Origin of the sequence: Ktedonospora formicarum (genome assembly GCF_016587355.1) — a bacterium.
Classification (GTDB): Bacteria; Chloroflexota; Ktedonobacteria; order Ktedonobacterales; family Ktedonobacteraceae; genus Ktedonobacter; species Ktedonobacter formicarum.
In genome coordinates this window covers 227,002-283,769 of the sequence record NZ_BNJF01000008.1, presented here as the reverse complement: position 1 = coordinate 283,769, position 56,768 = coordinate 227,002, and the positions used below count along the sequence as shown (strand labels likewise).

General features: G+C 52.5%; 54 protein-coding genes and 7 pseudogenes (2 of these 61 only partly in view). 28 read left to right on the top strand and 33 right to left on the bottom strand.

The window, feature by feature from the left end:
* The 7 genes and pseudogenes from K3T82_RS42760 to K3T82_RS42735 form a co-directional block, all read left to right on the top strand.
* Positions 1-1,123: pseudogene (locus K3T82_RS42760) on the top strand (IS110 family RNA-guided transposase); it begins 111 nt to the left of the window's first position.
* A 50-nt stretch (positions 1,124-1,173) separates the two neighbouring features.
* Entirely contained in the window at positions 1,174-1,383 is a 210-nt protein-coding gene (locus K3T82_RS42755; protein ID WP_220199562.1) for a hypothetical protein, read from the top strand.
* On the top strand, positions 1,371-2,090 hold the full coding sequence (locus K3T82_RS42750; protein WP_220199612.1) for an IS3 family transposase: 720 nt from the start codon (positions 1,371-1,373) through the stop codon (positions 2,088-2,090). The genes K3T82_RS42755 and K3T82_RS42750 overlap by 13 nt, the downstream gene beginning before the upstream one ends.
* A gap of 449 nt (positions 2,091-2,539) precedes the next feature.
* Positions 2,540-2,842, top strand: a pseudogene (locus tag K3T82_RS50640) (alpha/beta hydrolase fold domain-containing protein); the annotation flags it as partial.
* An 88-nt stretch (positions 2,843-2,930) separates the two neighbouring features.
* Positions 2,931-3,173 carry an alpha/beta hydrolase gene (locus K3T82_RS50635; protein ID WP_420799409.1) on the top strand — a complete coding sequence of 81 codons (243 nt, stop codon included), beginning with the start codon at positions 2,931-2,933 and terminating at the stop codon, positions 3,171-3,173.
* Positions 3,174-3,193: 20 nt separating this feature from the next.
* Positions 3,194-3,634, top strand: a complete 441-nt coding sequence (locus K3T82_RS42740) for a nuclear transport factor 2 family protein (RefSeq protein WP_220199560.1) — start codon at positions 3,194-3,196, stop codon at positions 3,632-3,634.
* A 59-nt stretch (positions 3,635-3,693) separates the two neighbouring features.
* Positions 3,694-4,620 (top strand): DUF6220 domain-containing protein, encoded by a 927-nt coding sequence (locus tag K3T82_RS42735; RefSeq protein WP_220199559.1) that lies wholly within the window; start codon positions 3,694-3,696, stop codon positions 4,618-4,620.
* A 464-nt stretch (positions 4,621-5,084) separates the two neighbouring features.
* On the opposite strand, the gene K3T82_RS42730 is transcribed toward K3T82_RS42735, so the two are convergent.
* Positions 5,085-5,351, bottom strand: a complete 267-nt coding sequence (locus K3T82_RS42730) for a hypothetical protein (RefSeq protein WP_220199558.1) — start codon at positions 5,349-5,351, stop codon at positions 5,085-5,087.
* A gap of 427 nt (positions 5,352-5,778) precedes the next feature.
* Between K3T82_RS42730 and K3T82_RS42725 the strand changes: the two are divergent.
* From K3T82_RS42725 to K3T82_RS42715, 3 genes and pseudogenes are all read left to right on the top strand, one after another.
* Positions 5,779-6,505 (top strand): annotated as a pseudogene (locus tag K3T82_RS42725) (IS1 family transposase).
* 131 nt (positions 6,506-6,636) lie between these two features.
* Positions 6,637-6,843, top strand: a complete 207-nt coding sequence (locus K3T82_RS42720; RefSeq protein WP_220199557.1) for a hypothetical protein — start codon at positions 6,637-6,639, stop codon at positions 6,841-6,843.
* Positions 6,844-6,855: 12 nt separating this feature from the next.
* Positions 6,856-7,386, top strand: a complete 531-nt coding sequence (locus K3T82_RS42715) for a DUF4253 domain-containing protein (protein ID WP_220199556.1) — start codon at positions 6,856-6,858, stop codon at positions 7,384-7,386.
* Positions 7,387-7,877: 491 nt separating this feature from the next.
* On the opposite strand, the gene K3T82_RS42710 is transcribed toward K3T82_RS42715, so the two are convergent.
* On the bottom strand, positions 7,878-8,204 hold the full coding sequence (locus tag K3T82_RS42710) for a hypothetical protein (RefSeq protein WP_220199555.1): 327 nt from the start codon (positions 8,202-8,204) through the stop codon (positions 7,878-7,880).
* A 355-nt stretch (positions 8,205-8,559) separates the two neighbouring features.
* On the opposite strand from K3T82_RS42710, the gene K3T82_RS42705 reads away from it, so the two are divergent.
* Positions 8,560-9,513, top strand: coding sequence for a hypothetical protein (locus tag K3T82_RS42705; RefSeq protein WP_220199554.1), 954 nt, complete (start codon positions 8,560-8,562; stop codon positions 9,511-9,513).
* 287 nt (positions 9,514-9,800) lie between these two features.
* Here the strand turns inward: K3T82_RS42705 and K3T82_RS42700 are convergent, their stop codons facing one another.
* From K3T82_RS42700 to K3T82_RS42690, 3 genes are all read right to left on the bottom strand, one after another.
* Entirely contained in the window at positions 9,801-10,556 is a 756-nt protein-coding gene (locus K3T82_RS42700; protein WP_220199553.1) for a response regulator transcription factor, read from the bottom strand.
* Between the two features lie 124 nt (positions 10,557-10,680).
* Positions 10,681-11,940 (bottom strand): ATP-binding protein, encoded by a 1,260-nt coding sequence (locus tag K3T82_RS42695; protein WP_220199552.1) that lies wholly within the window; start codon positions 11,938-11,940, stop codon positions 10,681-10,683.
* The gene (locus K3T82_RS42690; protein WP_220199551.1) at positions 11,940-12,200 is read right to left on the bottom strand and encodes a hypothetical protein; all 261 of its coding nucleotides are present in this window, start codon (positions 12,198-12,200) and stop codon (positions 11,940-11,942) included. The genes K3T82_RS42695 and K3T82_RS42690 overlap by 1 nt, the downstream gene beginning before the upstream one ends.
* Before the next feature lie 261 nt (positions 12,201-12,461).
* Between K3T82_RS42690 and K3T82_RS42685 the strand changes: the two genes are divergently transcribed.
* From K3T82_RS42685 to K3T82_RS42675, 3 genes are read left to right on the top strand one after another with little or no spacing between them, the layout of a single operon-like run.
* The gene (locus tag K3T82_RS42685) at positions 12,462-13,226 is read left to right on the top strand and encodes a DedA family protein (RefSeq protein ID WP_220199550.1); all 765 of its coding nucleotides are present in this window, start codon (positions 12,462-12,464) and stop codon (positions 13,224-13,226) included.
* 58 nt (positions 13,227-13,284) lie between these two features.
* Complete coding sequence (locus K3T82_RS42680; protein WP_220199549.1) at positions 13,285-14,370, top strand: DUF4097 family beta strand repeat-containing protein; 1,086 nt, start codon at positions 13,285-13,287, stop codon at positions 14,368-14,370.
* A gap of 18 nt (positions 14,371-14,388) precedes the next feature.
* A complete protein-coding gene (locus K3T82_RS42675) occupies positions 14,389-15,933 on the top strand; it encodes a nitrilase-related carbon-nitrogen hydrolase (protein WP_220199548.1) in 1,545 nt (514 codons plus the stop codon).
* A gap of 772 nt (positions 15,934-16,705) precedes the next feature.
* Here the strand turns inward: K3T82_RS42675 and K3T82_RS42670 are convergent.
* The 3 genes and pseudogenes from K3T82_RS42670 to K3T82_RS42660 all read right to left on the bottom strand — a co-directional run.
* A pseudogene (locus K3T82_RS42670) lies at positions 16,706-16,951 on the bottom strand (IS982 family transposase); the annotation flags it as partial.
* A gap of 258 nt (positions 16,952-17,209) precedes the next feature.
* Positions 17,210-17,704: a cupin domain-containing protein gene (locus tag K3T82_RS42665; protein WP_220199546.1), complete on the bottom strand. Its 495-nt coding sequence runs from the start codon at positions 17,702-17,704 to the stop codon at positions 17,210-17,212.
* A 22-nt stretch (positions 17,705-17,726) separates the two neighbouring features.
* On the bottom strand, positions 17,727-18,671 hold the full coding sequence (locus K3T82_RS42660; protein WP_220199545.1) for an NADP-dependent oxidoreductase: 945 nt from the start codon (positions 18,669-18,671) through the stop codon (positions 17,727-17,729).
* Between the two features lie 229 nt (positions 18,672-18,900).
* Here K3T82_RS42660 and K3T82_RS42655 point away from each other — a divergent pair, with 229 nt between their 5' ends.
* Positions 18,901-19,527, top strand: coding sequence for a PadR family transcriptional regulator (locus K3T82_RS42655; RefSeq protein ID WP_220199544.1), 627 nt, complete (start codon positions 18,901-18,903; stop codon positions 19,525-19,527).
* A 538-nt stretch (positions 19,528-20,065) separates the two neighbouring features.
* On the opposite strand, the gene K3T82_RS42650 is transcribed toward K3T82_RS42655, so the two are convergent.
* The 7 genes from K3T82_RS42650 to K3T82_RS42620 form a co-directional block, all read right to left on the bottom strand.
* On the bottom strand, positions 20,066-20,704 hold the full coding sequence (locus tag K3T82_RS42650) for an MBL fold metallo-hydrolase (protein ID WP_220199543.1): 639 nt from the start codon (positions 20,702-20,704) through the stop codon (positions 20,066-20,068).
* Positions 20,705-20,832: 128 nt separating this feature from the next.
* Positions 20,833-21,171 (bottom strand): VOC family protein, encoded by a 339-nt coding sequence (locus K3T82_RS42645; protein WP_220199542.1) that lies wholly within the window; start codon positions 21,169-21,171, stop codon positions 20,833-20,835.
* Between the two features lie 327 nt (positions 21,172-21,498).
* A complete protein-coding gene (locus tag K3T82_RS42640) occupies positions 21,499-22,263 on the bottom strand; it encodes a MerR family transcriptional regulator (protein ID WP_220199541.1) in 765 nt (254 codons plus the stop codon).
* Between the two features lie 207 nt (positions 22,264-22,470).
* The gene (locus K3T82_RS42635; protein ID WP_236031899.1) at positions 22,471-23,070 is read right to left on the bottom strand and encodes a hypothetical protein; all 600 of its coding nucleotides are present in this window, start codon (positions 23,068-23,070) and stop codon (positions 22,471-22,473) included.
* Between the two features lies 1 nt (position 23,071).
* Positions 23,072-23,629: a Mu transposase C-terminal domain-containing protein gene (locus K3T82_RS42630; RefSeq protein WP_236031898.1), complete on the bottom strand. Its 558-nt coding sequence runs from the start codon at positions 23,627-23,629 to the stop codon at positions 23,072-23,074.
* Positions 23,630-23,775: 146 nt separating this feature from the next.
* Positions 23,776-24,084: a hypothetical protein gene (locus K3T82_RS42625; protein WP_220199540.1), complete on the bottom strand. Its 309-nt coding sequence runs from the start codon at positions 24,082-24,084 to the stop codon at positions 23,776-23,778.
* Between the two features lie 7 nt (positions 24,085-24,091).
* Positions 24,092-24,682: a class I SAM-dependent methyltransferase gene (locus K3T82_RS42620; RefSeq protein WP_220199539.1), complete on the bottom strand. Its 591-nt coding sequence runs from the start codon at positions 24,680-24,682 to the stop codon at positions 24,092-24,094.
* A gap of 696 nt (positions 24,683-25,378) precedes the next feature.
* Here K3T82_RS42620 and K3T82_RS42615 point away from each other — a divergent pair.
* On the top strand, positions 25,379-25,897 hold the full coding sequence (locus K3T82_RS42615; protein WP_220199538.1) for a hypothetical protein: 519 nt from the start codon (positions 25,379-25,381) through the stop codon (positions 25,895-25,897).
* Positions 25,894-26,067: a hypothetical protein gene (locus K3T82_RS42610; RefSeq protein WP_220199537.1), complete on the top strand. Its 174-nt coding sequence runs from the start codon at positions 25,894-25,896 to the stop codon at positions 26,065-26,067. Before K3T82_RS42615 ends, K3T82_RS42610 begins: the two co-directional genes overlap by 4 nt.
* Before the next feature lie 291 nt (positions 26,068-26,358).
* Here the strand turns inward: K3T82_RS42610 and K3T82_RS42605 are convergent, their stop codons facing one another.
* The gene (locus K3T82_RS42605; RefSeq protein WP_220199536.1) at positions 26,359-26,967 is read right to left on the bottom strand and encodes a hypothetical protein; all 609 of its coding nucleotides are present in this window, start codon (positions 26,965-26,967) and stop codon (positions 26,359-26,361) included.
* Here K3T82_RS42605 and K3T82_RS42600 point away from each other — a divergent pair.
* A pseudogene (locus K3T82_RS42600) lies at positions 26,931-27,518 on the top strand (IS6 family transposase); the annotation flags it as partial. The gene K3T82_RS42605 and the pseudogene K3T82_RS42600 sit on opposite strands and share 37 nt — an antisense overlap.
* 360 nt (positions 27,519-27,878) lie before the next feature.
* On the opposite strand, the gene K3T82_RS42595 reads toward K3T82_RS42600, so the two are convergent.
* From K3T82_RS42595 to K3T82_RS48715, 5 genes are all read right to left on the bottom strand, one after another.
* Entirely contained in the window at positions 27,879-28,379 is a 501-nt protein-coding gene (locus K3T82_RS42595; protein ID WP_220199535.1) for a hypothetical protein, read from the bottom strand.
* Between the two features lie 127 nt (positions 28,380-28,506).
* On the bottom strand, positions 28,507-29,334 hold the full coding sequence (locus K3T82_RS42590; RefSeq protein WP_220199534.1) for an SDR family NAD(P)-dependent oxidoreductase: 828 nt from the start codon (positions 29,332-29,334) through the stop codon (positions 28,507-28,509).
* Between the two features lie 82 nt (positions 29,335-29,416).
* Positions 29,417-29,686, bottom strand: coding sequence for a hypothetical protein (locus K3T82_RS42585; RefSeq protein ID WP_307811381.1), 270 nt, complete (start codon positions 29,684-29,686; stop codon positions 29,417-29,419).
* A gap of 65 nt (positions 29,687-29,751) precedes the next feature.
* Complete coding sequence (locus tag K3T82_RS42580; protein ID WP_236031897.1) at positions 29,752-31,863, bottom strand: winged helix-turn-helix domain-containing protein; 2,112 nt, start codon at positions 31,861-31,863, stop codon at positions 29,752-29,754.
* The gene (locus K3T82_RS48715) at positions 31,764-32,948 is read right to left on the bottom strand and encodes an AAA family ATPase (protein ID WP_236031896.1); all 1,185 of its coding nucleotides are present in this window, start codon (positions 32,946-32,948) and stop codon (positions 31,764-31,766) included. Before K3T82_RS48715 ends, K3T82_RS42580 begins: the two co-directional genes overlap by 100 nt.
* A 132-nt stretch (positions 32,949-33,080) precedes the next feature.
* Here K3T82_RS48715 and K3T82_RS42575 point away from each other — a divergent pair, with 132 nt between their 5' ends.
* Together K3T82_RS42575 and K3T82_RS42570 are read left to right on the top strand one after the other, a co-directional pair.
* The gene (locus K3T82_RS42575; protein WP_220199533.1) at positions 33,081-33,323 is read left to right on the top strand and encodes a hypothetical protein; all 243 of its coding nucleotides are present in this window, start codon (positions 33,081-33,083) and stop codon (positions 33,321-33,323) included.
* Positions 33,324-33,621: 298 nt separating this feature from the next.
* Complete coding sequence (locus K3T82_RS42570) at positions 33,622-33,795, top strand: hypothetical protein (RefSeq protein WP_220199532.1); 174 nt, start codon at positions 33,622-33,624, stop codon at positions 33,793-33,795.
* Between the two features lie 39 nt (positions 33,796-33,834).
* Here the strand turns inward: K3T82_RS42570 and K3T82_RS42565 are convergent, their stop codons facing one another.
* From K3T82_RS42565 to K3T82_RS42555, 3 genes are all read right to left on the bottom strand, one after another.
* Complete coding sequence (locus K3T82_RS42565) at positions 33,835-34,794, bottom strand: alpha/beta fold hydrolase (RefSeq protein ID WP_220199531.1); 960 nt, start codon at positions 34,792-34,794, stop codon at positions 33,835-33,837.
* Positions 34,795-35,211: 417 nt separating this feature from the next.
* Positions 35,212-36,951, bottom strand: a complete 1,740-nt coding sequence (locus K3T82_RS42560; protein WP_220199530.1) for an FAD-dependent monooxygenase — start codon at positions 36,949-36,951, stop codon at positions 35,212-35,214.
* 883 nt (positions 36,952-37,834) lie between these two features.
* Entirely contained in the window at positions 37,835-41,062 is a 3,228-nt protein-coding gene (locus K3T82_RS42555) for a helix-turn-helix domain-containing protein (protein WP_220199529.1), read from the bottom strand.
* A 519-nt stretch (positions 41,063-41,581) separates the two neighbouring features.
* Between K3T82_RS42555 and K3T82_RS42550 the strand changes: the two genes are divergently transcribed.
* The 3 genes from K3T82_RS42550 to K3T82_RS42540 all read left to right on the top strand — a co-directional run bounded on the left by K3T82_RS42550 (position 41,582) and on the right by K3T82_RS42540 (position 44,461).
* Positions 41,582-42,550 carry a helix-turn-helix transcriptional regulator gene (locus K3T82_RS42550; RefSeq protein ID WP_220199528.1) on the top strand — a complete coding sequence of 323 codons (969 nt, stop codon included), beginning with the start codon at positions 41,582-41,584 and terminating at the stop codon, positions 42,548-42,550.
* Positions 42,551-42,684: 134 nt separating this feature from the next.
* Complete coding sequence (locus K3T82_RS42545; RefSeq protein WP_220199527.1) at positions 42,685-43,878, top strand: MFS transporter; 1,194 nt, start codon at positions 42,685-42,687, stop codon at positions 43,876-43,878.
* Between the two features lie 310 nt (positions 43,879-44,188).
* On the top strand, positions 44,189-44,461 hold the full coding sequence (locus K3T82_RS42540; RefSeq protein WP_220199526.1) for a hypothetical protein: 273 nt from the start codon (positions 44,189-44,191) through the stop codon (positions 44,459-44,461).
* Between the two features lie 294 nt (positions 44,462-44,755).
* On the opposite strand, the gene K3T82_RS42535 is transcribed toward K3T82_RS42540, so the two are convergent.
* The 4 genes from K3T82_RS42535 to K3T82_RS42520 all read right to left on the bottom strand — a co-directional run bounded on the left by K3T82_RS42535 (position 44,756) and on the right by K3T82_RS42520 (position 47,789).
* Positions 44,756-45,490: a 3-keto-5-aminohexanoate cleavage protein gene (locus K3T82_RS42535; protein ID WP_220199525.1), complete on the bottom strand. Its 735-nt coding sequence runs from the start codon at positions 45,488-45,490 to the stop codon at positions 44,756-44,758.
* Positions 45,491-45,664: 174 nt separating this feature from the next.
* Positions 45,665-45,928 carry a hypothetical protein gene (locus K3T82_RS42530; RefSeq protein WP_220199524.1) on the bottom strand — a complete coding sequence of 88 codons (264 nt, stop codon included), beginning with the start codon at positions 45,926-45,928 and terminating at the stop codon, positions 45,665-45,667.
* 498 nt (positions 45,929-46,426) lie between these two features.
* The gene (locus K3T82_RS42525; protein WP_220199523.1) at positions 46,427-46,927 is read right to left on the bottom strand and encodes a hypothetical protein; all 501 of its coding nucleotides are present in this window, start codon (positions 46,925-46,927) and stop codon (positions 46,427-46,429) included.
* Between the two features lie 214 nt (positions 46,928-47,141).
* On the bottom strand, positions 47,142-47,789 hold the full coding sequence (locus K3T82_RS42520) for a hypothetical protein (RefSeq protein WP_220199522.1): 648 nt from the start codon (positions 47,787-47,789) through the stop codon (positions 47,142-47,144).
* On the opposite strand from K3T82_RS42520, the pseudogene K3T82_RS50630 reads away from it, so the two are divergent.
* Positions 47,773-47,943: pseudogene (locus K3T82_RS50630) on the top strand (IS6 family transposase); the annotation flags it as partial. The gene K3T82_RS42520 and the pseudogene K3T82_RS50630 sit on opposite strands and share 17 nt — an antisense overlap.
* 76 nt (positions 47,944-48,019) lie before the next feature.
* On the opposite strand, the gene K3T82_RS49525 reads toward K3T82_RS50630, so the two are convergent.
* From K3T82_RS49525 to K3T82_RS50625, 3 genes and pseudogenes are all read right to left on the bottom strand, one after another.
* Positions 48,020-48,145 (bottom strand): hypothetical protein, encoded by a 126-nt coding sequence (locus K3T82_RS49525; protein WP_268886734.1) that lies wholly within the window; start codon positions 48,143-48,145, stop codon positions 48,020-48,022.
* Between the two features lie 82 nt (positions 48,146-48,227).
* Positions 48,228-48,386, bottom strand: coding sequence for a hypothetical protein (locus tag K3T82_RS48710; protein WP_236031895.1), 159 nt, complete (start codon positions 48,384-48,386; stop codon positions 48,228-48,230).
* 57 nt (positions 48,387-48,443) lie between these two features.
* Positions 48,444-48,785: pseudogene (locus K3T82_RS50625) on the bottom strand (DUF3995 domain-containing protein); the annotation flags it as partial.
* A 205-nt stretch (positions 48,786-48,990) separates the two neighbouring features.
* Between K3T82_RS50625 and K3T82_RS42510 the strand changes: the two are divergent.
* The 3 genes from K3T82_RS42510 (at position 48,991) to K3T82_RS42500 (ending at position 53,462) form a co-directional block, all read left to right on the top strand.
* Positions 48,991-49,128, top strand: coding sequence for a hypothetical protein (locus K3T82_RS42510; RefSeq protein WP_220199520.1), 138 nt, complete (start codon positions 48,991-48,993; stop codon positions 49,126-49,128).
* Between the two features lie 327 nt (positions 49,129-49,455).
* Positions 49,456-52,554, top strand: a complete 3,099-nt coding sequence (locus K3T82_RS48705; RefSeq protein ID WP_236031894.1) for a winged helix-turn-helix domain-containing protein — start codon at positions 49,456-49,458, stop codon at positions 52,552-52,554.
* A 188-nt stretch (positions 52,555-52,742) separates the two neighbouring features.
* Positions 52,743-53,462, top strand: coding sequence for an SDR family oxidoreductase (locus K3T82_RS42500; protein WP_220199519.1), 720 nt, complete (start codon positions 52,743-52,745; stop codon positions 53,460-53,462).
* Positions 53,463-53,814: 352 nt separating this feature from the next.
* Here the strand turns inward: K3T82_RS42500 and K3T82_RS42495 are convergent, their stop codons facing one another.
* Together K3T82_RS42495 and K3T82_RS42490 are read right to left on the bottom strand one after the other, a co-directional pair.
* A complete protein-coding gene (locus tag K3T82_RS42495; RefSeq protein ID WP_220199518.1) occupies positions 53,815-54,204 on the bottom strand; it encodes a helix-turn-helix domain-containing protein in 390 nt (129 codons plus the stop codon).
* Positions 54,205-54,606: 402 nt separating this feature from the next.
* A complete protein-coding gene (locus K3T82_RS42490; protein WP_220199517.1) occupies positions 54,607-54,987 on the bottom strand; it encodes a hypothetical protein in 381 nt (126 codons plus the stop codon).
* Between the two features lie 846 nt (positions 54,988-55,833).
* On the opposite strand from K3T82_RS42490, the gene fxsT reads away from it, so the two are divergent.
* Positions 55,834-56,768: the beginning of an FxSxx-COOH system tetratricopeptide repeat protein gene (fxsT, locus tag K3T82_RS42485; protein WP_220199516.1), read on the top strand. Its footprint extends 1,630 nt past the window's final position; 935 of the gene's 2,565 nt are visible here — the first part of the coding sequence; its start codon is at positions 55,834-55,836; its stop codon lies off the right edge, out of view.

The following is a 56,768-nucleotide window of genomic DNA, read 5'->3' as shown; positions in this document are numbered from 1 at the left end:
TTCTCCACGCTCACCCCTGATCTCCTCCGCTTGGTTGATTGGCTCCAAGCTGCCCACTGCACGCATGTGGCCCTCGAGTCCACGGGGGTCTATTGGAAGCCAATTTTCAACCTGATGGAGGGGCTCTTCGAGATCGTGTTGGTCAATGCCCAGCACATGCGCGGCAGTCCCTGGTCGCAAAACCGACACCAAAGATGCCCAATGGATTGCTGATTTGTTGCAACATGGCCTCCTCAAAGCCTCCTTCATTCCACCTCAACCCCAGCGCGACTTGCGCGATCTGACCCGCTATCGCAGCAATCTCAAGCAAGAGCGAACGCGTCATGTGAACCGTATCCACAAATTGCTGGAGGAAACCAACATCAAGTTGAGTTCCATCTTCGCGGACATGTTGTGCAAAACAGGACGTGACATTCTGCATGCCCTGGCCGCCGGGGAGATCAGGCCGGAAGTGTTAGCAGATCTGGCGTTGCGACGAGCGCCCCACAAACGGGATGCCTTGGTTCCTGCCTTGCAAGGCTGCATGCGAGCCCATCACTGCTTCTTGTTGGGGGAACTCCTCATGATGGTCGAGCACCTTGAGCGCAGTATCGCACGGCTGGATCGGGAAATCGAAGAGCGCCTTGCCCCTCAGAAGGAGACGATGGAACGACTCGATGCGATCACTGGGGTCAGTCAACGCGTGTTGGAAACGCTCTTTGCCGAGATCGGATGGGACCTGGGGACCTTCCCAGATGCGGCTCATCTCGCCTCTTGGGTGGGCATCTGCCCTGGGCAGCATGAAAGTGGAGGCAAGCGGATGAGTGGACGGACGCGCAAAGGGAATCGACATGCCAAAACCATCCTGGTGCAAGCAGGTCACGCTGCCGGAAAGACCAAAACGTACCTGGGAGCTCAATTTCGGCGGATGAGCAAGGGACGAGGACGCAAACATGCGGCAGTGGCGGTGGGACACAGTATTCTGCTGATCTACTACCAGATGCTCACTACGGGGCAGCCCTATGAAGAGAAAGGGGAAGACTACTTTACCCAACGAGACCAACACGAGAAACAACGGCGATTGGTCAAGCAGCTAGAGCGGCTTGGGTACCACGTTGACCTGACACCGCAACACGTCGCCTAGCTTCTTCTCTCGCTCTCCTCGCACCTGATGCGGGCACAGGGGGACTTTTTTTGCCTTGGGCGCAGCTGGTTCAGAGGAAAAGCTATCGCCATCTTCTCGCGCCCGCGCCTGTAAGATTCCAGTTTATTGCGGAGCATGCCCATGAGTACCCCATCCAACGTATGTGTCATGTGCTTGAGGTCTCGGTGAGTGGCTACTACGCTTGGCGAACGCGCCCACTGAGTGAGCATGCTCGGAAGATGGCTACCTGTGCGAACTGATTACGCAGATCTTCCAGACTCATCGTGGCCTCTATGGCAGCCCACGAGTGCATGCCGAATTACGGGACCTGGGCGTGCACTGCGCGCGCAAACGCGTCGTACGCCTCATGCAAGCGCTTGGGTTGCGGGTGTGTCTTCAGCCTCACCATATCCACACAACGCAACGCCAGCCAGGCGCGCAGGTGGCCCAAAATCTGCTCAATCGCGAGTTTGGGGCGAGTGACCCCAATTGCAAGTGGGTCGTGGACATCACCAGCATTTGGACTGCGGAAGGCTGGCTCTATCTGGCGGTGGTGCTCGATTTGTGCTCACGCATGATTGTTGGCTGGTCGATGGCGAGCACCTATGATGAAACGCTGGTCGAAGCCGCTTTGCGCATGGCTCTCGCTCGCCGGACTCCCCAGAAGAATCTGCTGCATCACTCCGATCAGGGATCTGAGTATACCAGCCAGGCCTACCTGGGGCTCTTGGAACAGTTAGGCATCCAGGTCAGTATGAGCCGAGTGGCCAATTGCTACGATAATGCTGCGATGGAAAGCTTTTTTTCCACGCTCAAAAAAGAGTGTGTCTATCGCATTCATTTACAGAGCCGTCAGCAAGCTCGGCAAGTCATCTTCGAGTACATCGAGGGATATTACAACCGAGTACGACGGCACTCAACGCTTGGATACCTGAGCCCATGGGAGTTTGAACATCGTCTGATCTAGCCTTGCTCTTTGGGCTTTCTTCCAAAGCGGGATATGACCACCTTGAAGGGTCTTCTTCTTTCACTTTAGCCCTTCTCTCCAAACGGGACAACACCACCTACCTCCTTTCAGATTATGACTTTCCTAGAAGAACACGACATGTGGTCCCCTTTTCAGTTATCAACAACAATGACAGAACGATGACAAAAAAGAAGAGCATGTTCATCTTCCTGTCACTTCCAGGCACTATACTATGGTTCAAACCGATCTGACATCCTTGACTCATGTTATGGCCAATCATTGCAATTAAAAACAGTCGACCCTCAGCGGCTCTCCTTCCCATTCGCAGTCTCTTTTGAACGCGTCAATGCAGACGGAGTCCCAGCACATTTCGTATATGCCAGAGGAGCCACCAAGAACAAGATCATCCACTACCTGCCTGGGGGCACTTCATAGATGTTGCGCGTGAGGTGCTTTTTTCCCTTACCGCGCAACTCTCTCAACAGACCGGAGTATATGTCCTCATGCCACAATACCGCCTGGCACCTGAATATCCTTTCCCTGCTGGCCTGCAGGAATGTATGACAGCATACGAGTGGCTGCGCACGCAGGGATTCGCCACCTCACAGATCATTATCGCAGGAAAATCGGCTGGTGGAAATCTGACGCTCACCACAGCCCTGGCATTACGCGAGAGCCATGAGGCGCTACCAGCAGCTCTGGTCGCCATCTCGCCAGCAGGCGATCTGACAACAGCCGAGCCTGATCCGCTGCTGAGAGACAAGGTTTCAAAAGCATATGCGTCCTATACCAATCATGGCACGGTGAGATCCCCATCATCTGCTGGTCTCGCTGCTCTACGTGGACGCACATGGCTTGCCACCAAGCTTCCTGTTGGCTGGGACGGAAGAGTTAGCGAAGAGAGATACGGTGCTGATGGCAGATCGATTACACAAAACTGGAGTCGAGGTCAAACAGGAGATTTGGCCTGGAATGTGGCATGCCTGGCTCCTTTTTGCAACAGAGAACACCACGTTATCTCCAAACAATGCATTACCTGAGGCACAATTATCCATTATACATATCACAAAATTTATACGGTAGCAGCAGAAAAGAGGAAACTCATGAGCAACTTTCAGAGCATTATTGATCGCTTCGAGATAGAGGCGCTGCGTGGCGAGTTCACCGACGCAGGGATGATGCGCGACTACGGCCGCCTCGCGGCGCTGTTCACCGAGGATGGCGTGGTGCGGATCCTCCACATCAACGCCGAAGCCGTCAGCCGGGAGGAGATCCGCGCCGGAGTCGAGCGGCTGCAGGATCTCTGGGACTACTTCGTGCAAACCACGCACCCAGGCACAATCCAGCTTGAGGGCGACACTGCTCTCGGTCGTGCATACATCTGTGAGCTCGGGCACCTGCGCGAGGGCGGCTCGCAGTTGAACTATGGCGTGTACCACGACCGCTACCGGCGCACCGAGGACGGCTGGAAGTTCGCCGAGCGCGTCTATGAAGTCAGATACCTCGACACTACTCCGCTGACAGGCTCGGCACCCTCTGCGTAGGGTGCCCGCGAAGAAGTCGACCGAGAACACGTCTTCGACGAAAGGAAGGTAATTCACCTATGACTCACTCCCGAATGCTCCTTTTCTATCTGATGCTGGCTGGACTGATCTTACTGGGCATCTTAATAGAAGGCTTTCTCATTGGAACGTCGCTATTTGCAGGCACGATCTGGGGACGAACAACACATAGTGCTCTGGGACTGCTGCTGTTGCTGCTCACGCTGCTGTTGCCACTAGCGGCATTGCTGGCGCGATTGCCTGGCAAAATGACCATCTGGAGCGCGGTGCTTTTCGTGCTGACACTGCTCCAGGTGGCGCTGGCTGGCTTCACCAGAAGCGTTCCGTTTCTGGCAGCATTGCATCCGTCTAATGCAATGCTGCTGTTTGGTCTGAACGTGATCCTAATCATTCAAGGATGGCAAATGAGAGGGAAGAAGCGCCCTGAAACGGAGCAAGCACAGACAGCAAATGCGCTTCCTGATGATGGGGGAGCACGCAATCGGGTGCCGCTGGAGATTAATCTGGGGACCGGAGGCTACCTCCTGTATACGCTTATCAGCGTGGGTGTCCTCACACTCTTTCTCCTCAATCGCAATGATGTTGTCAACGCTGTCAAAACGCTGAACCCTGGTTTTTCGCAGCGTGAGATCGACGGTTCTGTGTACTCGATCCAGGTGATCGTCGTAGGGGCACACATCTTCTTTGGCACCTGCACAGCCTGCCTTGCCTTCCTGATTCGCACAGGCAAGAACTGGGTACGCATAGCAAGCAGCGTTGTAGCTGGCCTTGTAGTTCTGGAAATATGCTACGAATGGCTCTCGCCGACGGATGTCCCGGCAATCCTGGCTCCCAATCAGCGGATTTACGCTGTCTTTGTTCAGATTCTCATGATTTTGATGATTCTGTCCTGTGTTGCGTTGCAATGGCTCCCCAGGCGCGCGACTTCTTCACCGTTGATAAGCGGCGTGTTTCCTGACTTGCTGTGAATTTGCCAAGGTAGCTCTGTTTGACCCAAGTGGCAGAGGCGATGCTGTCGCTTTTTAAGCGTGAAACTCTTTGTGATAGACAGGCAGAACCTTGATTTCAAACATATGCATCGGAAAGCATTCGCACAGGGAAAGTGTCGAAGGCAGGCAAGGGTCCTTACAGATACGTGTAAATTCGGGGAAGACCTCATCGCAGATGGACATCAGCTTGTTCTTGCGTTGAATTGCTTCACGACTCAGTTCGTATCGATGGCACATCAATCCACGCAAGAGCGATGCAGCCACTATCGGGGGAACGGCACGTCGAACCAGTTGGGTTTGATCTGTCCTTGTGCCCCCAATTCAAGCTGGTAGTACAAGGTGTTGGCCAAGCCGAGCGCGTCACGCTTATCCGTTTTCAGCATCCCTGTAGGTCGCTCCTGAACATGGATCACATACACGGAGCCATCCAACTCCCAAAGGTATTAGACCAGAGCCTTGTGATAGTGGCCAGTTTTTTCGACCATGACAGAGACTTGAGCAAGAGGCACGAGAGAACGAAAGCTCTCGCGCGATTGGTCGAAAGCAAGAACAGGGCAGCTTTCAAATTGTGTATGATGCTGGAGCAGAGTCTGATAAGCAAAGTCTGCGATATGCGAATGCTTCCCAATATCAACATCGACATACAGCGATTCGTTCGCAAGAGGAAACACAGCGCTCATCTGAATGTGTTTCAAGGCTCCTAGAGGCATTTGCTTGTACTCCTCGCTCAAAAGGATATGTACGGTCTTCAAATCCTTGTTTCGCATTGTTCTCTCAGATTATGGCTACACACATGTCGAAGGAAATGGCAGGTAGCATCTCGCGAGCCAGAGATGTGGCATCGCTTGATCCGCATCTCTGGCATGAGCCACCTCACACCATTTCGAGTAAGCCTCAAGCTCTCAAGAGTTGCTTGAGGCTTACTCGAAGTGAAATGTCTATCTTCTCAATATCAGGTATGCGATTATCGAGCGCCTTGTTTTACGGAGCACGAACCACACCACGCTATTTCATATCCTGGTTAGGTTCATTCCATTACTATCAATAACGAATTCTCGGTAGTGGTGAAAAAGGGAATGATGTGGTAGCATAAGGGCATCATACATACATGAGGTTAAAGATTCCATGATCACCGTCATTGTTCATTGTCCTCATTGTGGAAGTGACGCACTGGTGCGTAATGGCTGATCTCCTAATGGGAAACAGAAATATCTCTGCCGTGGTTGCCAAAGACAAAGCAGAGAGAATCCGACACCACATGCGTATCCAGAAAACCGTCGAGAAGAGATTCTGCACGCCTACGAAGAACGTAGCAGCTTACGAGGCCTGGAACGAACCTTTGGGGTTTCACGTAACACGGTGATCGCCTGGATAAAAAAAAGCCGTCAAGCTGCCAGCGTTGAGCGAAACACTGATCAAGCCTGATGCCAACGATATGGATGCAACCGTACTGGAGTCGGATGAGCTTTGGTCTTTTGTGCTAAAAAAGACACGCCAAGCCTGGATTTGGATTGCGTTGTGTCGTAAGACACGACAAGTCGTGGCGTATGCTGTAGGAGATCGAAGTGAACAGACCTGCCGTTGCTTGTGGAAAGCCATCCCACTCCCGTATCGTAAAGGCCGCTGCTTCACCGATTTTTGGGCGGTCTATCAAGCGGTGATCCCAGAAGATCAGCACACTGCGACTGGCAAAGAAGCTGGTGAAACGGCCCATGTGGAACGGTGGAATAACACACTTCGATAGCGCCTGGCTCGCTTTGTTCGCAAAACGCTCTCTTTCTCCAAATCCTTGGTAATGCATGAGGCTTGTCTGAATCTTTTTCTCCATCGATATAATCTTGAGCTAGTTCGTCGTCTTCTGTAAACTCCTCCTCGGCTTGTGGTCAAGTGGAGCGAAATACGAACAGGAACGACCCATGGAAGGCAAGTCCCTCATTTCCGGCTTCCATAAGGATGCAAAGAAATAGAAGAAAAAATCTCGTATGAGGAGGAAAGATGGAACGCCTCAGTACTCTCTTGAAACAGCATCAGATTGAGGGTGGCTCATTGGAGATACTCTTCCCCACGGCCCAAGAAAAGAGCTATGTGCTCACGTGTGAGGGCACAGCGGCATTTTCCTGCTGGCAGCGCTTGCGTAGCCTTGTCACGCGAACAGAGTACTGGCCCGTGATTTTGGGCGGCGTCGACATTTATCTCGATTAGTATGGTTCCTCAATGCATTCTCTCTTAGAGGAGAGCCAGACCATTGATATCACCGAGTGGGTAAAAGAGGGAGATGTAGAGCGAGCACTTCTCGCAGCTGCACAAGAACGAAGCAGGTTGGCACAGGAAGGAGGCGAAGACGAGGAAGAACCTTGGATACAGGATCCTTTGGAAGGGTTTCTGGAGGAGTTACAAGCAACAGCCAAGGTCCAGCTCGCCTTGTTTCCTACCATCAACTGTTGGGAAGTTCCCGCGTTCTTACAATTTGGCGATTTTAATGAGTGTCCACGAGCAAGTATCCACATCAGCGTCATGAAACACTGGTCTCAGAAGTACGGACTGGAGCTCGTGAGTATGTCTCACTGCGATTGGTTTGCATTCGTTGCCCATCCACCGAAAAATCGAGCAGAGGCACTTGTCCTGGCCCTAGAGCACATTGAATACTGTCCTGAGTTTATTGTTGATACCCAATGTCAAGGAAACGTCGAAGCTCTGGCATCCTGGCTCCTTCACGCTTCGTATTGGCCTTTCTGGTGGGATTAAGGGGACCCTCGCGATCAGCCCATCCTGCTCTTCTATTTCGATGGGCTGATCCTGTTCTGGATTGTCCAGAGATGACAACCTGTCCGTGTTGGGTTGGTTCAAGCATCTCCTCGTTGTTCCTCACGGTCGAGAGATGGAGCTGGATCTTCTCGACTTTGCTTTTGATAGATCCCGCTGTGATACTCTGCATCTCTTTGGAGGCTGACCCATGCACGTAAGTCTATTACTTGCATTATGCGGATAGAAAATCGTGATCGTTATCATAGTCCCCCTCTCATTCATAATGTTCTTATGCTACCTTATCATTCTCTTTTTAGCCACCACCGAATTCTCTTTGTTTTGTAGAAACTACATCATGGAACATTTTAAGACTTTTCATAAGGTTATAACATTTAATGTGAATAAAGTGGTCTCCAGTTTCCTCCATGATGAGAGCAACTTCCTCGTAGCCCTCCAGACTTCCCATAGGTCGTGTCCGCACATTCCATCACCTACCCTTTCCCACTCCAGAATGAGGCGTTACACGCGAAATAGGTACAGAATCCAGGAGCAGGTCTATAAATGAACGCCCCTGGCTCAAAATTGTAGTCGTAAGGATTGCTGTTCACCCCAACGATGGCAGGCGGTTCTGTTGGCTGTGGTGGAGGTGGTGGCTCTGTTGGTTTTGGCTTTGGGGTCGGCGACGGTTTGGGTGTTGGTGTCGGACTGGGAGTGGGTGAAGGGGTAGGCGTAGGTGTCGCTTTCGTGGGTGTTGCTTGGATTGCCTTGGTTGCCTGAGTGACAGCAGACGAGGTCGCTGGAGCCTGAGGAGATGTCACAGCCACAAACACTAAGCACAGAAAACCGACCCAGACGATGACTGCAAGGCCAATGGCGTTTTTTCAAGTTTTGTGAATGGTTTCCTCTTTGGTTTGAGTGGCCTATATGGTGGCCCCATCCCAGGCGGGGATGGGAACGGAGGCTTTGGTCGATAATATTGATGAGGTGGTAGCGACGGTGGTACTGGATGCGGTTGCGTTGGATCATTATGCATGCTTCCCTACGAATATCATTTCATCGATGTATCTCTATATCCGATGCCGCAGGAAAGATTTAGGAGATGCATAAGTAGTACCAAAAAGAGGGAGTGGCTTCACAGAAACAATACAGGGAGATGATAGGGCTGACCATGCTATGCCGCATGAGGCTAGCCGTGTGCGGGAAGATGTTCCAACGTCGCACTCTCTATTGCACCAAAGACTCGCGGAAATTGGGGACATCTTGCGCGACCTGCCACCAACCTCCCTACGCGAGATTGCCCAGGATTGCTCCCAACGCTTTAGCCAGAGCAACGAGAAAACGGGAGTGCATCTCAAGCGGCTTCATGAACACCTTGAGATCTTGCATCTGGCCGCCGTCGATGCGCTGGTATGCACATGGCTCCCTGATCCTGGGTACATGCCCTCCCGGCTCAATGCAGGCTGGGTCTTGAAACGCTACTATGCCTATGGCGAGCAGGGAGAAGAGCCTTCAGCTGACATCTTTGCCTGGGAACGCTGGGTCATTGAGTACGGCTTTAACTATGAGTTGCTGGAGATGGCAGCCAGTCAGCAGAGCGCAGAGGAGAGAGGGTATGTTCGTCCGCTTCCCCATGAGCTCGTGCTCAATGGGGCGTGTCTGGATGTTCTGAGACGACAGCGCTTCTGGACAAAGGGCGCAAGCGCAGGCATGCTAGCGCATGGGCTGCTCTTTGTGGATCTCGATGGGATGCTCTTCACGCCCCAGGAGTATGAACAGTATCGCAGCCAGGTGCTTGAGTGTGCGCTTGCAGGCCACCCTCTTAAGGATGAGTCTACGGAAGAGGGGGAACTACATGCCTATCTCGCCTGGCTGGCTTCGCAAAATAAGCATGAAGATGAATCTTGGGACTCACTGACGCACCTCTCCCCGCAGATGCAATCGCTGGCCTATCAGCTTGCGGAGCAGATTGACCACCGGAGGATCAAGCTCTGTGTCTCCCAGCATCCTGGGACTGGGGAAGAGGTGATCCGGGTGATCGAGCGTCACTCTCCCGACAATGATTGGCTTCTCTGGACCCAGGACCATGTCTCGCTCTGGCTTGAAGCCTATCATGAGCAAGCTTTATAGAAAGTTGTATGACAATGGTTTAGAAGATACTTCCTATAGACATTAAGCGAAATATACTTGCAAATTGATGCGCTTGTATGGGACAGAAGAAAAAGCGTCATGCTTGTTGGCTTATTACCATCAAGGATGGTCTGGAAGTGGCAAGCATGAGGGATCGTCGCGGCAGTTGTTTCTTAGGAAAGGTGAGCAGATATGGCACGCGCTCATGCTGTGCCGTCTGAAGGGTGATTTTTGAGGTCGTGGAGAAGGCAATCGAAGATCAGTTGATAAGCTTGTGGATTGTACCATCATGGCTGAGATGAGTTCTGGAAACGATACCCGATGCCCCACACAGTGGCAATTTTTTCGCCATAAGGACCCAGTTTCTTCCGTAGGCGTTTGATCTGGGTATCAACCACGCGATCCAGGCCCTCGTAACTATCGCCCCAAATCTGTTCTAACAAGAACTCACGACCAAATGGTCGGCCAGGATAGGAAGCAAGAAGCAAGAGCAGATCATACTCTTTGCGCGTCAGCTCAATTTCCCGGTTATAGAGCTTCACAACACGTATATCTGGGTAAATAGAGAGAGAGCCATGGACGAGTGGTGGCGTTGTTTCTAGATGCGGTAGTGGGGTGAGAGAACGCTGCGTTGTTTCCTCGTTTGTCTTAGGGGCAGAAGAGAGTGTATTTTGGCGTTCAAAAGCGACACGGCGAAGAATAGCATAGATTCTGACGCGGAGTTCTTGCATACTAAAGGGCTTGCCGATATAGTCATCGGCTCCAACTTCCAAACCTAATACGCGATCAACTAGCTCAGTCCGAGCGGTGAGCATGACAATCGGGACGAGATGACGTTGTCTGATACGTCGGCAGACCGCCAGGCCATCCAGTCCAGGCAGCATCCAATCCAAAATCACCAAGTCAAAAGGCTGCTCCTCTGCGTACTGCGCACCAAGCAATCCGTCAAACGCTTGTATCACCTGATGTCCATCTGCTACTAGTTCAGCCCTAATCAAATTACTGAGATCAATCTCATCTTCAATAAGCAAAATATGTGCCACAGAATCTTTTCTCTTGTTACCTCTCTACCTATTGCTTTCGCTGTGACTGCGAAAAGTCACTCACAGTGTGATCTTATCATAGGATGTAGATGTCTGAAAACTGATAGTACTGGCAATTATGCGCTCAGGCGATTGGCAGCCTGACGCTGAAACAACTTCCTTCACCAACAGAACTCTCCACAGCCACCGAGCCTCCCATGGCTTCAATCAACTCGCGCACAATCGCTAATCCCAATCCAACTCCGCCACCTGTTGGAACATCTTCTGGTCGATAGAAGCGCTCAAAGATGTGTGCTTGATGAGCGGGCGCAATGCCCATACCTGTATCAGCGACTGCTAGTACGAGATGATCCTGGTCTGCCTGTTGCAGCGTAATCGCGACAAGCCCACCATGAGGAGTATACGTAATAGCATTACGCACTAGATTGAGCAAAACCTGCTGCACTCTCTGACGATCCGCTTGTACCGCTGGTAGTCCTGGTGCGATGGTCTTGCCTACTGTGATACGACGTTCGCTGTATGCAAGCGGTTTGAGAGTTTGATAGACTTCCTCAATGACTTCCTGAAGGCGAACTGCCGTCATAGAGAGATGGAGTTCATGCGCCTCCTCCCGGGCAAGGGCTAGCAGTTCATCAAACAGTGTTCCCAGGCGTATTGCCTCACGATGAATAATCGTCAGATAGGCTTGCTGGTGTTCTGGGACTGTACTGGGGGACGTCGTCTCGTTTGCCAGTTGTAGAAGAGCCTCTGCATGACCCCGAATATTGGCGACTGGGGTACGTAAATCGTGAGAAAGATTGGCAATTAAATCACGGCGCTGTTGCTCAGCGCGGTCCGCACGAGCACGCTCACGCTTGATGGTTTCGCGTGCCTCCATTAATGCGCGCTCACGCTCATCAATGGTAAGCATGAGCCGCGCAAAATGCCCCCAGAGATCAGCCATCCCATCGAGCAAGTTGAAAGGTAGGAGGATCAGCGCAATGCTCCCTTGGAACAGGAGTCGGGAAAATATGAATATTCTTTCGCTTTGATGAGCAAGCAAAGCGAAGACTCCCCATAGGGCAAACAGAGGAAATGCGAGCAGGCATACACTGAGAATCAGAATTCCAATCACCCCACTGCAAAAGATACTAGTAGGCCACAGCATCCCGACGCACAGACTGAATGGCCCCTTTGCCAGCAGATAGATCAGGGTTTTCCAGGTAATCCCCTGGCTGAGATGCACACGAAGGCCAGGACGTCTCGCTGTTATTTTCAACAATGATGAAGGCAACACAGGAATATCTATCTGGAGCCAGTGGCGAACCAAGACACCCTCAAAGACTGCCATCCCCCACCATGTGATGATCGTCAGATAAAGCAGAGGAATCCCAATGAAGAGCATCAATGCACACTCCAGAATTGCCATCCCCCCCAATTGATGACTGTGAAGTAAACCAGAGGAATTCCGATTCCTAACGATAATAGCCCGATGCCTCCAAGTATCCCCAGGATCAGCATCCCGCTGAAACAGAGTCCGAGCGGGACTGAAACGATGAGATAGAGCTGTTTGAGGTACGTCTGTCGCTGTGTAAACGTGCGCAGGGTTTGCCTGCCCAACTCTGCAAAAGAGGATCTGCTATTTTTATCTGTACCCTGCGACATTTTCCTGTTCATAGTTTTTGTGACGCAGATACCTCAGATGGGTTGAGGGGAGAACGCGTCACCCTCCTTTTTTGTCTCTGCCTCGATAGTAACACATATGTGTGTCAAAACCATGTCACATGGACATTTTCTCGCGCGAGAAATGACACAGAAACACCATCTCCACCACAAATTTCTGCCACAAACACAGCGTATGCTAGTTTTGTCTTCCACGAGAACCCTTGTCTTGCGTAAAAAGAAAAGAAGAGAGGATGATATTCAATGTCTGTCTGGATCGAAAGTATGATTCATCAGCTTATGGAGGCTTTAGGATATACAGGTGTTGCTATCTTAATGTTTCTCGAATGTATCTTCCCGCCCATTCCTTCCGAATTGATTGTGCCATTAGCAGGTTTTAGTACGGTACGAGGAGAATATTCTTTTCTCTGGGTCTGTGTTGCGGCAACGCTTGGCTCCGTACTAGGCGCTATCGTGCTCTACTCTATCGGGAAGTTGGTAGGAGGCGTGCGCCTGATTGGTTGGGCTGATCGTTACGGCAAATGGTTGGGCGTTTCAGGGAAAGATATTCACCGAGCCATACGATGGTTTGAGAAACATGGCAACGCTGTAGTCTTTTTCTGCCGCTTTGTGCCGGGCATTCGCTCATTGATCTCCATTCCCGCTGGGATGGCTTCAATGAATATGCTTCCCTTCACACTCTACACAACTGTTGGCTCGGCACTCTGGGTTGCTGCGCTGGCCTATGTTGGCCGTCTCCTGGGAGACAATTACGAACTGGTTGATACCTATATTGGCCCTCTCGGCACGCTCATTCTGATTCTGGTAGCTCTGACCCTGTTTGGATGGATCGTGTGGCGTATCGTTCGCCGCCGCCGCTCCTCTCGCTCGCAATTGGAACAGACTCCAACGCAGATCTTGCCGCAGGTACAGGAACCACAACAGCTTCAATGTAAAGGGATGTATCCTCCTGCTATAGGGTCGCAGCAGCCTCCTCAATTCAAACCATCCCCATTTCGACAGCACTGAGGACTACAACAATGTCGACTGCCATACGCTTGCATTGACCTGAAAGGGAGTCAGAACTATGAATGAGCAAGATCCTCGATCTGCTTCTCAAGAGCATCAAAAAGGTCAGGAGGAGCAGAGAGAGACGAATAGAGATCCTCGCGAGCAATCCCATGCGAGCACAGAGAAAGAAGAGCAGAGATATATGTCTTTGCCGACGGGAGAAAAGATTCAACCGATAGAAGCCCTCCCCCGGCAGCAATCATTACCAGGGCGCAAACATCATCAGGCGTGGCACTGGCTACTGGTTCTCATTCTGGCGCTTGCTGGCATATTGTGTGCCATACGCTTCTTCCCAACGACAGATACTCGGGCTTTTTCCGCAACAGCACATCCGCATATCAAATTGTATACGTCTACAGGGAATGTCCAAATTGCCGTTCACAATGCTGCTACGACAGAAGCCAAGATAACAAAACAAATGGTGGGTCTAACGCAAGAGGTGAAGTATCAACAGAATGGTGATACTGTTGAAATCGATATTGATTCGCACGCTCCTTTCCTTGTGGGCAGTGCGCCTGTCGTTATGGAACTGGCATTGCCTGCTTCTACGCAGCTAGAGGTGGCTACGAAAGATGGAAATATAGAAATTGCAGGTACTCAGAGGAATACCGCCTTGCGCCAGCTCAATATACAAACACATGCAGGGAGCGTCAGAGTGAAGCATATGTCGCTAGCCGATCACATGCGCCTGCGAACAGACAATGGAAATGTTGCGATAGATGATATGACAGGGAGCATTGATGCTCAGACGAAGAGCGGGGCTGTAACTGTTGAGCATTCTCGACTCTCTCGCTCTTCACTCCTGCTTACAACTGGGGGCAATGTGGAAATGAAGCAAACCGTGCTTGCTGAGAAGGTTGAAGCCAGGAGTAACACAGGGAGTATATTCTTCCAGGGCATGCTGGAAGTTGGTGGCATGTATGACTTCAAGACAAATGCAGGTCATATCGATCTGAGGCTCTCCAAAAATGGCACATACCACTTTGCGACCTTAACAGGGACAGTCAAGAACGAATTCACACATGATACGACTGGCAACAGCCCAAAAGCAACGGTAAACGCTTCAACACAAGCGGGCTTGATTGTCATCAAAAAGGATTAACAAGAGGAAAAGGATTTCATGAAAAAGCATGTATCTCTACTCCAGGTGAGTTCCACCTTACGTTATAGATATCTCTGGTTGGTACTGGCTGTTCTCCTCTCGCTGTTCGCGACGAATGGGCGCTGGGACCTTCCGCTAGCAGCCTGGCTTGCCCCTCTCTTTCTCTTGCGTTTTACACGTACTAGCAATCTACTCCTGGGATATGGTGGAGCCTTACTCACTTCAATCGTCAGCATGACGTTTTTCCTCTATCAGTCGCAAATGCTGGAAAGTCCGATCATCATCGTCGCGGCTATCATTATAGGGATCATTCTGAGTATCCCTTACTTGCTTGATCGGCTCATTACATCCAGACTTAGCCCAGTGAACGCATTACTTGCGACACTTGCCTTTCCTTTGGGAAAGGTGCTAAGTGAATACCTTGTGACCTTACTCCTTCCTTTCGGGAGTGTCCTCTCACTTGCCTATACTCAACATGACAACGTGCCGCTGTTACAACTTCTGGCTATTACAGGTACCTACGGGATCAGCTTCCTCATGGCCTGGTTTGCCTCCGTTGGGAACTTCATTTGGGAGCGAGATTTTTCCTGGTCCAGGGTACGCACTATCGCAGTATTCTATAGTTGTGTGCTCATACTGGTCCTGCTAGGTGGTAGTGTACGCCTGACCTTCTTTGCCCCCTCCGCTACAACCATTCGTGTCGCTGGCATCAGCCCAGCATTTTCCGTACGCAAAACGGAGTGGCGAAAAATCATACAAATTATGCAAAAGGAGCAACTCTCCGATACTGACTTCTCTGCCCTGCATTCCTCAATCGCTGCCATAAACGAACCACTACTGCTCCAGAGCCAACGTGAGGCACAAGCTGGCGCAAAAATCGTTGTCTGGCCCGAATCGGCGGCTGCCACATTGGCGGAAGAGGAAGCAGGGCTGCTTGAGCGTGGTAAGGCCCTGGCAAAGCAGGAAGGCATGTACCTGGAAATAGGGTATGTCGTTCTCCACTATCAGCATTCTCTCCAGATTACGCAAAACAGGACAGCTCTCTTTGACCCTCAGGGTCGGGTGAACTGGATCTACGACAAAGCTCATCCAATTCCTGGAATGGAGGACTATGTGCCTGGTGATGGGAAGGTGCCTGTAGTCGAAACCTCCTATGGGACCATTGCCAGTGTCATCTGTTTCGATGCGGATTTTCCTGATCTGATGCGTCAGGGAAGGAGCAAGGGCGTTGATATTATGCTGGTGCCCTCAAACGATTGGCGAGGAATTGACCCCTGGCAAACATATAATACGACCTTCCGAGCCATTGAAAATGGGTACTCGTTGGTACGACAAACCAGCAATGGATTGTCGATGACGGTTGATTATCAAGGGCGTGTTCTTGCAGCAACTGATTACTTCACAACAGAGCATCAAACCATGATCGCCTCTGTTCCGTCACAGGGAGGACAGACGATTTATGCGATTGTTGGGGATGTGTTCGCCTGGCTCTGTATGGCAGCCTTGTGCTTCCTGGTTGGATTGGTCATTTTCACCACGTATCAGAGGCACTTGCGTCATTAGGCTTCTTTCTCGTAATCTCTACTGTTGATATTACTCATGATGAGTAGATAGCATGCTCCCGGCATTGTAGTCGGGAGCCTTTAGTTTCTGTCCAGTATTTCAGGTAAGAGCGAATATTCCACTTGTTGGTTGGCTGATCCCAACACCACCCACTCTGTCAGTTCGTGTACTTTAAGTCCCCAATTTGTGGAGAGGAAGAGCAACACGACTCTTTGGCTAAAATCGGCTTTTCGGGCTTGAGACAGAAAAGGGTTTCTTTAATCCTGCAAGCCACAACGAGGGATTTGCCTCCTATTAAGAGCGTATTGCATCTTCTTACATCCGAGATGGCATGGGTAAAGAGAACCCAAGCAACTCGGCCAGTTCCTCTGTCAGCTTCCGCATGGCTCTTAGCGTTACCGTGGAACCATGAATAACGGATCGTTGGATCTCGCCTCATAGCTTCCCGCTTCAAATTGGTTGGATTGGTCTTTTGCATAGATGATCATCTTTATAGAAGACCAATCCACACTGAGATATAAAATGGCGTAATGAGACTCATCCCATTACCATCAATAACGAACTCCCTTTGTTTTGCCATTCAGCCATAGCGGTTAAAAATATGCGAGGTATTTTCTCTTTATATACCTTGCGGTACTTCAGAGGAAACCTGTGCATTTTTCTAAAAAATCGTGAGTTCTGTTTAGGCCAGGCCGATCAAGCAGCCAGGAGAGCGCGTTTGTCAAGATGCAAACCCGGTTTTCGATCCTGATAGCTATAGGCGATGAGCCCTGCGCGTGTAACTCACCAGTTGAGGAAATTCACTGGTGAGATGCATCTGGACATACTCGGTGTAATAGGCTTTGAACGTTCGATAGTGCGACTGATGAAAATGAACGAGAATCGTCATCACCTCACTAGGACAGAGGTGACCAGCGCGCGCTCGCTGCTTGCCTGCGGCCAGTTGGCTCGCCCTCCACTGCGGAGCAAAGCTGAGCAGAAAATCATCGACATCACAAAACGATTCAAGTAAACTCATGACGAGATCCCTCCAATGTGTAGATCCTTTTGCTTTGTGGGGCGGAATTCGGTGGGTGAGTATTCAGAAGCCTGAAGCAGCCAGCAGAGGAATTAGACACCTTCCCCTCTGCTGACCATGTCTCTTTTACCTGTTTTGCCGCCCACAAAGCAAAAGAATCTACAAACTTGTGGCCAAGGAGCGAGCACGAACAAAAAGAAAAAGCGCTGGCGAGAAGAGTGAGAGCAGAGAAAGCGGTTCTGCTTTCCCTGTTCTCATCTAGAAATGTATCCCAACCGTCGCGTTCTCTTCGGGGGTAGCGATCCAAAAACCATATCTGGCACCAACCATTGCCGAGCATGCGAAGTCTTCAGGTGTCACCGGATGGAGTGCATCCGTCATTGGTCTTCCCGCCTCCCGCAAGAATTGCCCCAGCCTTTTTGTCGTAGCAATCAATTGGATGACCGGGAAGTCTCCAATGTTGCGGAAGGCGTGTGGTACATTGACTGGAATATGGACGTAATCGCCCTCCGTCGCCTCGATCCATTCGTCGCCTCGATCATTGTCCTGCCTGAGAACCAGCACCTTCCCAGAGAGAATGAAAAAATCCTCTGTTTCAGGGTGGCTGTGAAGCGGAACAAAACCGCCTGGTGGGATCATACCTTTTAGCATACAGAAGTCGCTTTGCGCATCTTCCGGCGCAGTCAGGAACTCAATGGTTGGCCCAAAAAGATCGATGGTCAGGCCAGTTGTTGGGTTTTTCTCAACACTCATGCGTTTTTCACTCTTTTTTTGGCTATGCAATCTGTAACACAATTCTGCCACGCCCATGACCGCTCTGAGACAGCTCGTGTGCCTTCTGCACTTCGCTCAGGGCAAAGATTTTCCCAACGGTCACTTTGAGATGTCCTTTCTCGATCAAGCGAACAAGCTGCGGTAATAACGTTTCTAAGGGAAGAGAAGATTCCCCGCGACTGAACATCGCTTGCACACCGCGCTCTGCGGCTTGTTCCATTGGTGGTGGAGTAGCGATGGAAATGAGCCTGCCTCCAGGCTTGAGGACCGCGAGATCCTCTTGTAAGGTTTTTCCTCCAACTGCATCGAAGACCATGTCAACCTCCTTGATCACCTGGGTAATCGGAGTCGTGGTATAATCTACCACCTGATCGGCTCCCAGAGAACGAACGAAGGCGAGGTTCGCTGTGGAAGTGGTAGCAATCACATGTGCCCCTTTCCATTTGGCCAACTGGACCGCTAATACCCCCACACCACCTGCTGCGCCTTGAATCAAAAGATGCTGACCTGCCTGGAGCTCACCGTGCTCAAAGAGCGCCCGCCAGGCCACCATTGCGCCTCCCTTGATCGTCGCGGCCTCAGCAAACGTCAAGGTCTCTGGCTTCGTTGCAAGCAAAGAGGCATTGACGGTGATATACTCGGCGTAGGCTCCCCTTTCAGTCCCTCCAAAAACAGCCTGACCAGGCGCGAAGCCCGAAACTCCAGGGCCAATGGCCTCGATCACTCCCGCCACTTCCACACCTGGGATGTAGGGAAATGCTTTGGGCATATACTCTTGCATCAAGCCCTGGCGGATTTTCCAATCGAGCGGATTGACGCCTGCCGCGTAAACACGCACGAACACTTCACCTGTTTGAGGTTGAGGACGTTCGATCCATTCGAATTTTAGTTGCTCCGGCCCCCCATAGCTATGGACCCGAATGGCTTGCATCAATGGTTCTGTCATCGTACCTTTCTCCTTCTTTCTCCATCGTTTGGGAAAAGAACCCGCCTGCCGTCTGGCCAGAACGGTCAGGTCTTGCCTCGTTTGATACATCCCTCAGAAATATATCTGCAAAGAATATACCTTGGGAAAATATACTTGTCAAGTATAACTCTGATGTGGTAGGATGGGGCCATCCAATCCACCAGGATGCGCAGAAACCAAGCAACGCGAGGAGAAAGGAACAAATGCGATGGCAGAAAAAACTGCTTATCCCATCACGTATGCAGTGTTAGCTCTCTTGGAAATGTGGGGACCAAGTTCGGGCTATGATCTCAAACGGGGCTTCGATCACGCCCTGATTCCGTTTTTTGGAGTCGTCTACAGTCAGATCTATCATGAGTTGCAACGCTTGCACACATTCGGCTGGGTAGAAATGGAAATGGAAAGCTCCTCCTCACGTCCTGCTCGGAAACGTTACACCATCACACTGGCTGGCCGAGAAGCTTTAGCGGCCTGGCACACGCAGCAACTTGAGAAGCCGCAATTGCGTGATGAGCTTTTCCTCAGAACCATGTTTGGGCAAAGCGCACCACCTGGAGCACTAGCAGAGAGTTTTCGAAAGGCCATTGCTGACCATGAGCAGCGTCTGACGCAGGCACTGATTGAAGTGCAGACGCATGGTAATCCGCTTGCCGGGCTCTCTGGTACTGGAGGGGTTCCTGCTCATGATACCTACCTTGGTCTGGTCGTCCAATTTGAGCAACGTTTCGAGGAAATGTACTTGAGTTGGCTTCGCGAGACACTTACCTTTCTTGAAAAATACGAAGAGAAGAAGTCAGAGGAATGTGTGCCACCATCTGAAACGCGCGGGGTGTAGATCTCTTTACTTTGTGGATGGTAAAACAGGTAAAAGAGGCATAGCCAGCAGAGGAATTGGGCTTCCTTCCCCTCTGCTGGCTGCTTCAGGCTTCTGAATACTCACCCACCGAATTGTCCAATTTGTGCCATAAAACGTGGCGCGATTGGCCTACGAAGAGCTGTCAGCAGATTAGCTTCTTCCACAAAAATGGCATGGCATTTTATCTCATCTATTCAGACCTTGCCAAGTGTGCTCAAATGAGCAAGTTTTCTCGTAATATATGGCGCGTAGGTCGTAGAAATCGCTGCTGGAGCGGCTTGCTTTTTGCTTGCATAAATTGGCGCCCAACAGCGAGAAGACGCTTTTAGCTGATCTGTTTTGCCTGCATAACTCATATGTGACGATGCCATGCCGCTCCTCCTAACTCGTAGCAGAAAACACATCACAGAAACTGCTTCTGCTACGAGTCACTCGCATTTTGGTTGACTTGTAAAGCGGCTTATGGATGTATGAGAGATACTTCCATGTATCCTGGGCAATGGACAACATCTTCCGTCTAGAGACGCTCAGTCAGCGCTTCCCACAGATTCCCGCGTTGAACGGGTTCTCCGTGTGCGGTGCAAACCCAGGTAAACGAGAAGTGCTTGACTTCGCTCAGCGAACGTTTCAAGATGGCTTTGTCCCAGGTGAGAAATGCCGATGCGGGTTGCAATTTCCCTTTCTTACTCATGACCAGATCTCCGCAAAACAGCGTGTCACCAGAAAGAAAGGAGACATGCCCTGGGGTGTGTCCCGGCGTAGGAATGACCTCTATTCCCCCGATCCTTTGCCCTGGAGCATAGGTGGCGTCGATCTGCGGAACCTCTACTTTGACGAAGGTCTGAATCAGGCGTTTGAAGCCTTCCCGGTTGCGCTGACCAAGAATATAGGGCAGATCCTCCTGGGGAGCCCACAGCTTTGCGCCAGATGCTTGCTGCAAGGCTTTTGCATTGCCCATATGATCGACATCATGATGCGTCAGGAAAATATGAGCAAGGTCTGTGGGTTTGAGACCGAGGGTTTCCAGTTCCGTCAGGATCGCTGCTGCGCGTCCTGGCAAACTGGTATCAATCAGGATGGGTTCCTCTCCCATGATGAGATAGACATAACTCCCATTGGTTGACTGTAAGAGATGGACCCCTCTAGTGATTTCCATGAAGATGATTGACCCCTTCGCTTTTTCTGCTTGAACAATATGGATGATATCGAAGCTCTCACACGCTTCCTGGAGCAGATCCAGAAGGCTGGCATGGCGATGTGATCCAGAGAATGTATGCGTGCTCGCTACCGACTCGCGACCTCGACCGTAAAACCACCTGGCGCTTGCACATAAAAGGTCCAGGCGTGACGGCGCTGTGGTGGCTTGACCTCAAACCCATCGTTTTTCAAGCGTTGATAGATCTCGTTGACGCACTCCGCGCTTTCCTGAGCAAAGCCGATATGAAACGTACTGGGATAGCTGACCTGACTCGCTTTCATCAAGGCGAGGACCAGATTATCGTCGTCGAAGAGCACCGTCAGCCCCTGGTTGCCGCCCTGCTTGCGTAACCCGAAGTACGTTTCGAGAAACTGTGCGGCGGCTGGGACATTCGTGACAGCCAGATTAAGGTGGTTCATTTTCAAGTTGAGATACCCCCCTGAAGAACAGCATGTATGTTACGACAATCAACATGTTTATTCTAAAAGGGGTGGTGTACATATGGAGGGTTAAAACAAGTTTCTTGAAGAGGAGACAAATAGCTCTTTCCGTTGACATCTGTTGCTCTTGCGTTCGTCCTTCGTTTCTGCTAGAATTACTCCTCGCACGGTGAGTTACACCGGAATGCACGCCTGTGGAGATCCTGTAAGACCCGGTATATCCAGGCACGTTGTTCGTTGAAGCAGGAACCGAACGCGAAATATGGCTTGTCCATCTTTGGGTCAGTTTCGGATAATGGTTTTGTGGACCGCTTATTGCGTATGGAGCATCTCGATCATGCGCCCGATCAGCTCAATCATCTCCTGCGCGCGTTGTTCCAGTTTCAACAGACTGGCAAGCCAGCGATCAGCGGCGACCACCACATAATCATGGGTATCCTCTTCAGACGGAATGTTCAGCGCATCGCGCAGGTTCCTGCTGTTGCCGCTGTCCGCCTGCTGCAACATACGCAGGATAGCCGCCAGACTGAAGCCAGACTTGACGAGCATACGGATCACGCGCAGGCGTCCCAATTCGGCGCTGCCATACAGGCGATACTGATTCGCTGGCTCGCGTGGGACTGTCAGCAATCCGTTGCGCTCCCAATTGCGCAGCATATCGATGGATACGTTGAGGTGCGCGGCTGCCTGGCGAATATGCATTGGATGTGATGAGGCATCCAGGGCGTATCCCGCTGCCCAGCGTTCGAGAAACGCAATAGCGGCCTCGGCGTGGGTGCGCTCGGCCCGCACATCAGCAAGATACTCATAGGCAAATTCCATAGCCATGCCCAGATCGTCATTGGCTGCGCTTTTCACCAGATCGATGAGGTGCTGTTTGTTCCCTACATATGGCCAGTGCAGCGCCAGATGCGCGAGCCGCGCCTGTTCCAGGTGGATCGCGCGGTATTGGCGATACCCATTGGTTCCGCGTGGAACGTTTGACAGGAACCCAGAAGCTTCATAGATCCGAATGGTGTTGACGTGGACGTCCAGTTCCTGTGCTAGATCGCTTGTTCGTAAAAATGTGGTAGCCATACGTTTCCTATTTTCAGCCTCTCTTCAAAACATCTTCTGGAGAACGAGCAAAAACGCTCCATATAAAAACCAAGGTTGTACTGTCTCATTCAGAAAGTCTCCAGGTAATATCTTTCTTAACCCAGTGGAGACCGTGGTTAAGAGTGGCGGTCATACGTTTGGGGTGTGAGGGAAATTTCCCCCGATCTCCCTTTGGCTTGATGTCTCTCACCGCCAGACATGTTGGATACTCAAAGCGGGGAACTCCGATGTGCGATTGCTTAACGACTTCATCCATTCCAGTTGCTCATCAACGCTGTGGCTTCCGTCTCCTTGCATCAAGCGATGTCCTTCGTCAGCGAACACGGCTTTCACGCGTGCGCGGATAAGCGCTTGTTCCGCCACCTGGCGCATCTTGAACCAGTCAATTGTGCCTAACTTGGCGCGGGCTGGTTTGGGAGCAGTCATGATATGAGCCACACTGCCGACCAGCTCTTTGACCAGCACATGTTCTTTGAGCGTATCGATGATTTGCCAGTAGTAATCGAGTCGAAGGTACGCTCCCTGGTCCGGCGGGATCGGCTCTAACAGGAGAATCGGAACGACGAAACGATCTGTTTCCTCATCTTTAAACCGCTCTGCGATAATACTCAGCGCTTTCGACTTTCCAACGCTATCAGGTCCACAAAGCAGCACATGGGTCGCATCAGCATGTTCTTCGACCCGCAAAGAGAGTTGATCATCCACATCCTGCAGATGCGCGTGTTTGACGACGACCGCTTTAAATGCCTCCAATCGTGCTCTTGCAACTGGGGTCAATTGTACCATGTTATCGATACTCCTCTAAGGTTGGAAGGGTCGTCAGATCAAGTTCATCGTCCATTTCCAGGTCGCTGTCGCTTGCTTCGAGAGAGGCTCTGTTCGTCGGACCAACAATCGCTTCGCGAATGGCTACGCCTTCCAGATCGCGTTGTTGCTGAGAAAGCAGCGCTTCCTCGGTGAGCAGGTCTTCCAGAAACGCAGCCAGCCTTGCACTGTCGATGCCGACGCGCTTGCGCTGATGGACCCGTTGCTGTTCCCGCCATTCATCCAGGATCAGTCCCCATTCTCGTTCAGAACGGCCCTGGACCTGAAGCAAGGCATCTTCAGCACAGGTCAACCATTGTCCATCCACAAAGGCATAGGCTCTGCTCATATCAAACGGCTCGTACCGAACCTTGACAGGTTTGCCAGCTTCTTTGGAGAAGCGCATCAGGGGATGGTAATAACGAAACCCATTGACTACGACTCCGCATGCAGCATCAAGCTTGGCATAGTTGGTGCGCGTGGTGGGACAGGTGAGGATGAGAAACTCTTCTGAGTAGGGGATTAGGCGATGGGTACGCATCCCTTTCCTTCTGGTAAATTCAGTAGATCGATAGCCATAGGGCGTAGAGACATATGCGTGGGTGGGTCGGGACACGCTAGCGGCGAGGCACACGAACTCAGGTTCATGGGATAGGCGCAGTGTGCTCGCCACCAGACTGGAAATGGTTACGGTTGCCCTGTTACCACATAGAAGCGGAACTGGGTATGCATCTGTTCCCATTCTGCCAGCATGCTTGGCAGAGTCTCCTCAATGATCGCCTCACTGATTCCTAATTGAGCCTGATAGCGAGGGCGCAGGCTCTCATAGATGGCCTGAAAGTCGCGTTGGAGGAGCAGACCAAGACGTCCACCCCATTTGCCAACTGGCAGATCGAAAGGGGTTGTCTGGCAATGACGCATTCCTGCCTCCTGGGCATATTGCCCCAAAAGGGAGATTTTGGAGGGATCGATGCCGTGCGGCTTGCTCAGTTGCATGCCCCAGTCAAACCAGCGTTGGGTATAGGGCCCAGCTGGAGAGAGGGTATTGCCCCCTCAACGAGTTCAATCCATCCACCGGGGCGGTGACTCGTAGTAATTCTTGGATGACGGCGGTCCATTGTGTGAGAGGGATACCCATGACGAGGAGACGCTGATGGACAAAGTCAAACATGTCGTGTGGGAATGGCAATCCCTGCAAGATGTTGCCACGAATAAAATGGTAGTTGGGTATGTGTGCTACATTTTGCTGCTGAAGGGGCTCTAGATCTACTCCCATGACTTGCGCATGAGGGAAAAGTTGGGCTATCTCAATGGGCCAGCGACCTGTTCCACATCCAACATCGAGGATCTTGTTCACGTTCTCTGGGTGAAGCGGGGCAAGATAGTAGCCCCGCATAGCTTGGCGAAAGAAATAATGCTGGAAATCGAGCCGGTTTCCGTCTTCGAGATCCTTGGGCAAGACATAGGGAACATCGCTATAATACCGTCGTGCTCCAACGGTCGTCGTGTGAAGGCTATCGGGAGCTTGACCTCTTCCCTCTCTAAGAGAAAGAGGTGCTGAGGAAGGTTCTTTCCGTCTACGAAACCATGGCATTGTGCTCTTTTGTTTCCTCTTCTTTTTATTCTAGAAGCGCATCATTTGCTGGTAAAACAGCAGGTACAAGATATCGCTCTCTGTAAATATACCGATGTTGATGCTTGTTTGTAAAGCCACATAGAGTCGAAGAAAGTGGTCATTGAGCAATGTTACTCTTTTTTTATGGAGAAGGTCTGGCGGCAAGGGGTGTATGGGACGGAGCGACGAGATTGTATCGTTTTCGATCTCTCATTGTGGGTGCTCAATCTCTTGGGTAGGAGCCGCAGCAAATCTGCATTTGCTGCGAAGTGGGCCAACTGTATCACTGTGTAAAAATGAGAAGAGTGGCCGGTTCGGTTCTGCCTGGCTGATGGGACGCACTCCATGGCAGTGATACAGGAGAGTTGCCACCTGTGTGAGTAAAAAAATGTGAGAGGTTGTGTGCCAGATGTGTAAGAGGGAGCAGAGGGTGAGGCACGACCAGTTGGGCCTGGTGCTGAGTTGGGAGCAGGTAGAGACAGCGATGGATGTGTCTTGAAATCCAGCGGGAGCGAAGGTGTCACAAGCCGTTGTGGTGGCTCGTGTGGCGGCTTGAAGGGCTGTTTGAGGGTGTCTCAGACGTGATAGGACATGTCTGAGACGGCTTGGCAAGCGGGATGTGAGCATAAAGGTCTATGAAGGACCAGCGAGTAAGGATGCGGAAATGGTGTGAGGATGGTCCCAACGAGGCCACCAGCCCTGCATGATGGAGCGCTCTCTGAGCGCGAGGAGGAAGGTATGACTCCGAAGCATCAAGCCTTGATTGATCGTACGCTCCAAGCGGTGAATGAGCGTGCTTACCTGTTCGTACGGTCTCTTCGTCCTCCTGGGAATGGAGAACCTACGCAGGGCGATCCAGCGAAGCGCCGCTCTCAAGAGGAGAGGATGGAGGCACTTCGTGCCAGCCTATTGGGACAACAGCTGCGATGGATTGCCGAATATGTGGAAGGGTATCTAGCGGCGAGGGAACCGGAACGCAAGCAGCGTTGGGCTTGGTCGAAGGAGGAGGAGGTCGTGGTCCGGGGAGGCATGCGCCGGGAGGTGTATGCCGTGTGCGCGATCGTGTATGGGTCGGCTGCTGAAGGGAACGCGTGGTCCTACCTAAGGCAGTGGCAGCAACGGACCTGGGTTAGCTCTTGCATGCGGCCCTGTTGCAGTTTTATCAGCAATACTTGCCTGTGGATCAGCTTGTGAGTGTGGGCAAGGCAGCCAGGGAGAGTGGGATCGCTCGGCAGACGCTGCATGAATGGATGGAGAGTGGACGAGCCAGGTGGATCTATGAGGCCGAACACGATGTGATGTGGCTGGATCGGGAAGAAGTGGACCGGTTGTGGCATGTCAAACGGGGCTTGAAGTGGAGATGAGTGATCTGGGAGCGTTCGTGATGAGAGTGAGAGTCCATGCTGGGGGGGGGAAGCCTCGCTGGCGAGAGCGTTGCCCAGAGGAGAGAACACCTTGCATGGCAGGGAGAAGAAACGGTGCTGCCTGTGAGAGAACAGGTGAAAACATGGTGGCCAGGGACGGAAGAAGGTGAGCGTGAGAGGATCAGCCTGGCGCGTTGGTGCTATCGGCTGGAGCTGGCACGCTCTGAATAAGATCTGTTTCAAAGTGCGCCACTGCCCATCCTCGTCTCCTCTCGCATGCTCTTGCACCTGTTAGAAGCCAGGAGGGGTGAAAGGGAAGGGGGGAGAGTAGTGGAGGAGGCCGAGGCTGATGGTGGAGGTGTGAGCGTCCTCGCGCCGGCGATAGAGGACGTAGGGCCCCAGCTTGACGGTCTGGAAGATCACGTCATGATACTGGCGCGGGAGAGCGGTGGGTGAGACGCCTTGCAGGAGGAGGGGGACGACCTCGGCAGGGCGGGCCTGGGCCACTGACTCAGGGATGGGCTTCTGCTGCTCGTCTTGGCGATTTAGGGCCTTGAGGAAGGCGTGCATGGGGAGCGTGAAGGTCCGTTTGGACACAAAGAAGACCTCAAACCAGCCTGCGGCATTGCTGAGGTGTGCATGGAATTCAGGGAGCTGAGCTTCAAACTGCGCCAGGGCACGCTGTGAGGCTTCCGCTGAACCCAGCAGCGCGGTCACGGGGGCGTCGAGGCCCTGGAGGCGTTCCTCTGAAGGGCGCGTGTGTGTCGTGTCTGTGAGCGTGGCGAGAAAGGCCGATTCATCAGGCTGCTGCTCAAGATCATCGAGGAGTTTCATTGTCAGCGTGAGCGATGCTTCGAGTGCGCGTATCTTGCCGCGAAGCCATCCGAGATTGGGAAACACGGTTTGCTCCACTGATCGCAGAGCAGGTACGAACCCGGCGACGTGGACAGGCGGGAACATCCTGATATGTCGACGAAACGTATCTTAAGGCGCTTGGAAAGTGGTGTTACTTGTATCGGGCCATCGATGCTGATGGCCATCTGGTTGATTTTCGGCTGAGCGAGAAGAGGAACATGGAGGCAGCTCAGCAGTTTTTCCATCAGGCTGTTGTTGTCGTTGGCCATGTTCCCAATCAAGTGACGATGGACGGCCATACGCCCTATCTGCGGGCCATACGTGAGATGATGAGCAGCAACATCCAGCATTGAACACACAAGTCTTTGCAGAATCGGTTGGAGCAAGGCCATCGAGGAATCAAGCAACGTTATTATCCCATGCGTGACTTCGGAAACTTCGAATCAGCAGCCCAATTCTGTTCTGCCTTTGATGAATGACGGCACTATTTCTGTTCCCGCTCTCCTATAAAAGCAGTTATCTCACTCATACAACAACGACAAGCCTTCCTCCGACGCCTTGCTGCCTTGAAAGCGTTCATACAAGTCGCCTCATAGTGAGAAACACACAAGGAGTAGATTCTCAGGACTCCTTATGAGTTTCTGTGTTCTCAGTTCTGACACTACCACCCGAAAGCCATTGGGCCAACTGTTGTATATTGCCAGTGCTGTTTCATCTCTTTCCATTCTGGAGTGGACAGGCTTCACTGGAAAAGGTCTCTTAATGCAAGTCATTTGCAAATTTTGAGACAACGCTACCCGATCAGACCCCACCACTAATTGCAAATGACTTGCATTGATCAAAATAAACAGAGCGATTCGTTTGCTGAGATGCATGCCCGTGGTTCTCATGGCGGGCATTGGTCTTCAAGAAAGAAACGTTTGCCAGGAAAAGCCCTCGCCTGAACCGAACTCATCCTATCGATTCACCTCAACCGTCAAGACCCATCCCATATAGAGCGAGTAGGGCAACGCAGACAAAATCCCGGGCAAGGTCCAATAGATCCCGCTCTCTTTATTGAGCAGTAGCAGGACGCCTCCAACGATAAATGGCACTGTGATGAGTTGACTCAGCAGAAGCATGCCAAGTATGCCATACCATGTCTGACCCTCAAAAAAACCATCCTTATGTGCGTGCTTGAACTGATGCATAGTCACGACGCTCATGACGATCCAACAGATCAGGCCGATTCCCCCGATTTCGGCCCCTAGCGCCACCAGCGGCTGCTCAGGGATGAGCATGAATAAGGAGACGATGAGCACCTCTATCAACGTCAACAGGCTCACCCAGGCTCCTCGTGAGACAATGGTTCTCTCCAGCAATTTTTGTAAATTGATCGAGATGCCGACAAAAATCAGCCCAGCCAGAACCGCCGCAGCCCCTCCCGCAGTCACAAAAAAACTTTCCCATGCTGTCATATGTTATTTTCTCCCATTTCCCTGCACTTTTGCTCGAACATTGCTCTCCTCCGTATTCCTTCCCTCTTCGTACCCTCTCAAACTTCGTTTGCCAGGTACATGTCTGCGGAGGGAGGAGTCTGACTGATCACGAGGCAGAGACATGGTTGCTGCTCGTGTTTGTCCTCAACGAGGGGGGATTGGATTTCAGCGATTTCATCACCGCATTCGCGAAGACACGGCGCGGCAGCATGCGCCAGATGATGCTCATCATGACGTTAAACGCTCCAGGAATCGCAAAACTGCGCCCGCGCTCCAGATTCTTGAGAGCAAACGCGACCACCTCCTCCGTTGTCATGGTCGGTCCTGGAGCCGAAGGGTTGCCCGAGGCGTGTATAAAGTTTGTCTTGACCTCGCCGGGGCAAAGCGCCAGCACGCGCACGCCGTCGTCCTTGTACTCCGCCGCTAAGGTCTCGGAGAACGAGAGGACGAAGGATTTGGAGGCTGGATAGACGGCCATATAGGGGATCGACGCAAAGGCTGAGATTGAGGCGAGGTTGATTATCGCCCCCTCGCCGCGTGCAGTCATGGCAGGGAGAAAGGCACGGGTCATGTCAACGACACTCGCCACGTTGACCATGACCTGCGCGTGATGCCGTTGCGAGTCCACGTCTGTAAAATGCCCATAGGAGCCAAAACCCGCATTGTTGATCAGCATATCAACCACGAGCCCACGTGCCTGCACTTCGTGCGCAATCGCGGATGCAGCATTCTCCTGACTCAAATCAGCGGAAATAACCTCGGCTCGCACTCCATAAGTAAAGGTGAGCTTCTGCGCGAGGTCGCGGAGGCGCGTTTCGGTGCGTGCGACGAGAATGACATGCATTCCACGCGCTGCCAATGCATGAGCGAAGGCTTCTCCAATGCCCGATGACGCGCCTGTAATCAACGCCATCTTGCCTGCATAAGTGTACATCAATACTCTCCTTGTGGTTTTAGCAGAATGTCTTCCAATGCTCAAGGGATGCTCTTTTTGGTCTTCGTATTGCGCGAAAGTATCATTGCTCCTCTTGGGTTGACGGGAATTCGTCTGCCTCCAGGGAGAGCAAGACGAGGCCAAGACTGCGAATTTTAAGGAGCACCCGGTAGAGTGCTGCTTGATCAACCAATGATCCGTACAGCGCAGTTGTATCAGGACCATGAGGAGCAATCTGAAGATCTTCGAACCATTCTTGCCAGGAGGGGTCCAGGTGTCCTTTGATCCACATGCGATAACGTATCGTGAGCGCCTCCTTCCTTCGTGCGTGGATGCTTGGAGTATAGAGCACAAAGGGGTGAGTTGCCCTCACCTTATGGAATGATTCTACGTGGGTGAGGGGAAAAGGCAAGAGGATCAGGAAGAGGAGAGCAGAGACCAGCGCCGCGCGACCTCGCTGGCTTCGATTCGGTTACGAACACCCAGCTTGCGATAGAGATTCTGGACATGCGTTTTCACGGTATTGACTGAGATCACCAATTCACGCGCAATCTCTGGGTTGGAGCGCCCAGCGACCAGCAAATGGAAGACTCGTTGTTCCTGATCGCTCAGTGGTTCCAGAAACAGCGACTCCCCTCGAAGAGGAGCAGTCTCCTCGGCAGATCGGGTACCAGGCTCCTGGGCAAAGGCGCGCAGGAGGATTCGTACAAAGGCGATCAGGGACGCCTCGTGGAGCTCTGGCAGCACTGTTTTGAGCAGGGAGTGCATCGCTGGGCCTTCATCGAGAAAGACACGCTGAAAATTTTCAGGTTGCGCCAGCCTCAACGCCTCTGTAAGAGAGCCTTTGGCCTGTACAGGTTTGTGGCAGGCAACGTGGGCCAGAGCCTCCAGAAGCTGAATTTCCAGCACGCTGCGTCTGCGCCCTTGAGCCCGGGCTTTCTCTTTCCAAGGGGCCAACTCGTTCAATACGGTTTCCCCTTTCTGTTGCGCAAGGCGCAAACGCGCGAGGAGCAGTGCTTCCTCTTGTTGTTGCAACAGTGGAAGGTCTTGCTCCTGGTTGAGCGTGCGGGGATCGAAAGCGTGTTCCTTTTCTTGTGCCCATTGTTCGACCGCCGACAGATCGCGATGTGCCAGTTGCAATCGTGCACGGCAGGTGCGAATCGCTCTCAGAGACCAGGGGAAGCGAGTATGCGTCTCCCAGCGCAAGAGAAGATCCAGAGCCTGAGTGGTCTCGCCACACGCTTGCAACAGGCGAGCCTGGATAAGTGCGCCCGACGCCAGAACGTGGATCTCTGCCTCTGGCTTGTCTCGGAGTGCCAGCGCTGCCGACAGATAACGCTGAGTGTTGGAAAGCGCATTGCATTCATACGAAAGTTGCGCCAGACAATGATACGCCCAGGAAAAGAAGAATGGTTCTGTGCTTCCTGTTTCCAGCAACAATTGCTGTCGAACAATATCTTGATCTACATCAATATAAGCAAGGGCTTGATGGTAGTAGTGTGAGGCCCTGCGCAACCTGTTCTGTTCCAGGCATACTGAGCCCAACAGAAGGGACGCATAGATCACCGAGGAGAGCAAACTGAGACTTTTCGCTCTCCGGTATCCTTCAAGAAAGTGCTGACAGGCTACCTCCATCTCGCCTGCCAGAAAGGCTTCTAATCCGCTCATCCCAACATTGTCTGTATACAGCAAACTGTGTTCGGAAAGCAGCGGTTGGGCCTGACGAGCCAGCGCCAACACATTGCCGAGATCGCCCTGAAAAAAGGCCAGCTCGGCGTGCAGTTGCAGTGCTTCTCCCAGTTTTTCCCACTGCTCTGTTGCCTCAAAGCCCTGCCTCGCCCACTGAAGAAGCCGTTCGACCTGTTTCCAGGTAGCAGGCGAACGCCGATCAGTCGTAAACGTCAACGCGAGGACAGCCAGCAAACAGAGGTCTGGTTGGGTTTGCACGATTTCCTCAGGCAGTTGTCTCAGCCACTGAGACAAATTCTGATACGCATTGCGAAAGCTCTGCGGGAGGACAAAACGCTCGATCAGTGTGGTAGCGCGCGCAAAATCTTCCCCAGCCAGCGCTGCTTCAATCGCTTCCGGGAGCATGTGCTGGTGCTCATACCACTCACTGGCTTTTCTGTACAGCGAACGTACGGTGGCAGCTCCCAGGCGGCGTCGGGCTTCGTGCTGCATGGCTTGCGCCCAGAGCATGTGATAGCGGTACCACTGCCGACTCTCATCCATGGGCAGCAAGAAGAGATTGGCACGTTCCACCTGGGCAAGGAAGCGATCACTATCCTCTTTGCCCCTGATAGCATCGCAAAGCGAGGCGCTCAAACGGTCGAGCACGCTTGTCTTCAGCAAGAAATCCTGTAGCGCTTCAGGCAGACTCGCAAGCACTTCTTCGCACAAGTAATCGAGCAGGAAGCGCTGGCTCCCACTTAGTGTCCGCACATAGACGGAAGGATCAGGGCTTTTTTTGAGCACGAGGGCGGCGAGTTGGAGTCCGGCAATCCAGCCCTCAGTGCGCGTTTCCAGCAACGCGATATCGGCCTCTGAGAGAATGAGTCCCACACGTTGAGTGAGAAAAGAGTGCGTTTCTTCCCGCGTAAAGCGCAGATCGGTATCGCGGATCTCTTCCAGATGACCACGCGCACGAAGGCGGGCAAGGGGAGGTCTGGATCAATCCGACTAGCAAGCAAGAGATGCACATAGGGAGGCAGATGCTCCAACCAGAAGGTCAGGGACGCATGAATCATGGACTCGTCGATCACATGATAATCATCCAGGATCAGCAAGATGGGCGAGGTGGTTTCAGCATGCTGGTCAGCCAGTTCATTGAGCAACGTTGTTACACTCAGAGAAAGCGACTCAGGACTGTGCAGGAGGGCGAGCGCACGCGCTCCAATTTCCGGACGACATCGACGAAGTGCTGCAATGATCGAGATCCAAAAGCGCATCGGATCATTGTCCAAGGGTTCCAACGAGAGCCAGGCCACGGCCTCTTGATGGCTGTGGGCCCATGTTGAGAGCAGGGTCGTCTTTCCCCAGCCTGCGGAGGCAGACAGTATGGTCAACGGGCGAGTGAGGGCGCTCTCCAGGATGGAGAGGAGACGTTCCCGGTTGACAAGTGTGGCTGGCAAACGGGGAGGAGCAAGCCTGGTTATCGCCATCATCACGCGTGCCTCGGTGTCGATACGCCCCTGTTCTCCCTGGCTGAAAGGAACGTCTTTCTCAGCAGACTGGCTCTGCAAATAAGGAATCGAGGGAGGCGCGTGGGTGGGTGTTGGAAGAGGTCTCTGTTCGCTTTCCTGCAGCGCCTGTGCTATCTCCTCTAAGCGCTCCAGTGTCAGCGTTGTACTTGTTCCAAGATAGCGCTTTCTGTTCCGGCCAGAGCTGGTGCGATAGGCATACCAGTAGCCAGTTCCACGAGCCCGGAACTCTTTGAGCACGTTCAGGTGCCCATGTTGGCCTTGGAAGGAAAAGGAAGAATGGGTCATTAACCAGGCACGCCACGCTTCCTCGTTTTCAGGAATGATGAGCTGCGATGGATGGTTTGGCGTATCTAAAAAATAGAGATGGTGCTCTGTAGACCAGAGCAGCACATGAGCTGGTAGCTTGGGCATAGACTCCTTCCATGTCCACAACGGATCTCCTCCCCAACTCCCCAACATGGGGGGAGTATAGCAGAAGCAAGATGCACCTGCAAGCCTGCGCGTGCTCACCTTCTCGTATGCATGTGCCCTTGCTCGAGCAGCATGCCAATATCTCCACTACAGCAGCAAACACGTCTTAGAGGGCAGCGACGCTTGCTTCCCTTCAAACACACATTCGGGAAGCCAGAACGACCGGACCTGCCTGGGGATGGTTGGCATCATTGTGTTGGTGTGCTTGGTCGAGGAACATCGATCCTCGCGTTGATATCTCCCAAAACGTGCGGCCCAAAGCAGGCATCACCTGACGAGCGACTGCGCGGATCGTCAAAAACGAACCGCCTATAAGCGCAAGAGGTTGTCACGTCGTGGGCAAGAAAAGAGCATGAACCTTGGCCCCTACTCTAGCACTCGCACTTCCAATGGATCTAACATTTCTTGACGCTCGATATCCCGCTTGTGAAGTGAAGTGTAACACGAGCTTATCCCATCGTGCCCAGATGTGCTCAGACGAGAACAGGGGCTCTTGTGCTGCTATGTCGTCAGAATGGGAGAGCGAAGAGGTGCGATAGGTGAGATCTAACTGTGTCCCCCGCTGTGTGGCCTTGCGCTGTAGTAGGGGAAGACCCATCAAGGGCAGCACCAGATGACCATGAAGCAAACGCAGAGCCGCATTCCCTCCCAGCAACACGCTAGCATTGGTCTCCGTATCGCGCAAGAGCGCCTCTCCAATGGGCCGTCGTTCCTGCTCGTAGGTATCCGGCAGGGAAGGGGACTGCTTCCCTCTAGCACCAGCGCCAGCTTCCAGGCCAGGTTATAGGCGCCTTAAATACCTGTGTGCATCTCAGGGAGCAACTTCTCAGCGCTTGTAGCTCTCTCTCGAAATACTGTCAAGCAGGTCCCGGATCGCTTGTATGACGGCATCCGAGCGGTCAATGTGCATGAACGAGTGTCCAGCATGTTTGAGTCCTCGGTATTCCCCATGCGAAACCGATGCGGCGAGCGCCGTGTAGAGAGCGAGTTTCCCGTCATTGATCTTCAGTAAGAATGATCTGGACATAGTTGCCTCCATGGACGGATCGAGGCCGAGGGCATGCAGGACGATCATGGGGATGTCCGGGATGGGTCCGCCATTGCGCAACTCGGTCGAGAGCTTGCCCGTATCCGTTCTATCTGTAGCAGGCCATTCCTGAAAGGTTTTCGTCAGGGATCGCATGTGCCAGTCGATCAGTGGTTCACGAACCTGCTCCGGCCATGCTGCAAACATCTGACGATACAGGTTACGATAAAATGGCTTGATACGAGGGAGCAAGCAAAGGGTTGCCAAGAACCCTCGGAGCTGGTCGAGCACGGTTTGCTTCGGCATAAAGGCATTGAAGTCCTCATGGCCGGGTTCTAATAGGAGCAGGCCCACCACCTCATTGGGGAAGCGTTGTGTGTACCGACGAGCATAGAATCCGCCCAGAGAGTGACCAACGAGGAGATAGGGAGCCGATATGTTGGCAACCTGTAGCAACGTGTGGAGCTCATCGACGACCTCAGTGGTGGTTCTCGGCAGGGGCACCTGATCGCTCCAGCCTGTTCTCCCACGGTCGTAGATGACTGACATGGTGAATGGCGAGATCTGGTGATGAATATTCAAGAAGTCAAGACCAACCATGCCCGCACCGGGCAGAAACACGACCGCCGGACCTCCAGTCCCTGAGCGGGAGAGCAGCAAGCGCCGCCCCTCAACGGTGTAGAGATCCCCTATTGGAGGGGCAATATGTTGGATCATATGCGTGTGCAATGGTGCATTTTGTCTCTTTGTCTGAGTCATGCTCTATTATTCCTTTAGAAAGATAGAGAGTCAAAAAGAAATCCAATTCGGAGTTGCGATGTACATTCCCCCATAGCTTCCGCTAAGGGCGAGCAAGCGGTAAAACGTTCCCGAGGATTTCGCCAAGACCGGGTTTCTGGTGTATTCCTGCTTTCCTCCACACGGTGGAAAACCGTCGAGCGAGAGATCCCGAGGAGGAGGGCAGCTCTCACAGTGCATATCACGCTCACCATATGCAGCATCACATTCCCAATCTGTGGCTGGTTTCCCCGACCGGAAGCATCCTCTGGAGCAACATGGTAAGATCGTCGTCTTTCTCACTCCGGCCCGTGCCGTGCCTGCGAACTGTGAGGTCGCCCAACCTTGCGCGGAAGCTGTCTATCACTTGCGAGCCGCATAGTTTCCCTCGTGCTTGGCTCAATGTGTCCGTGTACGCACAAAAATAGAATCCAGGTAATCGAGTAGTGTCTCTTCCCCAGGAAGCAGGCTGCGAAATCCAATATAGCCATCCGGTCGAACCAGGTAGAGTGCTTGCCCCCGTGCTCCATAGCGCCTATGTGCTTCCCCCTCAGGGTCAAACAAGATCTCGATACTCTCATCAAGGCCTTGTATTGGCAGCCCGCTATTGAGAATGAGCAGCGGTTTGATCTCTTCGCCAACGCTGCCCAGATGCATCTTGACATGCTGTGCCTCATCGAGCAGCGTCAGGATGGTGCTTTTGCTACGCTCAGATACTTCTCCGCCAAAGAGCAGCAGATGCCAGCGGGTTCCTCGCATCTGTTGGAAGAGGCTGGTCGCATGCTGTTCAGCTGTCCGCAGATACGCTATATCTGGCGCTCGATCTCCCGCCTGTGGCGCGGAACGAAATGCGAGCCTATCCCATTGCGTCCGGAGGTGCTCGGACGAGAACAGGGGCTCTTGTGCTGTTGTGTCGTCAGAACGGGAGAGCGAAGAGGTGCGATAGGTGAGATCTAACTGCGCCCCTCGCTGCGTGGCCTTGCGCTGCAGCAGGGGAAGACCCATCAAGGGCAGCACCAGACGATCACGAAGCAAACGCAGAGCCGCATTCCCTCCCAGCAACACGCCAGTATTGGTCTCCGTATCGCGTAAGAGCGCTTCCCCAATGGGTCGTCGCTCCTGCTCGTAGGTATCCAGCAGGGAGGGGGTAGCCTTGCCCTCTAGCACCAGCGCCAGCTTCCAGGCCAGGTTATAGGCATCTTGAATACCAGTATTCATCCCTAGCCCACCAGCGGGGCTATGGATATGGGCAGCATCACCAGCGAGAAAGACGCGCTCCATTCGATAGTGGGTTGCCAGGCGTTGGTTCAACACAAACATCGACATCCAACTGGGATTGCTCATACGAGTGTGAGCCTCCCCTGTTCGCTGCTCAAACAAGTGTTGAAAGAGAGCGAGTGACGGTTCTGTCTCCTGCTCCTGGCTCATCTTCGGCGCGGCGACAACCAACTGCCACTTCCCCACCTCCTCAATGAAGGTCGCCGAGAACAAACCATCGGCATGCACCCAGATGTGTGCCGCTCCATCCCGGCTGCGGTCCCAATCCATATCGACTTCGGCAATCAGCATCAGTCCAGGCAGCGTCTTGCCCTCAAAGGGAAGACCAAGCAGATGGCGTGTGGTACTCCGTCCCCCATCGCAGCCGACAACATAATGGGCACGTACCTCTGTTGTGGTATCAGGAGTCGCAACAGTCGCAATGACCCCATCTTCCTCCTGACGCAGTTGCACGAGCTGCTGACGATACTCGACTGTCCCGCCCAGCTCCTGCAAGTGCTCTCTCAGAAGCCGCTCGACGGTAGGTTGCTGAATAAACCACATAGCTGGGTAGGGTTCATGCTTGAGGGGGGCAAAGGCCATTTCTCCAATACGCCGGTCGCCGTCGTAGAGATACCAGGGAGGCACCTCACGACCCTGTCTTAACACGCGTTCAATAATACCCATGCGATCGAACAGTTCCATTGTTCGAGGTTGCAGAGCATGAGCCCGCACAATGGTATACGGCTCCTCTCGCTGCTCGATGAGACGACATTGCACGCCTCGTGCCATTAAAGCGCAGGCGAGCGTGACGCCGACCGGGCCGGCTCCCACGATGAGAACATCGGTATCCCATTGTTGTGCATTTCTCTCTTGTTCCATGTATGTCTCCTTGATGTTCTGTAAAACGACCCTCTCTGATAATTGAGATGAGGAGTTAAACGAACAGCTTCTATTCATTGCATTTTGGCTTCGCTTTGTGCCACACCGGAAAGCCAAAATGCAGGCAGCGGGCGAACAGTGAGAACGTGCTGGCTAACGCTGGCCAGCTTTGCCCAAGTGCGTGATGACGCTTCTGATCCATTTCCACCAATCGCACTAGCGCAAGTTCAAGGTGTATTCCACTGAACACGTTCAGATGTATCGGACTTCTATCCTCAAATGGTCATAAGATGGCAAGGCAAGCTGTTTAGGGATCATAGCTACATTTCCGCTCCTCTCACCCAACTAACTGCTCTTTGACCAAGGATTCCACCTCATCACCCGACTGCACAAAACATGAAGAACCATCTCATATCTCTTTTGAAGAAACTCTTTCTGCACAAACGGGCGTTTCGCGAGTTCATAATCGACCAGCCAAGAATATTTCACCGATCGACATGCTCGCCATCCCAGTCCCGCCAATGCTGCGATTCATTCGATTGCTGGGCTGTCTACTGCCATCCGGACAAAAAACAGGTCTTCATCTCGATGAGTATGCTCTCCTGACAGCTGGATCAGCTTGTCTTATCCAGAGAACTCATGCTAAATATACCTATTCGCTTTTTCCTTCTTCGTTCTTACGTTGTTATTTGTCAGTGTCTTCACTAGGGGTGTCACGTCCTAGCGGGTATATCATGAGGATAGCCGCTAGGGCGTGAAAAGTATATATCAGAGAATATATCAACTTTCACCAAGGCGAAGTTGATATATTCAGGGCTGATAGCGCCTCGAAAGCTACCATGCTTATCGATGAATGCTTTGTCGTGGAAATGGAGGCAAGCACTTATATCTCTTGAGGTACGGTGTGCAGAAAGTCACATATGTCTTGTGCCTGATAATGTTGCATGTTCTCAAAGAGGGCACGCGCGGTTTGCCCCTGTCGCCGGGCTTCGCCGTAGAGACCTTGTGTGGCAGCTACGGCAGCTAGCCCGGCATGGGCATGTGCGATGAGTTCGGTGAAATCATGGGGGATCGTGCTCAGGAGTTCCTCAAACTGCTCTCTGGCCTGTGAATGTTCGGCTTGCAAGAGTGCATGTTCACCACGAGCAAGAAGCGCCTCACCGCGTAAGATGGGCATGTTAAGCTTTTGCGCAATGGTCCAGCCTTGCTCAAGGTGGCAATGAGCCGCCTGTATATCGCCCTCTCTCTGGTAGGCGATGGCAAGCTGTATCAGATATTCGCAAATGAAGGCCTGGTGCTGAATCTGGCGCGCCTGCTCTAGAGCATCCTGGAAGAGCACGCGTGCTCTTCCAGGATGATGTTGCGATAGGAGCACCAATCCCTGGGCTGCGAGAAACTGGCAGAGGCTAAACGCTCGGTTCTTTTCGCCCTCATGTTCGCTAGCATACTGAAGGGCAGCCTGAGCTTGCTCAAAGTGACCCATTTTACAGTCAACCAGGCTTATTCTCAGGTGGCACCAGAAGACCCACCGTTGCAAATTTAGGGTTGCTGCTTGTTCCAATGCCTGAGCATACAGGCTCCTGGCCGTGGTATATGCCCCTCGGAGGTAAGCGATCTCGCCTTGGTGATAGTCGAGAGACATACGATAGTCGCTCAGCAGCAGGGCCTGAGCGTCGCTATGTGCTTGCTGGAGATAGGATGAGGCACGGGTGAGGTCGCCTTTGTGGATAGAGAGCATTCCAAGATTTGACACGATGTTTACCGCGAACCTTTGCTCCTTTTGATGGGCGAGCAGGTGGTATGCTTTCAGCAGATAGTGCTCTGCTCTTGGCAGGTCTCGCTGGCTCAGACCCAGAATGCCCCTGGTTTCGTAATAATGGACAAGCCAAGGATCATCCAGGCGCTCAGCGACGTTGATGGCTTCATCCATGTATGTAGCCGCCTCTGCATAGTGGCCCTGCTGCGCGAGCACCGTACCAAGTGCGGAGGAAAGTGCGCTCTTCACAGGGGTATCCTGCGGAACAAGAGCCAGCCCCGCTCTCAGAATCGCCTCTGCCTCTGGATAATTTGCCTGCTCGCGTAGAATTAAGCCCAGGTTGTGGGCAATGCGCGCTCGAACCCTCGGATCGCCTTTGCTGCTGGCAAGCTCATAGGCTTGTTGGAAATACTGCTCGGCCAGATCATAGGGTGTATTTGCGCGCAAATAGGAGGACAGATGAAGCATCATTTCTAAGTAGAGTTCGTACTCTTGCCATTGGTGGGCAAGTTCCAGGGCGGCAAAGATGATCTGGTTCTCCTGGCCCAGCAACATGTTCTGATCCTGATGTTGTTCGATAAAGCGCGCGACATAGCGAACCAATCGTATTTCCGCCTGATGGTCTGTGCGTCGACTTCTGGCATAATCTGCGATCGTTTGGTGCAGGTGATAGCGATCGCCATTAACCTCAACAAATCCGGCGTCTACCAGGCGATCAAGTAAATCAGGGTCCGCATCGATGGCTGCTAGCGCGGCATCTTCGGAGAAGCTATGGGGCTTGGCTGGGAAGACCGAGAGCGCATAAAGAGCCTGCGTCTCCCTCTCGGTGAGGACTGCCTCGCTCATCTGAATAATGGCTTGCAGTGTCAGAGGGGTTCCGATGGGGAGACGTGTATCACGTTCAACTCCCGCCTGGGGCTGAGCAAGCTGCAAACGTTCGGTTACCTGGAGCAAGCGGGTCACGGTCGCCTGAAGACGGCGCTTCTGATGATGGCGTGATTGAAGCATGACATGCAGCCCGACCAATTTGAGCGCGAGAGGCAGGCCACCTACTGCCTGGATTAAGGGGTGCAGTTCTTGCTCGCCCATCTCTTGCAGAGCGGGCGCATAATCGATGAGCAGTGCTCTCCCCTCGGCTTCTCCCAGTTCTGGAACCTGGACAATCTGATGCCCGGCGAAATGCGCAGCTACCTCTGGGAATCGTGTGGTAAGGAGATAGGCACATGCTGGTCCTCCAACTATACAAGCCAGGGCATCCTCAATTGTCCAGGCATCATCGATAACCAGGAGCATGCATTTCATCCCAATGGTATCTCGTATCAGGTGGGACCAGGCATCGCTCGTGGTGAGAGATTGCCCTCCTTTGATTCCAAGCAAACGACTCCAGCGACTGAACAGGGATGGCAGATGTGGCCTGGGTCCTAGTCCGGCCCATAAGACACCGTGCGCAAAACGCTCTTGGATCTCTGGATCGATTGCCAGTACAGCAGCCAGGGTGGTTTTGCCAATGCCAGGTAAGCCCTGTAACGCGACGCGGTGGATGATCGGATCATGTAATCGCGCTTTGATCTCCTCGAGCAATGTGTTACGACCAATCAACTTCTGCTGATGAGAGAGATAGACAGGGATGGCTGGATCGAAAGTCGGTTCTTCTGTATCAGGCATGTCAACGATCTCTGACTTGGTGGCGGTTTGTCTTATCAGGCCAAGTTCCTTGAGATCTTTCTGGAAGAGCGCGCAGAGCTTCTTGCGGTAATCGGGGCCGGGAAAAACCACGCCATTCTCCCAGCGATTGACCATAAAGGCTTGGGGCGCACCGATGAGATCCGCGACCTCCTGTTGTGACCAGCCCCGCTCCATACGAGCACGCTTCAGCAGGAGATTCGGTTGTGTGTGACGTACTGACTTCTCGGTACGGCTCGGGGCAAATTCCTTTTGCCTGCTTGCTTTAGTGGGGGGAGCATCCTGATCCGATACAAGGGGAAGCGGAGAGGTAGCTTCCCTCTGCGTTTCCTGGGGTGTCGGAATGAAGTGATCGTTGGTAAGTGCCTGAGCCACCGCTTGCAGGTGCACCAGGGTGACATTCACTGCACGTCCGAGATACCGTTTTATGGTATGCCGACCAACCGAGCGATAGGCATACCAGTAGCCTGTTCCTCGTGAGCGGGTCTCTTTGACGATGCTGACATGCCCTGCCTGTGTCTGGAATGAAAAGGAGGTCTGTTTATGCAGCCAGCTTTGCCATGCCTGTTCGTCTGTTCGCGCAAAGGAGTATTCTAGCTGACCATGTGTCGATAATGTGTAGCACTGTTGCGCTTCTGACCATGCGAGCACATGCGGAGAGAGTTTAGGCATAGATCCTTGTTGCTGAAATCCCTTCGAGAGTTGGGTATAACAGTCCTACTCACCCAACATTGATGAGTGTATCATAATGAGGAGTGCATAGGCAAGCAAGAAGCAGAATTGCTCTAGCATACGACGCTGCTTTTTCCATACATACTATCTGCTAGACTGCCTACCACGCAGTGCGATCAAGATGTACTCGCCCGATAGCAAGAGATTCGCTTGGTATCAGGTGATCAGGAGACGCTGAAGATGGTGTCTGTGTACTTGGCGTTTTTGTGAACGATCTACCCACGGGATGCGCAATAAGATGGGAAGAGGGTTAAAGATGGCCCCAGCGGCCATGGTGATGAGCTCGCATTTGCTTACCACAACAGAATAAAGAATCGGAATGAAAATGGCCATCGGGAAGAACAATACGCCAAAAGAGGAAGGACCCTGGATCACAGGAGCTTTCTCTGGTAGTATTGTCTCCATGCGGATCTATTCTTTCGTACAAAGAGAACTACGATGAAGAGGCAGGAAGACACGATGACAAAATCATCGACATATAACAACATAAATATTTTTCGGGAGCCAGTGCGTCACGCGTTGAAGCCATCTCTTTCAGGAATAGACCACAGGGATCAAGAGATCTGTATCAATCTTCCTTTCGCGCTCGTCTTTGAGAGCTTGACCTATGTTGGTGTCGTGAGTCGCCAGACGTGGCAGGTTCGCCCACATTATCATGATCACTTTGAGCTCTGCTACGTGGACAAGGGAGAGGGGTGGTTCGCCATTGATGATGTCGTCTATGCGGTCAAGAAGGGCGATCTCTTCCTCACCAAACCCTGGGAGATCCACCAGGGAGCCGCTCGTGGAGATACTCCCTATCGCCTCTATTATCTTGGTTTTGAACTGGACACCATGAGTCATCTTGAAACCGATTATTACCAACTCGGCATCCATCGTATTTGCCCAGACCTGCAAGAAACACTTCGACACACCTTCAGTGAGTTGTTGACGGAGCTTCAACAGCAACAGATGCATGCCCTCGAAATGATCCAAAGTCTCTTCCTGCGCCTGCTCGTGTTGGTCCTTCGCCTTTATGAATATACCGGGCAGATGGAAGATCGCAAAGACGTCCTATTATCTCCTATCATACGCGAAGTCCTGAACTCCATTCATGCTGCTCGTGGATCTTCACTGACCATCGAGCAGCTTTCCGAAAAAGTCCACCTGAGTCGCTCCCATCTTGCCCGCGAATTTCACCGCTGTCTGGGGATACCACTTGGCCGCTATATGCGCACGGTCTGTTTGGGCTGGTCCAAGCTCTACCTGCGTGAAACTCCTGCTTCCATTTCCCAGATCGCCGAACGTTTGCATTTCCCTTCTATTCATAGTTTCAGCCTCTTCTTCAAACGGCACACCGGCCTCTCTCCTCAAGAGTACCGGCGACAGGCCACGCAGCATCTCCTGACGTTTCCCGTCAAAGAAGGTGCCGATGAGCGAAAACGTTAAAGATCTGGCACTAAAAGAGAAAGACAGCGACTCCGATGTGCGCTACACTGCCCTCATGACGATTCGTTCATACTGATGACTATCGCCATCGAACGGGTCTCTCTGTCTCTACTCTTTCTAGTTTGGATGACGACATGCTCAAAACACGATCTTCGACGCCGACTCGCTTGTCGGTGTCAGCGAAACAGATCGTCTGTGTCTGCTTCGTTTTTCTGGTGATTGGACTCAATGATGCGGCTAGCGGTGTTCTCATTGCGAGCATCCAGGCGCAGTACGACGTGGATAAGGCCACAGTCGCGCTCACTTTCCTCTGCGGTACCACAGGCTTCCTGATTGCCGCCTTGACTAGCGGGCCATTGCGTGAACTGCTGGGCACAAGGCGTTTATTGCTGCTAGGGATGGTATTCTTCCTCCTGGGTCTGGCAGGCCTCAGCTTGTTGCCGCCGTTTGCGCTCTTCACGCTGCTGCTTGTCCCGATTGGCTGTGGTTCTGGCATCCTCGAAGCGGTATTGAACGCCTCCATCGCCTCTCTGCCCAGGAGAACAGTCCTGCTCACCTACCTCCACGCCTCCTATGGTATCGGTGCGCTGCTGGGGCCGACGTTTGTCTCCACCTGGCTCGTCATCGGACTACCCTGGAACACGGTCTACACCTGCTGGTGGGTTCTGGGCTTGCTCGTGCTGCTCGGTCTCGCGCTGACCTTCAAAATGCCTCTCAACGGTAGTAAAATGGAAGAGACGAAGGGTGAAGGCAATGTGCTCGTGGCGACGCTGCACCTCCCCATTGCCTGGATCGCTGCACTCTTCCTCTTGCTCTATGTAGGCCTTGAGGTGAGTCTTGGGAGCTGGTGTTACAGCTATCTGATCGAGGGACGACGCTTGAGCCCTCTGCTTGGCGGCTGGGCCAACAGTGGCTACTGGCTTGGCCTCGTGTTGGGACGCATGCTATTGGGTGGCTTCATTGAGCGGGTCGGCGAGAAGCGTGCCATCCAGAGCTGTGGGATTGGTGTGGTGATTGGCCTGCTTGTCGCCTGGCTCTTGCCGATAAATATCGTCGTTGCCATCGCCTTCTGTTGGGTGGGCTTCTGTCTGGGACCGATCTTCTCGACAATCATCTCCTTGATGGCGAAATATCTCTCCTCACGCCTGCTCTCTAGCGCCATTGGCTTTATGACCAGCGTGGGGAGCATGGGGGCTGCCTTCTTTCCCTGGCTGGCTGGCAATCTGATTCAACACTTCAGCCTGTCGGTGCTCATGCCCTATGCAATGATGGTTGCGTTCCTGATGCTAGGCTCCTGGCTGGCTCTGCAGACGCATCCCCAGGCTTAACAGGTGTAAAACTGCTCAGATTCACGCTATTGCCCGATGGGAATAACTAGGCCACACACAAACACCACTGCCTGAGTCAGGACGACCACCGCGCAAAAGGATATATTTACGGAGCATTTCGTCCAGCAGTGAGGCATTCACTGCCCCGTTTTCTCGTAGGGCTCTGGAACCTTGGATTGCCTTTCTTGAGCAGGTGGAGAGATGGATTGGGCCTGAGACGCAGTGGACCTACGCTGTTCTGGACGATCTCTTTATGCATCGAGCCACCGACGTGTTGCTTTTCTGTTTGACTCATCTCCGTTGAGAATTCGTGTTTCAGCCGATCTATGCCACTTCCCTCAATCTGATTGAGCCCTGGTGGAAACCCTTACACTCCCTGGCGTTGAAAGGGCGACGCTTTGAAAGCTGGCAGGAGATTGCTGAGGCGGTGGAACAGGCCACCAGCTACTGGAATGGGCATCGTCATCCATATGTGTGGGGACGGCGTCGCCATCAGCCCCGTCGGCCTCCTCTCCCGGTATTGCTGTGGCCGCCGCTACACGCGTTACTTAGCGGATGCACCACTAAAGCTAAAGCCCCTTAGAGCGTGTTTTTGGAATATGCATGGACGTCAGAACATAGGAAATTGTCCTAATCTTCTTTTCTATACACCTTAGCGTCATTTGAAAGGCAAATACGTAGCGAGGCCATATGGGCCAATTTCATAAGTGGTCCAAACTGAGAGAAAACTGCCTTTCCCTCATTGAGAGATTGAGGGAGTCCCAGGATACAGTGTAAAAATCTCTCACTCTGAGTGGTTTTCACACGCATCCTGGGACTCCTTCACTTGCAGCCAGTGTAACGGAAACCTTCGCATGATCGCTCTGTGGGGCGGGTTCTATGCGGTGCTGGCACCTAAACCCACAGCGGCGCGCACGAGTGACGCGTTGCCCGTCGTGCGCTCGCCGCTGGGCTCGTAGAGCGTGTCTTCAAGCCCGATCCGCGTGTCCAGACCGCGGTGGATCGCATCGGTGAGTAGCACCCAGGTAGCCTCGCCATCACCATGCTGCAAGCGTGGGGCCGTCAGGCCGAGCCTGTCCAGCGCTCTGTGAATGTCTTCGACCAAGCCGAGCGCATCGGCGACGCTGACCGCGACCGGCTCAACCAGAATACGGGTGACTTGTCCGCCCAAGCCAGACGCAGCCAGCCGTTCGGCGTCCTCGACGGTCCAGACACCAGCCTCGATGCTAACCCCCGCCTGGATCAGCGCCATCATGACCTCCAGCGAGCCTGGTTCAGACATGTTGACCGACGCGTAGTCGGGGGCACTCCAGGCTCGCACCAAGTCGAGTCGGCGTGAGAGATCGGGTTCGATCCAGGCGCCAGTCGATACACCAACTGGGACCCCGCACGCGTTGCGGACCGCCATGACGACCGCGTCGACGATCCCCGCATTCAGCCGTTCGCGTCCCTCGGCATCACGGGGGTGGAGGTGGATCGCACGCGCCCCTGCTGCCACGCAGGCAGCAGCATCGCGCGCCAATTCCTCGACCGACACCGGCACCGCAGCGTGTGCGGCCTTCGTCAGATCTCCGTTGAGAGTGGCCTGGAGCCCTATTCTGGTTTGGTTCATTGTTCCTCCTGTCGTGGCAAGCAGGCGACTTTCGCCAGTCTAGCCACATCATCCCACAGCCCTACCGAGATAGCAAGCTTAGAGTAAAAAATGAACTGATTATCTGGTCTCTCTGCCCTTAGAGTAATTTAGAGGGGGAAAAACGGAGAGACCCCATTTAGGACATGAGAGCGGTCATTGCTGTCGGGTCTGTTGAAGACGGCGTTGCTCAGAAAGCGCTTGTTGGCACATCAGAGCCGCAAATTGCTCGAGCGGCATGAGTACTTTGTGCAATCCTTTGATAGGAACCTGCTTGAGAGGCTTCTGGCGATGCCGAATGACGAAGACTTGCTGTTGGGCATCAACGCACAAATCAACATATTGCCCGATCTGATCGAGATCCACATAGTAGTTTCCTTCGGCAAGACGCACTGTCCCGTTCTGGCGAACTTTGCGCACACAATGCTGCCCGTGAATGGATGCCAGCGAGATGGTAAATAAGGCGAAGAGAGCGGTCAGGTTTTGAGGTCACGAGTGGTCAATCAGCGCAAAGAATGGTCAACACAATCATTGTCGTTTGAAAAAGCGCTTCCTATCTAGCTTCTTCCATCGGCATGTTGTAAATGAAGAATCAAGGCGCGAGTGGGGCGAGGTGTTCCAGGGGACAGCGTGCCGAAACCTGAAAACTGTACGCTAAGGACAAACGGGGAGAAAAGGGAAACCCAGTACCCCTTTTTCTAACCTAATCCCTCTTTTGCCAAAAAGGAGACCATTCATTTTTGGGTGCTCGTGATGCTGATTTTTCACTTTCAGCAACGAATAATATGGATCAGCACCTGAAATTGAATGGCTCCTTGGTAATCTTATCACCCCACAGAGAAGAACATACTCACGAATGAAACTGAATCAAGCAAGCGGCATCACCGAGAGTGAGCCAGATCTGCGTAATGCCAAAGTCTACACGCGACCGCGCGTAGATAGACGCTGCATGCCAAGCAGCGGTAATCTTGTTGCCCCAATAAGCAAAAAACCGATGAGGCAAGACCAGAATCCAAGCCCACTTCCATTGATCAAGATGCTACGCCATCCTAAGCTAGCAAAATCAAGACATGAAAGGATGAAAATGATTACAATCCAAAGAAGGCCTATTTGGCCGATATTGTTGTACAATCGATGAGGAGAAATCCTTTGACGACGCCACAATGTCCACATTTCTCCTCCTACCTCAAAAATGATAAGTGCAGCAAGGAGCCAAAAAGGAAGAGTCACAAGGAATGCTCCGAGTTTAGGGCTGGGTTGAGCGACGAAGGGAAAAGTCATGAGATTCCACGCAGAGGGGCCTTCTAAAAGATTCCCGTGAGTATGAAAAGGAACAATGTACCAGGGTAAAAAGAAAAAGCCAATCAGAAGGAGAAGGTTGCCTAGAAAAAGGAGGGCAATGTTTGTTCTCTTGTTCATGATATCTCCTCAGTGGTGCATCTGCCAAGCTATAGTAAAAGAGAAACATCCTAACAAAGAGATGTTCCATGCCAAAGATGCTCTTCCAGGTGGCTCATATACTACGTAGTAAGCGTTCCTCAGTGATCATCCCTGCCTGCACCGCACTCAGCTTCGAGACGTGCCGGTAAGGCAAAATGCAGATCTGAATAGCGAACATGCATAAAGAGTTTCCTTACCCTCCAACCACGTTCCAATCCGTCTCGCCTTCTCCCCTGGCCCGCTGCTGTCCGGTATTGGGCGTGTTCGTTTTCCGTCTGGGATGCGATTTGAAGCGCAACACTCCACCGCCTGGCGAAAGTGTCCATGCTCTCCCACAACCAGGGCATTCCACAACCGAGACGCCACTCTGATTGAAGTGCTGGAAGGCAATGGACACGATCCCCGAAAACGTGCAATTGCCTGCTGCAATGGGCTGCGATTCCTCCTTTTTCTGAGGTGGTGTCTGTGTTTCCTGTTTTGTAGGAAGTAACGGAGGCATTTGTTCCTCGTTTGGGGAAGCAACCTGTTTGGCTGGTATCTCACCTGCGGTATCTTTCTCCGTCCCCGATGCCTGGTCCGTTTTGGCCTCTGGTCCTTCTCCGTCAATAATCTGAAAGGTATCGTGGCGCAGCACAAGCAGCTCTGCTGCCTGCTCTAGCCACTTCTCTTGCACATCGGTGCCCTTCGCTTCATAAGATTTTTCGAGAGCGGCAAGCACAAGCTTCATCAAGTTATCCATCGTCACACGGCCTGAGTTCGTGGAGTCAAGAGTTAATTGTGTCAGCCAGTCATAGATCGAACTCGTCCACCGACGAAGGTTCAGTGGCTTTGGAAATTTCAAGTCAGCACATCGCTTCTGCTTGGCGTTTGATGAATTGCGAAATTACCTCCGTTTCCGTCAATACAAGGGAGAAACGGTGTCGCTGGCAGAAAAACGACGAGCGTTTCATGAGAGGCTTGCAACCTTGCAAGTACTCTTTGCCTCGGCCTCATAGGACAACAGCTCTGTTTGAGATACATCGCTTCTCTCTGTGAGCCTTCGAGTTCTCAGTTCTGACAGAATCGACGCTGCTAACTCGCCGTCTGCCATGTTTCCAGCCAGCGCTGATTGCACACGCCATTGCGTAAAGTGAGCATAGGATTGACGTTGGCTCGCCTCCAGCGCATCCCCGAGCCCTTGAGCCGTGCTTGGATCACGAGCTTCGAACCACTCACATATGAGCTAATTACCAAGTTCAGGAGCTACAGTTTTCTGGGCCAATTCCACAAGGTCCCTTATTCAGGGTTTGAAAATTCGCCCATGGAATTGGTACTGATAATACCAGGCTGCAAATCCATAGAGGATACCTCCAAGCAGAAAATACGCATCTATGGCTCGACCTGACCAGAGGGTATACGCAGTTATCTGGCTATCGCCGGTGATTTGTGCGTATGTCATTCCAGTAATCCCCTTTGGGAGAAGACCTGTGGATCGGGACAAATCGTCGATAACTGATGCTCCTGCTCGAAGCGTCAGTATTATTGATCCAATCCAACATGCCGAGAGCAGTATCCAGCGAGGAAGTGATCGACCCCATGATTGAACCGTCGCAAGAGGAACAAGCGTACCGGCAACAAACATGGCAACGACGATAGAAAAGGAGATCCAACTCACTCTATCGTGCGGGAAAGGAGGAAGAGGAGCAGAAGCATCGCCAAAGCCCAAACGGCCCCCATATGCCCAATACACATGAAATGCTATGAATATGACAACCCACCCAAAGGATGTATATCCCGCCCACGTTTTTTGCCCTTGTTCAGGAGGTGTGCCGGAAGAAATCTTGCTGTTGTGATGCATTTTTCAGCAATGGCCTTTCTCTGAAGATGTTTGTTGTGCTCCTTCGCGTTTCTTCAAGCGTGCAGAGGGGCACAGGTATGTCATGCAAGGATACAGCTGAGAGAATACATTGTCGTGGGTCTACAGTCCTGTTTGAAGCAAGACTTTTGACTCAGTGCGATGTTCCCTTCCTCGAGAGACAGTTATAGCGAAAGAAGAAGAGCCCATGCGACAGGAACAAGAGAGCGAAATCTTTTGTGGCTCTGACCCATCTGTATCGAGAACTGTCGTAAGTGATCTGAGTGAGGGTGGAGGTTTGCAAGCAGCAATGTGGGGCGAGACCACGCTGCGTTTTGGTGCCTAGGGGCCCACGGATTGCGCAACGAGATCTCAACAAGCAGCAAAGCGTTCAGAAAGAGGCTTCTTTTCATATTGACTTGAGCAATCGGTACACATCTTTCTCCCTTGTTCTTCCTTGCAGGCGATTTTTCTGCAATCCTGATCGACTGGTAACGCTGAGATCACTATCCAGGCGAAGTGAAGCGTGAACATCGAGAGAATCGCACGATGGGTAATTACCCAACTGCTTGCCTCCCACACATGTTCACATCTTGCAACAATCAACCTGATCTGCTATATTCATCCACATGAACGTGTTGGGTAATTCTTGCATTCATAGGAGAGAGATCGTATGCCAAAGGCTGCGCCGTATCTCCTGACCTGGATTCCAGAACAGCAGGTCTATGCGCTCTCTTCTCAGGGACAGACAGGCGCTCATCTGTTTCAGAGAGAGGATGAGCGTTGGTTTGCATGGCTTGCTACCTGTTCGTCCTTTGCTTTCCAGGGCCAATATGGTCATCTCACGCTGCGCAAAGAGAACAGGAAGCGCGGGGCTGGCTACTGGTACGCGTACCGTACTCAGAATCAGCGTACCAGAAAGCGATATGTGGGGCGCAGTGAAGATCTGATGCTCGCGCACTTAGAAGAATGTGCTTCTCGTCTTACTGGCAACAAACAACCGCCCACTTTACCGCTGACCCCTGTCCCCATGCCAAAGCTCGCACCCTTGCTGGAACCAAAGTTGTGCCTTCCCCGTCTGCAAGCTTCACTAGTTGCTCGCCCGCACCTGCTGACTCGGCTCAACGCCAGTTTGCAACGAAAGCTGACGTTGATCTCAGCTCCTGCTGGTTTTGGCAAAACAACACTAGTCCGCCAATGGGTCAGTATGAGGCACACACGCGAAAAGGAAACTGAGCGCGTAGCCTGGATTTCACTGGATACTGATGATACTGATCCCGTCCGGTTTTGGAGCTATGTGGTCACGGCCTGCCAAGTCTTTCGGCCAGGTATCGGTCAATCTGTCCTCTCCTGGTTATCAGTGGCGTCACAGCCTCCTTTTCCATCTGTTCCTCTAGAAACGATCCTGACCTCATTCCTCAATGACCTCGCTAGCTACGAGGGAAATGGTCTGCTCATCCTGGATGATTATCACGTCATCACAGAACCGCGCATTCACGCAACACTGACCTTTGTCCTTGACCATCTGCCCCCAACGCTTCATCTCATCTTGATTGCCCGTGGCGCCCCGCCGCTTCCCCTACCCCGGTGGCGGGCGTGCAACGAACTGTGTGAAGTGCTTGCAGGGGACCTGCGCTTCTTGGTGGAAGAGATGCAGACCTTTTTGCACCAGGAACTCCCTTTCGCGCTTTCTGCCGAGGCTATTAAGCAGCTCGCTCCTCGTCTGGAAGGGTGGCCTGTTGGGCTGCGTCTGCTGACGTTCCTATTGCAAGGACGAGCGAACCAGGCCGAGGTAGAAACCCTGTTATCTACTTTTAGCGGTGAGCAGCAATCGGTGTTCGACTATTTTGTCACGGAAGTGCTGGATACACAACCAGAACCGCTGCAGCGCTTTCTGCTCTTGACCAGTGTTCTCAGCCGCCTGACGAGTTCCCTGTGCGCAGCCGTGGCTGGCGATGATCAGAGCGAGCACCTCCTCTCCACGCTCAACCAGGCACACCTCTTTCTGGAGTCGCTGGATGGGAACGGCCACTGGTATCGCTACCATGCGCTCTTTGCGGAAGCGATGCGGCGTGAGGCACGTCAGCGCCTGGGAGAGGAGGCGTTGTGTCTGGTCTTGTGCAAAGCAAGTTTCTGGTATGAGGAGCACGGCCTGCTTGAAGAGGCGGTTGAAGCGGCCCTCCAGGCGCAAGATGCTGTCCACGCGGCGACCCTCATGACGCACATCATCGATTTCAATGCCCTGATGTATGTGCCAACACTCTCTCGCTGGCTGAAACACTTGCCTGAAAATGTGCTCAAACAGTACCCCACTTTGTGCTTGAGTTATGCCATCACCCAGTTCTTCATTCACGTCGCCGACCTTCACCTCCAGGCCAATCGGACCCACTTTCGCGCGTTGCTCGAGGAACCACTCCATCAGGCCGAACACACCTGGCAGGCCTCGGGTGACATAGCTCGGCTTGGCGAGGTCTTTGCCTTTCGCGCGCTCCTCGCCAGTAGCAGTCAGGAGGAGATGCAGGAGGCAGTTAACTGGGCAAGACAGGCGTTGGACTGCTTACCAGAGAAACAACTGGCCTGGAGAAGTACCTGCATGCGGATCATGGGCCTCTTCGCCCAACGCGAGGGCCAGTTGAACGCCGCTCGACGCTTTTTTCGTGAAGCCTGTACGCTCAGCAAGACCATTGGCAATCGCCCCATTGCTCGTGTAACAACATTGCTGCTTGGGCAGGTCTCTTTCGAGCAGGCAGAGCTCCATCAGGCGGCGGCCTACTATCAACATGTACTCCACGAAGCCAGAGCACAAAACGATCCGACAGATATGGGACCGGCCCTCTTGTACCTGGCACAGCTTGCCTATGAATGCAATGATCTGCATACGGCACAGCAGTATGTGCAGGAGGCAGCTACGCTTGCGGAACGCATGGAAGATGAGGAACTGCAAGGACATGTGCTGTTCCACCTGGCCCGTATCCAGCATGCCTTGGGGCACAGAACGGAGGCACAAGAACATCTGGCCCGGCTCTTCGTCTGTCTGCAACCCTTTCAGCCGCTCTACCAGGAGGCGCTGCTCTTGCAGGCTCGCTTTCAACTTGATATGGGAGATGTCGCAGCGGTCCAGCGCAGCTACCTGAGGCTCATTGGCGAGCAGGAGCGCAGGCTCCGCACGCCAGCCGTTGCTGAGCAAGAAGAACTCTTGCACGTGCGGCTACGGCTTTCCACAGGAGAGGCACATCTGGCACTAGAACAGCTCCAACGCCTGCTTCCATCTGCGCAGGAGGCGGGACGGGTGCGGCGTGTCCTCGAAATACATCTTCTTATGGCACTTGCATACGCGGCTCTCAAACAGATGCTCGCGGCGCGCCAGCAGGCATGTATTGTTCTGGGACAGGCATGCAGTGAGGAATATCTCCGCTTCTTTCTTGATGAGGGGAAAGTGATTGTTCCATTACTGCGTCATCTTCTGGGCAATGTACATGAAAAGCCTCTGCGTGCTTACCTGCGGAGAATTCTACACGCTTTTGCCTCCGAGCCAGGACAGCCTCCTCTGCCTTCTCCAGCATCTTTGTCGCTGCTTGAGCTGCTTTCACCACAAGAACAGCGCGTGCTCTCCCTGCTGACTGCCGGACACTCCAATCCAGAAATCGCCCGCTCGCTCGTCGTTTCTGTGAATACGGTTCGCACTCAAGTGCAGAGTATTTATCGGAAGTTAGGCGTCAACAATCGTGTGGCTGCCAGCGAAGCGGCTCGCTCCCTACGCCTTCTTTCATAGCGTGCTCCAATCATTCGGTTTTCATCCTGGTGGGTGATGTTGTTTCATCCATCTACCTCGTATACTCTTGCTACAAACACAACAACCGTTTCTTTGTTTGGAGAGCAGGAACAGAAGGAAATATGGCGGCGAAAGCATGGAAATTCCTCGCTTCCTTCTCCCCACAATGAAGAAGCCAAAGGAGAACAATGATGGAGCACCAACGTATTGCTGTCGTTACTGGCGCAAATCGTGGGATTGGTCGCGAGATTGCGCGACAACTTGCAATGCATAGTCTAACGGTTGTGCTTGGAGTGCGAGACCTCTTTCATGGTGAGACGGTGGCGAGGGAGCTTGCTGCTACAGGACTCTCTGTAATGGCATACCAGCTCGATATTACGCATCCACGGCAGGTTGAGCAATTCGTTGAGTATCTCACGAAGACGGTCGGGCGGCTTGATGTATTGGTGAACAATGCTGGTATTCTGCTCGAACCCGATGATGATCTGGCAAGCAAGGTCAGGATGGAAACGATCAAAACAACCTTTGAAACCAACCTTTTTGGCGTCTGGCATCTCACGCAAGCGCTCTTGCCGTTGATGCGACAACAGAACTACGGGCGGATTGTCAACGTCTCTTCTGGCATAGCCGCCTTTGAGAACAATGCGGCTCCTCCAGAACTTGCTCCTGCCTATCGGGTATCAAAAGCCGCACTCAATGCCCTCACAGTGACTCTCGCTGGAGAATTGCAGGGCACAAATATTCTCGTCAATGCTGTCTGTCCAGGATATGTCCGCACCGAGACGCACAACCTAGATGCTCTCCGCACGGTCGTTGAGGGAGCTGACACTCCTGTCTGGCTGGCAACGTTACCCGATGATGGGCCAACAGGAAGCTTCTTTCGAGATCGCCAGCGCATTGCCTGGTGATGGGTGAAAATCGTTTTCCACACTTCATCCCAAACGTCATGAGCCGCAAGCTCATGACGTTTTCCCTCTAATGCTCCTGATGGTGAACTCGAACCACGAAAGGAGGATGGATGGTGAATCTCGCTGATGCTTCTGTCTCTCTTCAAACTTCTTCCCAATCAATGCCTTCAACGCCGTCCTGGTTTGGGGAAGTAACCGTAATCGCGCATTATCTTCGGTGCCTGGGCGTGCTTTCAGCCATTGAAGAACACGTGCGCTTCGCCCGGCGTCGGTTCGGCCATTACGATCTCATTGGCTTTGTCGCCGTGCTCCTGGGGTATGCGATCAGTGGAGAATGCACGCTGGCGGCATTCTATAAACGCGTACAGCCTTTTGCTAACACGTTTATCAGATACTCTGGATCGGGGCTACTGATCTTATGCTGCGGACGAGAGAGCACGATTTCTGCCTCCGCGAGGACCCGACGGATCGTTTGATAGGAGACTCGAATGCCCGTTTGTTCAGCCTTGTAATCGGCTAAGCGTTGAAGGGTCCACATGGAGTAGGGTTGGGAAAGTGTCCGAGGCCGGCGTCTCACATTGGCAATGAGCTGTTCTTCATACCCTTTCGTAATCTTCGATGGAGCTCCTGGCATCGGTCGATCTTGCAATCCTTCAATTCCTTCGGCACCCCAACGCTTGAACCAGTTACGCGCCGTCTGATCATCTGTACGTACTATTTTTGTGATGACTGGGACACTCAAGTGCTGTTCTCCAGCTAAGAGGATGATTTGAGCGCGCGTACGCACTCGCACGTCTCTGTTGTTCGATACAGGTTGTCCAAAGCCTCCACTTCTTGTGCAGTCAGCATCGGGATTTCTAATGGCCGTGGCATGCTTCCCTCCTTCTCCCGATAGTGCACCTCTTTTCCGAAGAAATTGTGGAATTGTACTTAGGGAGTTGTGACCAGGCGCACAACAGAGGGGCAATCATGCCAGGGTAAGCGAGAAGTGGGATATGACGGGGCGAGTGCAATATGGGGAAGGGATGCACCAAGAAGAGGCGGTAAGATTTTTTGCAGTCTTGACAGCAGATTCTCTGCAATGCCGATGTGCACATCGGCATTGCAGAGAATCTGCTGTGTATTCAAACCTCTTACGATACTTTTACTTGGGAGAAGGAGAAGGAGAAGGAGTAGGGGTAGGAGTAGGAAAGGCTGTTGTGAGAACACCTGATAGAGCACCCCCCATCAACATGATTATCAGACCAACAACTGCCGCAGTCAAAGCCATGTTTGAGAGCGCGACCCGGCGATCACTCCCAAAGGAGACCATACGCATAATACCAGCCACCGCAATTCCAATGAGGAAAAACGTAAAACCAAGAGTTCGGATGAGCGCCTGGATACTTGAGGCAAAACCAAGAATCTGTTGATAGGCGTTTTGGCCTGTTCCATTAGGAGGGTTTGGGGCCATTTTGTCAAGATGCTGTAGTACCGTAGCAATATCGCTAAATACTGGTGTAACAGCTTGTAATAGTAAAATCATAACTATTTACCCTTCTGCTAGGAGCATATAGACAGTGAAAAGGGCGGTGTATAGGATCCATAGAAACATTGATTCTATATATTCACCCTTTTGACTTGCATGGTTACGTGCAACTATGATGTTTCACAAGTACCATTACTGCGGTGAAGTAGTGGTACAAAGTGATTGTGTATTTGTGAGCAAAAATCTGCCCCTTGTACGACCGGGGGCAGTATCTGATTACGCGTTGTCAGCAGCGTAACCCTTGCTGTAGTGGTGGGAGAAAACGCAACAGTACATCCAGATTGTTAAGATTACCCCAGATCAGCAACCATTGAGTATGGCAAGAGAGCCAATGATACACAGTTTCAACGATCCATTTTGTTTGCGAAAAGCCTTCAACAATTCGCCAAGGGGGGATAAATGCTGGTCATAACCTATCTTGTCGTTGCTCCGTTTTTTGATACCGCCAAGACGATTGTTTCTATCGGTCGTGCTGTTGAGAATACATCATCACATTCTCTATTACTGATGTCAAAACTATTGGCGTTTTCCCTCTTATCTATGTTCTTTCCTCATTCACCTCTTTTTCTACAGTTCATTCCTTCCTATAAGGCCTATTTACGCTTCCCGTTTTGTTTCCGGACCTCACTGCCTCTAAGAATCGCAACGGTTTCATTACGTTAGAGTGCAAGGGATGAAACAATACCTGCGTTCTACATTATGATCCGCTTCGAATAACAGGGATGCACTTTTATACGAGCGATACGAGCTGTCTTGTATTCCATTCTATAGCTCTTGATGCTATAATACGAGGACAGAGCGGACAGTTTTTGTCCTTATCGGCTTTCTTCAGAAAGAAGTTTCATGAAACAGGAAGAGATACTGCCCTCCTCTCCATCTTCATTCAAAAGTATAGGCCAGCATATCCGTTGGCATCGTCTACATCAAGGTCTTTCACAAGAAGCGTTTGCAGAGGCAATTGGCACTTCAACGAGAAGCCTGCGTCGCTGGGAACAAGATCTCACTATTCCCCAACAGATCTGGCGAGAGCGCCTCTCACAACAGTTGGGTATTGATTTTCGCCATTTGCTGGGAGCCTCTCCTATTGAGGAGAGTGAGCATTTTCTCACCCCTCCTCCTCTTTGGAGCGTGCCTTACGCACGCAATCCCTCCTTCATTGGACGTACAACTCTTCTGCAAACACTCCATCGTTTGCTGACAACAAAACAGTCCGTTGCCCGTACGAAAACGCTTGCTCTCTCTGGGCTGGGTGGTATTGGCAAAACACAGGCAGCGATCGAGTATGCGTATCGCTTCGGGCAGCATTACCACGCTCTCTTCTGGTTGGCAGCAGAAACTGCGGAGAGCCTACTGGCGAGCTTGCAGGAGATTGCGTTCCTTGTACGGCTTCCCGAGTATGAAATTGCAGATCATTCTCTGCTCATTGCAGCGACTCGTCGCTGGCTCGCTTCTCATCAGGAATGGCTCGTTATTGCCGATAATGTGGAAGATCCAGCGATATTGCAGGCGGTCCTCCCACCCTTGAGGCAAGGAGCACTCTTGTTCACGACACGTCGTCAAGCGTTAGGTCCCCTTGTTCAGATGCTGGAGCTACCACCGATGAGTGAGGAGGAGGGTATTGCGCTCTTGCTCTCACGCTCAAGTCTGCATCCCCTCCAGCAAGAAGCGTTTCCCGGGACTTTACAGAACGACGAAACCATCGTGCATGCGAGAGAGCTCACGCGCTTTCTGGAGGGCTTGCCGCTCGCGTTGGACCAGGCAGGTGCCTATCTGCAAGA

Bases quoted from the DNA above. Each gene is read 5' to 3' on its own strand.
- K3T82_RS42675 (WP_220199548.1), top strand. From the start codon at position 14,389: ATGAAAAAGCATGTATCTCTACTCCAGGTGAGTTCCACCTTACGTTAT.
- K3T82_RS42615 (WP_220199538.1), top strand. From the start codon at position 25,379: ATGGTCCCAACGAGGCCACCAGCCCTGCATGATGGAGCGCTCTCTGAG.
- K3T82_RS42560 (WP_220199530.1), bottom strand. From the start codon at position 36,951: ATGGAACAAGAGAGAAATGCACAACAATGGGATACCGATGTTCTCATC.
- K3T82_RS48715 (WP_236031896.1), bottom strand. From the start codon at position 32,948: ATGCCCAAGCTACCAGCTCATGTGCTGCTCTGGTCTACAGAGCACCAT.
- K3T82_RS42650 (WP_220199543.1), bottom strand. From the start codon at position 20,704: ATGGAAATCACTAGAGGGGTCCATCTCTTACAGTCAACCAATGGGAGT.
- K3T82_RS42595 (WP_220199535.1), bottom strand. From the start codon at position 28,379: ATGACAGCATGGGAAAGTTTTTTTGTGACTGCGGGAGGGGCTGCGGCG.
- K3T82_RS42690 (WP_220199551.1), bottom strand. From the start codon at position 12,200: ATGTCGCAGGGTACAGATAAAAATAGCAGATCCTCTTTTGCAGAGTTG.
- K3T82_RS42720 (WP_220199557.1), top strand. From the start codon at position 6,637: ATGGAACGCCTCAGTACTCTCTTGAAACAGCATCAGATTGAGGGTGGC.
- K3T82_RS42590 (WP_220199534.1), bottom strand. From the start codon at position 29,334: ATGTACACTTATGCAGGCAAGATGGCGTTGATTACAGGCGCGTCATCG.
- K3T82_RS42570 (WP_220199532.1), top strand. From the start codon at position 33,622: ATGACCATGAAGCAAACGCAGAGCCGCATTCCCTCCCAGCAACACGCT.
- K3T82_RS42490 (WP_220199517.1), bottom strand. From the start codon at position 54,987: ATGATTTTACTATTACAAGCTGTTACACCAGTATTTAGCGATATTGCT.
- K3T82_RS42525 (WP_220199523.1), bottom strand. From the start codon at position 46,927: ATGAACAAGAGAACAAACATTGCCCTCCTTTTTCTAGGCAACCTTCTC.
- K3T82_RS42715 (WP_220199556.1), top strand. From the start codon at position 6,856: ATGCATTCTCTCTTAGAGGAGAGCCAGACCATTGATATCACCGAGTGG.
- K3T82_RS42685 (WP_220199550.1), top strand. From the start codon at position 12,462: ATGTCTGTCTGGATCGAAAGTATGATTCATCAGCTTATGGAGGCTTTA.
- K3T82_RS42660 (WP_220199545.1), bottom strand. From the start codon at position 18,671: ATGACAGAACCATTGATGCAAGCCATTCGGGTCCATAGCTATGGGGGG.
- K3T82_RS42500 (WP_220199519.1), top strand. From the start codon at position 52,743: ATGATGGAGCACCAACGTATTGCTGTCGTTACTGGCGCAAATCGTGGG.
- K3T82_RS42620 (WP_220199539.1), bottom strand. From the start codon at position 24,682: ATGCCATGGTTTCGTAGACGGAAAGAACCTTCCTCAGCACCTCTTTCT.
- K3T82_RS42545 (WP_220199527.1), top strand. From the start codon at position 42,685: ATGCTCAAAACACGATCTTCGACGCCGACTCGCTTGTCGGTGTCAGCG.
- K3T82_RS42575 (WP_220199533.1), top strand. From the start codon at position 33,081: ATGCCAATATCTCCACTACAGCAGCAAACACGTCTTAGAGGGCAGCGA.
- K3T82_RS42680 (WP_220199549.1), top strand. From the start codon at position 13,285: ATGAATGAGCAAGATCCTCGATCTGCTTCTCAAGAGCATCAAAAAGGT.
- K3T82_RS42640 (WP_220199541.1), bottom strand. From the start codon at position 22,263: ATGGCTACCACATTTTTACGAACAAGCGATCTAGCACAGGAACTGGAC.
- K3T82_RS42665 (WP_220199546.1), bottom strand. From the start codon at position 17,704: ATGAGTGTTGAGAAAAACCCAACAACTGGCCTGACCATCGATCTTTTT.
- K3T82_RS42535 (WP_220199525.1), bottom strand. From the start codon at position 45,490: ATGAACCAAACCAGAATAGGGCTCCAGGCCACTCTCAACGGAGATCTG.
- K3T82_RS42735 (WP_220199559.1), top strand. From the start codon at position 3,694: ATGACTCACTCCCGAATGCTCCTTTTCTATCTGATGCTGGCTGGACTG.
- K3T82_RS42705 (WP_220199554.1), top strand. From the start codon at position 8,560: ATGCCGCATGAGGCTAGCCGTGTGCGGGAAGATGTTCCAACGTCGCAC.
- K3T82_RS42730 (WP_220199558.1), bottom strand. From the start codon at position 5,351: ATGCCTCTAGGAGCCTTGAAACACATTCAGATGAGCGCTGTGTTTCCT.
- K3T82_RS42550 (WP_220199528.1), top strand. From the start codon at position 41,582: ATGACAAAATCATCGACATATAACAACATAAATATTTTTCGGGAGCCA.
- K3T82_RS48705 (WP_236031894.1), top strand. From the start codon at position 49,456: ATGCCAAAGGCTGCGCCGTATCTCCTGACCTGGATTCCAGAACAGCAG.
- K3T82_RS42565 (WP_220199531.1), bottom strand. From the start codon at position 34,794: ATGACTCAGACAAAGAGACAAAATGCACCATTGCACACGCATATGATC.
- K3T82_RS42695 (WP_220199552.1), bottom strand. From the start codon at position 11,940: ATGCTCTTCATTGGGATTCCTCTGCTTTATCTGACGATCATCACATGG.
- K3T82_RS42740 (WP_220199560.1), top strand. From the start codon at position 3,194: ATGAGCAACTTTCAGAGCATTATTGATCGCTTCGAGATAGAGGCGCTG.
- K3T82_RS42510 (WP_220199520.1), top strand. From the start codon at position 48,991: ATGCGACAGGAACAAGAGAGCGAAATCTTTTGTGGCTCTGACCCATCT.
- K3T82_RS42625 (WP_220199540.1), bottom strand. From the start codon at position 24,084: ATGCAACTGAGCAAGCCGCACGGCATCGATCCCTCCAAAATCTCCCTT.
- K3T82_RS48710 (WP_236031895.1), bottom strand. From the start codon at position 48,386: ATGACATACGCACAAATCACCGGCGATAGCCAGATAACTGCGTATACC.
- K3T82_RS42635 (WP_236031899.1), bottom strand. From the start codon at position 23,070: ATGGTACAATTGACCCCAGTTGCAAGAGCACGATTGGAGGCATTTAAA.
- K3T82_RS42655 (WP_220199544.1), top strand. From the start codon at position 18,901: ATGGCAGAAAAAACTGCTTATCCCATCACGTATGCAGTGTTAGCTCTC.
- K3T82_RS42555 (WP_220199529.1), bottom strand. From the start codon at position 41,062: ATGCCTAAACTCTCTCCGCATGTGCTCGCATGGTCAGAAGCGCAACAG.
- K3T82_RS42630 (WP_236031898.1), bottom strand. From the start codon at position 23,629: ATGCGTACCCATCGCCTAATCCCCTACTCAGAAGAGTTTCTCATCCTC.